Annotated in this window: 32 protein-coding genes and 1 pseudogene (1 of these 33 only partly in view); 13 read left to right on the forward strand and 20 right to left on the reverse strand. The window is 41.5% G+C overall.

Features of this window, described 5'->3' with window-relative positions; genetic code table 11:
• The 5 genes from K0S23_RS12650 to K0S23_RS12670 form a co-directional block, all read right to left on the reverse strand.
• Positions 1-81, reverse strand: the start of a protein-coding gene (locus K0S23_RS12650) for a hypothetical protein (RefSeq protein ID WP_300357941.1). Its footprint begins 525 nt before the window's first position; 81 of the gene's 606 nt are visible here — the first part of the coding sequence; the start codon lies at positions 79-81; its stop codon lies off the left edge, out of view.
• Position 82: 1 nt separating this feature from the next.
• The gene (locus tag K0S23_RS12655) at positions 83-691 is read right to left on the reverse strand and encodes a sigma-70 family RNA polymerase sigma factor (RefSeq protein ID WP_300357944.1); all 609 of its coding nucleotides are present in this window, start codon (positions 689-691) and stop codon (positions 83-85) included.
• 15 nt (positions 692-706) lie between these two features.
• Positions 707-2596 (reverse strand): SUMF1/EgtB/PvdO family nonheme iron enzyme, encoded by a 1890-nt coding sequence (locus K0S23_RS12660; protein ID WP_300357947.1) that lies wholly within the window; start codon positions 2594-2596, stop codon positions 707-709.
• Positions 2597-2797: 201 nt separating this feature from the next.
• Positions 2798-4336, reverse strand: a complete 1539-nt coding sequence (locus K0S23_RS12665; protein ID WP_300357948.1) for a T9SS type A sorting domain-containing protein — start codon at positions 4334-4336, stop codon at positions 2798-2800.
• 250 nt (positions 4337-4586) lie between these two features.
• The gene (locus tag K0S23_RS12670; RefSeq protein WP_300357950.1) at positions 4587-5111 is read right to left on the reverse strand and encodes a DUF4382 domain-containing protein; all 525 of its coding nucleotides are present in this window, start codon (positions 5109-5111) and stop codon (positions 4587-4589) included.
• A gap of 224 nt (positions 5112-5335) precedes the next feature.
• Here K0S23_RS12670 and mfd point away from each other — a divergent pair, with 224 nt between their 5' ends.
• The 3 genes from mfd to K0S23_RS12685 all read left to right on the forward strand — a co-directional run bounded on the left by mfd (position 5336) and on the right by K0S23_RS12685 (position 12180).
• The gene (gene mfd, locus K0S23_RS12675) at positions 5336-8677 is read left to right on the forward strand and encodes a transcription-repair coupling factor (RefSeq protein ID WP_300357952.1); all 3342 of its coding nucleotides are present in this window, start codon (positions 5336-5338) and stop codon (positions 8675-8677) included.
• A 596-nt stretch (positions 8678-9273) separates the two neighbouring features.
• Entirely contained in the window at positions 9274-11070 is a 1797-nt protein-coding gene (locus tag K0S23_RS12680; protein ID WP_300357955.1) for a tetratricopeptide repeat protein, read from the forward strand.
• A 681-nt stretch (positions 11071-11751) separates the two neighbouring features.
• Positions 11752-12180, forward strand: a complete 429-nt coding sequence (locus K0S23_RS12685) for a PH domain-containing protein (RefSeq protein ID WP_300357957.1) — start codon at positions 11752-11754, stop codon at positions 12178-12180.
• A gap of 55 nt (positions 12181-12235) precedes the next feature.
• Here the strand turns inward: K0S23_RS12685 and K0S23_RS12690 are convergent, their stop codons facing one another.
• From K0S23_RS12690 to dprA, 3 genes are all read right to left on the reverse strand, one after another.
• Positions 12236-12559, reverse strand: coding sequence for a BlaI/MecI/CopY family transcriptional regulator (locus K0S23_RS12690; protein ID WP_300357960.1), 324 nt, complete (start codon positions 12557-12559; stop codon positions 12236-12238).
• Between the two features lie 64 nt (positions 12560-12623).
• A complete protein-coding gene (locus K0S23_RS12695; RefSeq protein WP_300357962.1) occupies positions 12624-13820 on the reverse strand; it encodes a C1 family peptidase in 1197 nt (398 codons plus the stop codon).
• A 54-nt stretch (positions 13821-13874) separates the two neighbouring features.
• Positions 13875-14978 carry a DNA-processing protein DprA gene (dprA, locus tag K0S23_RS12700; RefSeq protein ID WP_300357965.1) on the reverse strand — a complete coding sequence of 368 codons (1104 nt, stop codon included), beginning with the start codon at positions 14976-14978 and terminating at the stop codon, positions 13875-13877.
• A 44-nt stretch (positions 14979-15022) separates the two neighbouring features.
• Here dprA and K0S23_RS12705 point away from each other — a divergent pair, with 44 nt between their 5' ends.
• Positions 15023-17368 (forward strand): TonB-dependent receptor, encoded by a 2346-nt coding sequence (locus K0S23_RS12705; protein WP_300357967.1) that lies wholly within the window; start codon positions 15023-15025, stop codon positions 17366-17368.
• A 13-nt stretch (positions 17369-17381) separates the two neighbouring features.
• Here K0S23_RS12705 and uvrC read toward each other — a convergent pair whose 3' ends face one another.
• Positions 17382-19169 carry an excinuclease ABC subunit UvrC gene (gene uvrC / locus K0S23_RS12710; RefSeq protein WP_300358006.1) on the reverse strand — a complete coding sequence of 596 codons (1788 nt, stop codon included), beginning with the start codon at positions 19167-19169 and terminating at the stop codon, positions 17382-17384.
• A 127-nt stretch (positions 19170-19296) separates the two neighbouring features.
• Between uvrC and K0S23_RS12715 the strand changes: the two genes are divergently transcribed.
• The 6 genes from K0S23_RS12715 to K0S23_RS12740 all read left to right on the forward strand — a co-directional run bounded on the left by K0S23_RS12715 (position 19297) and on the right by K0S23_RS12740 (position 24414).
• Positions 19297-20100 (forward strand): M48 family metalloprotease, encoded by an 804-nt coding sequence (locus K0S23_RS12715; RefSeq protein ID WP_300357969.1) that lies wholly within the window; start codon positions 19297-19299, stop codon positions 20098-20100.
• A gap of 8 nt (positions 20101-20108) precedes the next feature.
• Positions 20109-20876: a cyclase family protein gene (locus tag K0S23_RS12720; protein WP_300357972.1), complete on the forward strand. Its 768-nt coding sequence runs from the start codon at positions 20109-20111 to the stop codon at positions 20874-20876.
• A gap of 73 nt (positions 20877-20949) precedes the next feature.
• Entirely contained in the window at positions 20950-21480 is a 531-nt protein-coding gene (locus K0S23_RS12725) for a hypothetical protein (RefSeq protein WP_300357974.1), read from the forward strand.
• 69 nt (positions 21481-21549) lie between these two features.
• Entirely contained in the window at positions 21550-22098 is a 549-nt protein-coding gene (gene hemJ / locus K0S23_RS12730; RefSeq protein ID WP_300357976.1) for a protoporphyrinogen oxidase HemJ, read from the forward strand.
• Positions 22099-22164: 66 nt separating this feature from the next.
• Positions 22165-22947, forward strand: a complete 783-nt coding sequence (locus K0S23_RS12735) for an enoyl-CoA hydratase-related protein (protein WP_300357978.1) — start codon at positions 22165-22167, stop codon at positions 22945-22947.
• Positions 22948-24414: an oligosaccharide flippase family protein gene (locus K0S23_RS12740; protein ID WP_300357980.1), complete on the forward strand. Its 1467-nt coding sequence runs from the start codon at positions 22948-22950 to the stop codon at positions 24412-24414. It begins immediately after the preceding gene.
• Positions 24415-24464: 50 nt separating this feature from the next.
• Here the strand turns inward: K0S23_RS12740 and K0S23_RS12745 are convergent, their stop codons facing one another.
• Complete coding sequence (locus K0S23_RS12745; protein ID WP_300357983.1) at positions 24465-26744, reverse strand: T9SS type A sorting domain-containing protein; 2280 nt, start codon at positions 26742-26744, stop codon at positions 24465-24467.
• A 77-nt stretch (positions 26745-26821) separates the two neighbouring features.
• A complete protein-coding gene (locus tag K0S23_RS12750; RefSeq protein WP_300357985.1) occupies positions 26822-28621 on the reverse strand; it encodes a T9SS type A sorting domain-containing protein in 1800 nt (599 codons plus the stop codon).
• 97 nt (positions 28622-28718) lie between these two features.
• Between K0S23_RS12750 and K0S23_RS12755 the strand changes: the two genes are divergently transcribed.
• Together K0S23_RS12755 and K0S23_RS12760 are read left to right on the forward strand one after the other, a co-directional pair.
• Positions 28719-29930 carry an SPOR domain-containing protein gene (locus tag K0S23_RS12755; RefSeq protein ID WP_300357987.1) on the forward strand — a complete coding sequence of 404 codons (1212 nt, stop codon included), beginning with the start codon at positions 28719-28721 and terminating at the stop codon, positions 29928-29930.
• A gap of 201 nt (positions 29931-30131) precedes the next feature.
• Positions 30132-30494: a helix-turn-helix domain-containing protein gene (locus K0S23_RS12760; protein WP_300357989.1), complete on the forward strand. Its 363-nt coding sequence runs from the start codon at positions 30132-30134 to the stop codon at positions 30492-30494.
• On the opposite strand, the gene K0S23_RS12765 is transcribed toward K0S23_RS12760, so the two are convergent.
• The 3 genes from K0S23_RS12765 to K0S23_RS12775 form a co-directional block, all read right to left on the reverse strand.
• Positions 30491-30904, reverse strand: a complete 414-nt coding sequence (locus K0S23_RS12765) for a hypothetical protein (RefSeq protein WP_300357991.1) — start codon at positions 30902-30904, stop codon at positions 30491-30493. The two genes, K0S23_RS12760 and K0S23_RS12765, sit on opposite strands and share 4 nt — an antisense overlap.
• Positions 30905-31020: 116 nt before the next feature.
• Positions 31021-32742 carry a hypothetical protein gene (locus K0S23_RS12770; protein ID WP_300357993.1) on the reverse strand — a complete coding sequence of 574 codons (1722 nt, stop codon included), beginning with the start codon at positions 32740-32742 and terminating at the stop codon, positions 31021-31023.
• Positions 32742-35828, reverse strand: coding sequence for a tetratricopeptide repeat protein (locus K0S23_RS12775; protein ID WP_300357994.1), 3087 nt, complete (start codon positions 35826-35828; stop codon positions 32742-32744). The genes K0S23_RS12770 and K0S23_RS12775 overlap by 1 nt, the downstream gene beginning before the upstream one ends.
• Before the next feature lie 157 nt (positions 35829-35985).
• On the opposite strand from K0S23_RS12775, the gene K0S23_RS12780 reads away from it, so the two are divergent.
• Positions 35986-36696, forward strand: coding sequence for an ATP-binding cassette domain-containing protein (locus K0S23_RS12780; RefSeq protein WP_300357995.1), 711 nt, complete (start codon positions 35986-35988; stop codon positions 36694-36696).
• 17 nt (positions 36697-36713) lie between these two features.
• Here the strand turns inward: K0S23_RS12780 and K0S23_RS12785 are convergent, their stop codons facing one another.
• The 6 genes and pseudogenes from K0S23_RS12785 to K0S23_RS12805 form a co-directional block, all read right to left on the reverse strand.
• The gene (locus tag K0S23_RS12785; RefSeq protein WP_300357998.1) at positions 36714-37349 is read right to left on the reverse strand and encodes a DsbA family oxidoreductase; all 636 of its coding nucleotides are present in this window, start codon (positions 37347-37349) and stop codon (positions 36714-36716) included.
• A 19-nt stretch (positions 37350-37368) separates the two neighbouring features.
• Positions 37369-38061: an alpha/beta fold hydrolase gene (locus K0S23_RS12790; RefSeq protein ID WP_300358000.1), complete on the reverse strand. Its 693-nt coding sequence runs from the start codon at positions 38059-38061 to the stop codon at positions 37369-37371.
• Between the two features lie 704 nt (positions 38062-38765).
• Positions 38766-40700, reverse strand: a complete 1935-nt coding sequence (locus K0S23_RS12795; RefSeq protein ID WP_300358002.1) for a histidine kinase — start codon at positions 40698-40700, stop codon at positions 38766-38768.
• Positions 40700-41440 carry a LytTR family DNA-binding domain-containing protein gene (locus K0S23_RS12800; protein ID WP_300358004.1) on the reverse strand — a complete coding sequence of 247 codons (741 nt, stop codon included), beginning with the start codon at positions 41438-41440 and terminating at the stop codon, positions 40700-40702. The genes K0S23_RS12795 and K0S23_RS12800 overlap by 1 nt, the downstream gene beginning before the upstream one ends.
• A gap of 85 nt (positions 41441-41525) precedes the next feature.
• On the reverse strand, positions 41526-41678 hold the full coding sequence (locus K0S23_RS18565; RefSeq protein ID WP_366944314.1) for a T9SS type A sorting domain-containing protein: 153 nt from the start codon (positions 41676-41678) through the stop codon (positions 41526-41528).
• A pseudogene (locus tag K0S23_RS12805) lies at positions 41623-42455 on the reverse strand (hypothetical protein); the annotation flags it as partial. The gene K0S23_RS18565 and the pseudogene K0S23_RS12805, both read right to left, overlap by 56 nt.

Genomic DNA, 42455 nt, shown 5'->3' on the forward strand with positions numbered 1-42455 from the left:
AAAGGATTTTTCCTCTTCACTAAGTTCTCCAAACGATTTGGATTCTATCAAATCGAATAAGCGTTCATGTTGCTCTTCCATATCAATTCAATTTAAAGATTGTTGTTTCAAAACTTGGATCAAAGTGTTTCAATTGATCCGTAATTTTTTTTGTTGCGTAAAACAGTCTGGATTTAACTGTACCCAGGGAGCTTTCTGTAATTTCAGCGATCTCATTCAAGGGAAAATGTTCCAGGTAACGCAGTACAAATACCGTTTTATGGTGATGTTCCAGCTTATCTATGCTATCCTGTAAAGCTTTTAAGAAAAGCTTTTTCTCTGCCAGATTTTCGTCCAGTCCTCCGGGATGGTTCATTTCCGCATGAAGTGATACTGTTTTCCCCTGGTGACGGTATGCCGTTTTACACATATTTGAGGCTATGGCGAAGATCCAGGAATAGAATCTCTTATCCGGATCAAACAAGTGTTTTTTCTCCATCAATTTCAGGAAAATATCCTGAACGAAATCCTGTGCCAGGTCTACATCTTTGTTCAGCATTTTGATGAAATAGCCCAGCAGTTTTTTACTGTACCGGCGATGTAATTCCACCAGTGCAGCTTCTGCCTGTTTGGCGGATACGGGAGTATGATGGCTCATCAACTGAACCATCAACTCTTCGTCGCTTTGTTGTTTATGATGTAAACTGTTCAAGTATACTTAGGCTTTTCACTTTTCTATTATTTCCATCACAACTCGAAAGCCGGTTTCCGGATTAGGATTTGTGTATTGCTGTGTTTTATCAAAGGTACATTCTTCGAATAAGTTATACCAGGATCCTCCAAGCGCCACTCCTTTTGTGCCGGTCATTTCAGAAACATTTCCAAAGGTATTGAAGAGCCCCATTTTGTTCGGCTCGTAGCTTTTTACATTCACCTGATGAAAACCCCCGTCATCAAAGAGTTTTCCTTTAACCGGCTGGATGTTGGCCAAATAATGATCAGTGGAATTTTTTATGCTGTTATCCGGAAACGGAGTGATTGCTTTTGGATTCCCGGAACCGGCTGCTGTTCTCCATTCTGATTCCGTTGGGAGCCTGAAAAGAACTTGTGTGTATGTACGCTTGCGCTGCAGGTTGTATTGCTTGGTAAGCCACTCACAATATGCTTTTGCTCCTTCGTAAGAAATGCAAACCACCGGATAATTTCCGTAAGCCGGATGCCAGTGGTATAAGTTACCCATCGGATCATGAGATTGATCAGCGAATTTCCCTTTTGTCCATTGAATGGAGTCATATAAAGCAATACGATACAGCTCGGTTTGATTGGAACGTTCCAAGTTGCTTAAGAATTTGTGGTAATCTCCATTGGTAACCTCATATTTATCGATGTAAACCTTGTCCTTTAATTCAACCATATTTTTCTCCAAGGTTTTTAAATCCAAAACTGTTGAGAGAAAAGAACTCGATTTTTCTTTACCTGATAATAATTCGAGCACCTCACTTTGCTGACCACTTTGTTCCGCGATTTTCAAAAGAAGAGGTTCCAGCTCCTGTTTCCTGGCTACTTCTTCACTTTCGGAATAATGCTGATACAATTTGATCATGGAAGGAAGATACATTCCATTGAATTCCTCCGCCTTCAGGTCAGCGACGTTAAAAGCAAATACTTCTCTCAGATAGTCCAGTAAATAACGTTTTTCATAATTCCTGCGAATGACACTTACATTATCAAAATTGGATTCACTGTATTTGTACGCTAACCCGGTAAGGTATAATTTATCGGCATAGTCTTTTTGAAACAGGTTTATTGCGGTTGTTGCAACGTAGACCGCCCTTTTTCCCTTAAAGAAATGGTCGTAGATACGCTTCATATATGCATCAAGTTCTTCGGCTGTTTGCGGGGTATTTAATTCCAGTGGTTCGTATCCCAATTCTTTGAACAATTTGTTTCTGTAATCATCCAATTGAATAAGATACATATTAACAACCGTTATATCCTTTCTAAAATTCTTCACACCTTGTACCAGCCATGCGGAATAAGTATCATTATCTCCGCAGGTAAAAAGGATTGCATTTTCATCCATCTCGGAAAGCACATTGTACCCCCAGTTCAGCATGCCAACCGGCATATCATTGGCTTCAAACATTTTTCTACCGTACAATTCAAAGTTCTTCTGATCGCGCTCAAGCGCATAATGGATCAAGAGTTCATCCAGGACTTGAGGATGATACGGATTGATTGCTGCAGCTTTTAATAGCTCCTCCTGCTTTCCTCCTGCACCCTCAACTTCAATATAAGTCAGGAAATGACTTTCAAAAGTATTTGGCATGGCCTTTTGCACTTCTCCGGGAATTTTTGAACAAAGTTCGATGTATCTTTTCTTTTCATCCGAATCATGCGGGGCAAGATTACGCAGCGCACGGAAAGCTGCATAATAATTTATCCAGGCTTCCCCGTTTTTTTCGTTTTTGTCAATCTCAGCCTTCCACAGTTTGATTTGATTTTCGTACCAGGAAGTTTCTTTGACTTCAATTGCAATACTGTAAACCTTTTCCGGTTTTTGTGTGAATGCGTTTAAGCAATTCAAAAAAACAAATCCGATTAGTAAATATTTCATGTTCTTAATTTAGAGAAAAATCTGCGCCTATGCTAAAGCTACGGCGTAAGCATAGCGCGCTTGACTTCCGAGTTTCTAACAGGATTACTCAGCCGCCCGATAAAGGTTCATTTGAAAGGCACATTTTTTAAAAGGAAACGGATATAAAAACAAAAAACCCTCTGTTTCCAAAGGGTTTCGCAGTTAAAAAATGTTTTAATCTCATTCCTTCACAAACGATTTTCGATCGTATTTTCTGCCGGAGGTAATTTCAAGAATATAGAATCCATTCTTCAACAAATCAATTTGAATAAACGGATTTTCCAGCGTTCCTGCAAGAAGCTCTTTTCCTTCGAGGTTCACAATGCGGTAAGTGCCGAAAGTCAAGCCGTCCACCCGGATTTGGTCTTTCGCCGGATTCGGATAGATGGAAATGGAAAGCTGTTGTTCTTCCTGCAGACCCAGATGCTGCGTTTCACAATAAAAATTCTGGTTGTTATAAAAATCCTGGATGTGGTTTGCCACAAGGAACAAACTGTCAACACTGGCAGTCAAATTCAGTTCAAATTTTCTGGCAAAAATGGCTGCGTTGTTGTAACAAAGGACTTCTCCGGGCCCAAAATTGACAGGATCATGTCCACTTACGGAACGACGGTCACCGGAAGGATTTCCAAGCATATACTCGTGCCATCCTGTCAAAGAATCCAGATCGTTGTAAATATAAGTGGTGGGTTGATTGTTTGCATCAAGTAATTGACTGCCATCAGGTAAAAGTCCGCTCAACACATTGTAATATTCCGAAGCAGTATTTAAACCGGAAGGATCTGATATCAGAATATGGGAATACAGACTTCCGTCCAGGTTAAGAATTCCTGCTGCAGGAGGCATCTCACCATATCCCGGGTTCCCCGAAAAGAATTCATCATTTAAGTCACCGTTGTAAATATAAGCCAGGTTTCTTCCGGGTTCTGTTCCAATGTAATCGTCATGCGGATTACCTAAATCAAAATCAATAAAATGACCGGCATGAAAATCAGTTAAGGACTGAGTTCCCCGGTTAAAAACAGTGGTTTGGAAAAATACAGTATTCGTCAGAGCGCCATCAGTAGAATCGTCGTATTGATAGAACATCATATGAACTTCTAATTGGGCCCTGTCCAGTCCTGAGGAGTGAACACCATTCCCGTCATTGATAATGGTATAAACAGCTTTGTCCCCGCGAATGATTGGATACTCCCCATATTCCGGTTCATAAACCTGATCTCCGTCCGAATCATGAAAAGGGGCAAGAAGCAAACTTTCGCCATTACCGGTATCACCGTTTCCCGGCCAGAAATTAATAATCCCGGGAACCACATAACCCTGATCTGCCCAATGAGCAATATGGTGATCAATTTGAGCTTTCGTGATGTCCCACAAGGAGAATTGATACTTGTTGATGTATGACTGTGAGCTGTAGTTGGCCTGATTCGGTAAATAAGGGCCTGGAGTGAAATCAGAATTCATGATTTTAGCGACGGCACCTTTTATACCTCCATTGATGTCTCTACCTACGGCCATGAACGCCGTGGAATAAATAGAACTAACCAAACTGTCCTTTGGTACAAAGTATCCACCTGTTGTGCTAGGGTTGCTGAAAAACATTCCGTTGTTGGAAACAGAGAATCTGGCATTTGAATTGGAAGTGGTCAGCGTTAAAGCGCCCTGCCCAAATGCTCCGCTCATTCCCAAGATTAAAATAGAAGTAATGATTGTTTTCATAAATTGAGTATTAAGTGAATAATAATACTCAACGATGGATTGGGTAGGTGGAGTTGGACAAATGATCAATCTATTGATGCAATGGCATAAGCTGATGATTTGTCGGGATAAGTGGTTGATTTTAAGATTTGTGATAAGACCAAGGTTCAATTCTACAGAGCCAAAGCCAGAAAAAGAGAAAGCCACTCGTCAGTTCACGAATGGCTTTTGTGGACATACTACTACTACTTATTTACACCACACCTAAGATCTATATCGGGTTAATCGATAAAACCTTGATAACAGGTTTTAAGGAATAAGCTCCTGTACCTTGAGTTACAATACTTTGTTCTGCATCAAAATCCAGTAACAATTCGTATGTTGTATTCGGAGCGAAATCCGTATTCAAATTGATCTTTAACCCGGATTGCTGTGCAGATGGAGTTGCCAACGGATAGTACAAACTGTCTACCATTACATTGTTCTCATCTCCAAGGATCAAACGGAACTGGTTAAGATGTCCGGATGGTAAAACACCGACATTCACCAAGGTTGCTGAAACATCGTTTTGCAAAGTCAACAAATCGTAGATTCCGGCATTTGTCGGAAGATTAATCCATCCCTGCCCATCGTGGTTTACCTGCACCTGCAATACTTCTACATTAACCTGCTGGAAATCTCCAGGAGCATCAACCATTTTTACAGTCATTTTGCTACTTCCTTTTTCTTTGTTACATCCGGTGGATACCAGGAACAATCCTACTGAAGCAACTGCTGCGATAAATAAAGTCTTCATAATTCTAGTTTCCCCTTTCTTAATAAAATGTATGCCAAAACGAAAAACTGCTGATTTAGTTGGTCTTAGCTAATTTCAACAGGAGGATTTTTTTCAAAATGAAAATCCTTTTTTCAAAAAGTGACTAAAAGCAAATAGAGAAAATCCAAAAACAATCCATTACCTTTGCAACTCTTTGAAGGGGGTACAGTGCGCTGTGTCCCCTAAACTGTTTATTCGGAATTATGGACCAGACACATTTTTTACAACTTTTCAAAAAGCTCAAAGGACTCGATCAAACAGCTGATTTATTGCAACAGGCGGAAATTCGAATTCACTGGAAAGGGCTGATCGGTTCTTCCAAATCGATTGCAGTTGCTTCCGTATGTGAGCAGGTTCCCGGGAATCACCTGTTCGTTTTGGAAGACAAAGAAGCTGCGGCCTATTTTCTCAACGACCTGGAACAATTGTACCCGGAGAACAAACATATTTTATTTTACCCGGCTTCCTATCGCACGCCTTATCAATTAGAAGAAACCGATAATGCGAATGTAGTTGCACGGGCCGAAGTGCTTGAAAAGATCAATACCGGGAAGAACACCTGGGTGGTTACCTATCCGCAGGCATTGTTCGAGCGGGTACCAACACAAAAAAGACTTTCGGAAAACACCATGCGGGTGGAGCGTGGCAAAACCTATTCCATTGATTTCTTTAATGAACTCTTATTGGAATACGGATTTGAGCGTGTTGATTTTGTTTACGAACCCGGACAGTTCTCCATTCGGGGAGGGATTGTCGATATTTTTTCCTTTTCCAATGATCAGCCTTTCCGGGTGGAATTCTTTGGCGATGAGGTAGATTCTATCCGGACCTTTGATCCCGTTTCGCAGCTATCTATTAAGACACACACACATTTTTCAGTGGTTCCGAATGTGCAGCGCCAATTGGTTCTGAATGGAAACGGAACCTTTTTGGAATTCATCGGAAAGCAGACAACTATCTGGCTTGCGTCGAATGACCTGGTAAAAGCTGCTTTGGATAAGGATTATGAAAAGGCGGTAAAGGTTTACGAAACGCTTCCCAAAAATACGATCAAGCACAGTTTGCCAAGTGAATTGTATATGCACCCTTCCGACTGGAAAGAACAGCTCCCGGTGCATTCGATCGTGGAAATAGGTCCCGAATATGCTTTCAAAGCTTCGGAAACAATTACGTTTGAAACCCTGCATCAGCCAACGTTCAACAAGGACTTCGATTTATTGAAAGACGATTTGATTGCCCGTAAAAAAGCGGGTGCCCAAAACCTGATCTTTTCCAACCAGCCGAAGCAAATAGAGCGCTTATACCAAATTTTTGAGGACATCGGGGCGGAAGTAGAATTTGAACCCATGAATATTGCGCTTCACGAAGGTTTTATTATTCCGGCACTGAAACTGGTTTGCTATACGGATCACCAGATCTTTGAACGCTACCACCGGTTCAAATTAAAGGAAGGATTCCGCCAGGCGAAACAAGCCCTGACCTTAAAAGAAATATACAATCTTCAAAAAGGAGATTATGTTACACATATCGATCACGGAGTAGGACAGTTCTCCGGGCTGCAGACAATCGATGTGAATGGGAAACCGCAGGAAGCGATTCGTTTGGTTTACCGCGACGGCGATGTCTTATATGTAAGTATTCACTCCCTGCACCGGATCTCCAAATTCACAGGGAAAGACGGAGCAGCTCCGAAGATGAATAAATTGGGAACCCAGGCTTGGGCAACGCTGAAACAGAAGACCAAAAAACGCATCAAAGAACTGGCTTTCGATCTGATTCAATTATATGCAAAACGCAAATCTCAACCCGGTTTTGCGTTTTCTCCGGACACTTATTTACAAAACGAGCTCGAGGCATCGTTTATGTACGAAGACACTCCCGACCAGTTGAAGGCCACACAAGCAGTGAAAGAAGACATGGAAAAAGATACGCCTATGGACCGATTGGTTTGTGGCGATGTGGGTTTTGGAAAAACGGAAATTGCCATGCGTGCGGCATTTAAAGCAGTTGCCGACAGCAAACAAGTTGCGGTTTTGGTTCCGACAACTATTTTAAGTCATCAGCATGCACGGAGTTTCAAGGAACGTTTCAAGAATTTTCCCGCAAATGTAGATTACATTAACCGTTTCAAATCTGCCAAAGATATCACGGCGACATTGAAAAAAGTGGAAAGCGGTGAGATTGATATTTTGGTAGGAACGCACAAAATTGTCAGTGACAAAGTTAAGTTCAAAGATTTGGGTCTGATCATTATCGACGAAGAACAAAAATTCGGGGTGGCAGTGAAAGATAAACTGAAGACCTTAAAAACAACAGTTGATACCTTGACATTAACCGCAACTCCAATCCCGAGAACCTTGCAGTTTTCATTGATGGGTGCACGAGATCTGAGCATTATCAATACGCCACCACCAAACCGTCAGCCGGTTTTAACGGAAGTAATCACATTCAATGAAGAAAATATCCGCGATGCGATTTCCTATGAGGTGAGCCGGGGAGGACAAGTTTATTTCGTGAATAACAGACTGGCAAATATCAAAGAAATAGCCGGGATGATCTCACGCCTGTGTCCGGGAGTTCGGGTGGCAATTGGTCACGGACAAATGGACGGAAAGCAGTTGGAAAAAGTGATGATGGATTTCATCCAGGGCGAATATGACGTTTTGATTGCAACAACCATTATTGAATCCGGGATAGATATCTCAAATGCGAATACCATTATCATCAACGACGCACATATGTTCGGATTAAGTGATCTGCACCAGTTGCGCGGGCGGGTTGGACGTTCCAATAAAAAGGGATTCTGCTACCTCATTTCACAACCCATCAGTTTACTCACCTCCGAAGCACGCAAGCGTTTGGAAGCTCTTGTACAGTTCTCCGACCTGGGTTCGGGATTCAACATTGCCATGAAGGATCTGGATATCCGCGGAGCAGGAAACCTGTTGGGAGGAGAACAAAGCGGCTTTATTTCCGAGATTGGGTTTGAGATGTACCAGAAGATCCTGAACGAAGCCATGGACGAATTGAAAGAAGAAGAATTCAAAGACCTTTACGACGACCGGAATACGGAAACCATGGGAGCACATTTCGTAAAAGACTGTGTCCTGGAAACCGATTTCGAGTTGCGGATTACGGAAGATTATATCAACAACGTAAGCGAGCGTTTGAGTATTTACCAGGACCTGGATAATCTGAACAGCAAAGAAGAGATCGAAGAATACAAAAAGCAACTGATCGACCGCTTTGGTCCACTGCCGCGAGTAGTAAAAGAATTACTGCGTTCCTTTGAACTGCGCTGGCTGGCACAGGAAATTGGTTTCGAAAAACTGGTTATTAAACAAGGATCAATGATCGGTTATTTCGTAGCAAATTCCCAATCCAAGTACTACGATTCCCCGATGTTCACGCAGGTATTGAAATACGTTCAGAGCAACCCGAAAGACTGCAAAATGAGCGAGAAGAACGATCGTTTGCGGATGATCTACAACCATGTGATGAATATGGACCAGGCATTTGAAAGGTTGGGGGAGATAGTGGGGTAATACGAATTCCTAATTACGAACGAAGAGACAATTTGGAGTTGGTTTCCGTGGCGGAGTAAAGTTGAACCACATAGAACACATAGGTCATATAGGGGGTTTCTTTTCCTTCGAGCGATGCAAAGAGTACAGATTTTCCCGCAGAGGGCGCGGATGAGCGCGGATTTTTGGTGTTTTTACTTCAATCTTCGTATGAAACCCTTCTTTCATTGACGCTAGGGTCAGGGCTTTCAGCACTGAAGTTTCGCAATTTGAAAATGAAACACTGCTTCACTGAAGTTTCGCAGTGTAAAAGTTGACAGTAGCAGACTTTACAGTAGCTACGTCTCGAGGTGGGGTATCTATACCGTATCCATACTTAATAGTGGGAGTAAAGTGGGGCAATCAATGAGTAAGCCTCACATTCAATGGTTTTTAATTATTCGCTGTAATTCGTTTACAAGAAGTGGTTCTTTGGTTCGATGTACCATTGAATGACAATTCAACTACGGGATCTCCATGAGATATGGTTGAAATAGTTATTCCGTATTTAAACCCCAGATATTTTTATATCTTTCCATACATTTTGAACAAACTCATTGTGCTATAACCCGGAAGCTATGTCTTGGAAAATGACGCTATTTACTGCATTGCTGCTTCTGTTCCTTCCGGGATCCGGACTTTGTCAAAAGCGGGCGGAGGATAGTTTGGTGAAACGCTTGCAGCAGGTTGGCGGAAAGGAAAAGATCAAAACCTTGTACGAACTTGGAAACCGGCTATTTTACGTGGATTCTTCGGAAGCCAGGAAATACTTTTCGACGGGTCTCAAGCTTGCTAAACAGTCGGGGTTCCGGTCATTGGAAATTGAGGGCGAATGGAGTCTGGCAGGGGTGGAGGATTTTTACGGGAGCAAGCTCCAATCGCTTAACCGCTTAATGAAGCTTAGCCGTTCGGGCGGGTTTTCAAGAAGAGACAGCTGTATCGTATTCGGTCTGATCGGAAACTCACTGGAAGCATTAGGAGCAAACGAGATGTCGATCGCATATTCCAAGAGATCGCTCAAACATGAATTTAACCTGGACCGGATAGCCCGCTATTACATGATCGAACGGATAGCAAGGTTACACTCTAAAATGCACCAGTTTGATTCGGCAAATTTCTATTACAGACATGCACTCAACCTGATCAAAAAGCACAATGATCCCGGCGTGATCACACATTGCCTGAATAATATTGGGTCCAATTACCTGGAACAGGGAAATTTGTCTACGGCCAGGTATTTCTTTGACCGGGCAATCAATAATTTTCACCTAAATAACAAATATTCGGGAGACAGTACGCTTTATGCTGTGATCCATGACAATCTTGCCAGGATCCATGAACTGCGCGGAGAATATAAGCAGAGCCTTGAGAAGCAGAAAGAAGCGGTTCGTATGATCACTATCGCGAAACTTGCCCCGCCGGATTTGAAACTGAGAACGCAATTCCTGCTTCATCTTGCAAAGCTGGAGTCGCATTATGGTCTTTTGGAGGAGGCGAAAAAACACCTGGATGCCGTGAAATTGAAAGATGCCGATACGAAACTCCGGCTGGAATATTATGATGTTTTATGCACATATTATGAAAGAACACATCAGCCCGGCAAATTGATCGAGGCATTGCGCAAAAGAGCAGAAACAGCATCTTTGGCATTAAAAGACGGATCAATCAATTCAAGGTTGAATGATTTTGTCCGTTTTCAGAACGACCAGATAACACTCGAACTCGAAACACAAAAGAAAGCTCAGCAAAGACTCCAGTCGATCAACCGGAAAGAACGGTTATTGGGCATTGGTTCGGTAGCAATTCTTTTAATCATCCTAATCGTTGTTTTCATTGTGAACAGAAAGGTCCAGCAAAGTAAAAACCAGGCTGCCCGTATTGAACGCAAACTCAATGAAGAAAAATTGAAATACCAGGAACTGGAAGCAGAGCGCTTAACACTGGAACTGGAACTTAAAAACAAGGACCTGCTCACGTTTGCCATTAATCTAACCAAGAAATTCGAGTTTACAGATGAGATGGCACTTCGTCTGCAACAACTCAGGAGAAAGAACGCGATTGAAAAAGGAGATGTGACGGAACTGATCACCTACGTGAAGAGTTTCCAGGCCGTGGATAACGGATTGGCGCTGTTCCAAAATAATGTCAACGAGATCAATAGTCAATTTTTATGGCGTCTTCATGAAAAGTATCCGGAATTAACTCAAAATGAAAAGGAATTGTGTTTGCTTATAAAGCTCAAACTTTCCTCCAAGGATATTGCGACCATGAAAAGCATTACTCCGGAATCAGTAAATGTATTGCGTTCGCGCCTGAGAAAGAAAATGAACCTGGATGCGCGGGACGAATTGTATACCATTCTGGAAGATATCTGAGAAAATAATGACCTGATCAGGTGTTTTTTGCAACACTATTCAAAAAGAACCAACGAAAATAAGCAGAAACCAGTTCTGATTGCAGTTAAGGTGTTTCTGCTAAATTCCGAAAAATAATAGAAAGCATCGGATTAACTTGATCATTAGTCAATAACCTGTTAATCAATAAATTACAAGTGTTTTTTATTTTGAATGAACCATCAATAATTGTTGTATCAAAGTTTGGTGAGTTAATATCATTTCTGGAGTTTAAGCGTCATTGTTTAGATCAAGTTAAGGCTAAAAATTGGGATTTGGTTTCAGCAAATTATTTCTTTGATACGGTCAAAAAAACACCGGTGAGGTGTATAAAGTTAGGTGATAAAGCATCTGCATATGCGGATGCTTTAATTTTTTAAATCAAAGGCTTCTGCGGCTCTGATATCCCTCTGTTTTCCTATCATCTTGAAAAACATGATTCGATTATTTGCTTAATACTTCCTGGTTGAAGCCCCAAATGCGATTGGATACATTATCCAATTATTCAGCCAATTTTATGTAATCGCAGGCAAGTGAGAAAAGCGTGTTTTTAATTGCATTTTGTCGCCGAAACCCTTATGAATAAAGGGCTGTTCGCAATATCGCGAACTTGCAACTTTTCAGTCAATTCGTTATATTTGACAGAATGCCATTTAAACGATCATGAAATTTACCAGCAGAAAGGATGTTTTCTTCAGCATACTAATCCTCGGGACGGTTGTTTTCCTGGCGGTTCTTTCTACATTCGGAATTGCTCTGGGATGGATCGAAAAGGGTGATTTTTGGATTACTATTCCTTTAGGAGTGATCATTGTTTTCCTTTTATGGATTTACCTGGGAACTAGTTACGAATTGACGGAAACACAGCTGATTTACAGGAGCGGACCTCTGAGAGGAAAAATTCAAATAGACCAGATCCGTGAGATTGCAAAGGGAAAAACACTATATGTGGGAATCAAACCGGCTACAGCGGGAAAAGGATTGATCATTAAGTTTAAGAAATACGATGAAATTTACATCAGCCCTCTTTCTAATGAGGTGTTTATTGCAGAGATCCTGAAACGAAACCCGGATATTGTTATTACCGAATAGATAGAAAGACTTAAAAAGAAAACCCTGACGATAAATGTCAGGGTTCCGGTATGTGTTATAAAATTTCGTTGAGCGAAACATTGCTGTTGTAGAATGAGACAATCTCATTTCTGCTTCCATCAAAGTAAAATTTCAAAATGTAGTCCGCCAGGTAATCACGGTACTGCTCGCGGCCAATTTTCGGAAGGTAGATGTAACCTCTTCCCATTGGTTTGTGCTTGATGAATTTTTTACGCTCCAGGATTCGTACGATTGTTGAGACAGTGTTGTAAGCTGGTTTTGGATTGGGATACAAGTCAACTATTTCTTTCACAGTTGCTTTCTCCAGTTTCCAAAGCCTTAACATGACTTTCTCTTCTGCGGGTGTTAGTCTTTCCATGTTATATTAGTTTGTGGTAATGTGTCAAATCTAACAAAAAAAGTTTTCTCCACCAACTAATTACTTATAATTTTAGTTTCGCTTTCAAGTCCTTTGGTAAACCCTCTTTATTCAAATAAATATTGATAGTTTTCATACGGAAATAGTGTTCAGAGACATACAAATATCCTTGTGGTAAGTTATCTGTCCCCCAGGAGTTCTTAACCAGGAAGTAACGTGTCCCGGACTGATCTTTAAACATTCCTACAATATGCATTCCATGATCATCCGTTGTTACTTTCCCATCGTAGCCCTGCTGGCGTTTTTCCTGTGTAATTGTTTGCTCTTTCACAGGTTCCAAAAAGGCATTGGATATTTTTGCTGCCCCGGCATCATTGAATGTTTTACTGTCTTTTCCGCGCGTCTGGATCGTTGACTCGTCTTCCGGGATGATCGCAATTCCCTGACGGAAGTTGAAACCTTTTTCAGAAACATCTGCTCCCCAAGCTAAAGTGTACCCGTTTTTCAAGGCGTTTTCAGCTACTGCGACCATGTCTTCCAATGGAACATTGTAACTGTCTCCCCAAGCCCAGTTGTCAGGAATAGCAATTTCACAAGCTTCATAAAACGGATCGTTACTGAAAGAAGTAATGGAAACGTAATCATTCATTTTCAAGCCCAAAGAATTGGCGTAAGTCATGGGAGTGTATTTTTTACCTTCGAAAGTAAACTCGGTAATATCCGGTCCTAAATACGCATCCAAAAGAGAAGAAAATGCTTTTTTCCATTCTGTTCCGATCCCGTGTCCTTTTTGGACTTCCGCAAGAACTGTTTGCATGAAACTGTTTAGTACGGCAAATAATTCTTCGTGGTTGTAAGTTGTTTTTCCGTTAGTTAAACCCGTATAAACACTTTTAGGAACAATTCCGTAGCGTTTTATCACGTAAGGAATATCGTGAAATGCTCCACCCTCACTAAAGTTAATTTTTCCATCCATGCGGATAAAACGGTCTGCTTTTGATTCGTACGCTTTACGAACGATATACATTTCAGCCAGCTCAGAAGGATTTTTATGACCCATGCGGATCAATTCACTTTCAAAGAAAGATAATGATGAAAAGCTCCAGCAAGTTCCTGTCATTCCCTGACTTTCAACCGGAGTTGCATCTAATTGTACAACTTTGGTGAATTGGTATTTACTATCCGGAGCGTTTGTTACTGTTTGGCTAAAGGCAAGTTGGGTACTCAGAGCCAGGGCTCCAAATAAAATATGTTTTCTCATGTTTCTAGTTTATGGCCCCTAAAATAGAAATTTAAGTGCAAACAGACTTGTTCTTTAATGTATTAGTTGAAACCGCCTGCCCGGAAGAGAGCGAACCAAACCCTTGAACTCCAAACTCAACAGATCACTTGAAACCTCACTAACTGTTAGTGAAGACAAATAACCGATGGTGTCCAGACTTAACTCCGGTTTGGTCTTCAAAACGGAAATAATTTTTTCTTCCCGCAAATTAAGGTCTACAAACAAAGCCCGCTGGCGTGCCCGCGTTTGTTCTTCCGGTTGCCAGTTCATAGCATCGATCAGATCTGCGGAGTTTCGGATCAGAAAAGCCTGATTTTTCTGAATAAGCTTTAAACAGCCTGAGGAGTATGGCCTCGATATATCGCCCGGATATGCAAAAACATCCCTGTTGTAGTCGGAAGCCAACCCTGCCGTTATCAGTGAACCTCCTTTTTCGCCGCTTTCCACAACAATGGTAGCATCCGTTAAACCTGCTACAATCCTGTTACGCATAGGAAAATGTGCAGGTTCTGCTTTTTGGGAGGGAATGAACTCACTGATTATTCCGCCTGTTTCGAGCATTCTGTCTGCAATTTTCCGATGTTCACCCGGATACATTTTAGCAAGTCCGTGGCCCAGAACACCCCAGGTCGGCAGATTTTGTCTCAAAGCTTCCTGGTGTGCATAGATATCTATTCCATAGGCCATTCCGCTAACAATCGTCACATCATGTGAAGCCAAACCTTCTATCAGTTCATGGGTAAGTGCTTTCCCGTAATCTGTTGCATGACGCGTCCCGACTATGGAGACCAGTTTTGGAGGATTCCATTCGATATTTCCTTTACTGTAAAGCAACAAGGGAGCATCACTGCATTGTTTTAGTCTTCGCGGGTAATTCTTTTCCGTGAAAAAAACAGTCTTTCCGCCTATACGCTCCAATTCCTGGAGTACTTTATCAGCTTCAACCAGGGCATTCAAACGCAGCTTCAATGAAATAAAATCAGCCGGAATACCAGGTATTTTAGCGAGGTTAAGGCGCTTTTCCGTAAAGAAGACTTCCAGATCATTAAAATGAGAAATAATGATGCGGGCCCTTCGGCTTCCGATGCCACTTAAAAAGGTAAGTGCAATTTGATGATGAATAGTTGTGAAATTCAATTTTTTGGTACTTTGGTCTCTTGAATATAAGAAAAAACAGCTTTATGAAGCAAGTACTACTCCTACTTTTTTTAGTTCCGATCACACTTTTTTCCCAAGAGATCGTTGGTACCGTTTTGAATGCTGAAACACGAGAACCAATTCCTTTTGCCCAATTAAAAATTGAAGGCGGAGTCCGGGTTTTGACTAATGAGAACGGTGAATATTCCTTTAAGTTAGAATCATTTCCTGCGACCTGTATTATTTCTGCAACGGATTATTATCCCGATACTTTACAGATCATTTCCAACCGAATAGAAGTTATCCGGCTGAGGCCGTTAACACCTATTCAGGATCTCGGGCCGGTTGTTGTTGCGGCATCGCGCAGACCGCAATCAGTCCAGGAATTAACTATTTCACTGGACATTATTAAACCCGAATTAATTGCCAACAAAGGAATAACAGATTTGGAACAAGCAGTTGACCAGGTTCCGGGTGCCTATGCAATGGACGGACAGGTCAGCATTCGCGGAGGAAGCGGCTTTACCTATGGTGCCGGAAGCAGGGTCCTGGTTCTCTGGAATGAGATTCCGCTTCTTTCAGCTGATGCCGGAGACGCCAAATGGAGTTCCATTCCCATTGAAAATGTACAACAGATCGAAGTCATCAAAGGCGCGTCCTCCGTATTGTATGGTTCCGGAGCGTTGAACGGGATGATTTCCCTGATTGAGCGGGAACCAACGGAAAAAGCAAGTTTGAACGTCCAGGTGCAGGGGGGAATTTACGATAATCCGAAACGTTCCAGCTTAAAGTGGTGGAGTAAAAACCCCACGTTCTACCAGGGCGATGTGACCTTTGCGAAACAATTCGGGCGTTTTGGACTGACACTCGGAGCATACGGATACACCAACGACGGTTACCGCCAGGGCGAAACGGAAGACAGGGGACGATTTAACGGAACCATTAGCTACAGGCCAAAGAACATTAAAAACTTCAAAGCTTCACTGGGTTGGAATGCGCAACTGCAAAAGGCCGGAAATTTTATCATTTGGGAAAGCGATTCATTGGCTTATCAGCCTTTCGGGGGAGCTGACACCAGTTTGCCGGGTTCCAGTTTGACCTACAACCGGGGAGTGCGCCTATCGGTAGATCCGACAATCAAATATGTGGATAAGTTCGGGAACAAACACTTATTAAGAGGAAGGCTTTACTTTATCGACAATAAAAATTACACCAATCTTTCCCAAAGCTCCAAATCAGAAGTTTGGTACGGAGATTACCAGTTTCAGCGCGGATGGAATAACAATTCCTGGGTTCTGACAACAGGACTTACAGCCATTGCAAATGAAGTAAAATCCTACTTGTTCGGAAATCACAATTCATTGAACGGGGCACTTTACCTGCAGGGAGAGAAAAACTGGAAGAAAGTAAATATTGTGGCCGGAATTCGCGGAGAATATTTTGAACAAGACGGAAGGCAGGGAGACTCGGATTATTATTTTGGAAAGGATTCAACTAATAAAATTCCGATCAGGCCCATAATCAGAGGCGGGATCCATTACGCCGTTTTGAAACACACTCACTTGCGTGCTTCCTTCGGACAAGGTGTGCGTTACCCAAGTGTAGCAGAAAGATACACCACAACCTCAGTTGGCGGACTGCTTATTTTCGCGAATCCGGATTTGAAACCGGAGACAGGCTGGGCTGCCGAGATCGGAGTGAAACAAGGGGTGAAGATCGGGAAATGGAAAGGATTTGTAGATGTTGCGGGATTTATCAATCACTATGACAACATGATGGAATTTACCTTCGGACTGTATATTCCGGATTCCATTCCATTGAATTTTTTCAACCCGAATGCACCGGGGTATGTGAAGAAATGGTTAGGTTTCCGTGCCCAAAATGCCGAATCAGCAGAAATTGCCGGAGCAGAAATTTCTATTTCCGGAGAAGGGAAGATCGGGCCGGTTTCCGTTTTGGCTTTACTGGGATATACCTATATGAATCCGATTTCAAAGAACAATGATTCAGTTTACCGCTTAAGCTTTTCCGACACTTCCTCAAATATGCTGAAGTACCGCTTTAATCACCTGGCGAAAGCAGATCTTCAATTGGATTGGAAAGGAATCAGCATCGGAGGATCGATGCGCTTAAACAGTTACATGAAGAATATCGATGCGATTTTTGAGGACGGTTTCCTGGGCCAGCAAATTCTGCCAGGCCTGAAAGAATACCGGGAAGAACACCAGGGAGTCAGCGTAGTATTTGATGCGCGGATCGGATATACCTACAAAGAAAAATACAAGGTGGCTTTTATAGTGAATAACATTGCGAATGCGGAATACATGACCAGACCGGGAGACATCCAGGCACCGAGAGCGTTTATGCTGCAGTTGAGTTACAAGATGTAACTATTTACATAAGTTAGTTCGCAGCAAAAAACTGCATGATCACTTTCGCCTTGGCTTTTCCAACAACTGAAGCCAGACTTTCTTCGTTTTGTTCTTTCACCCGCTTTACAGATTTGAAGGTTTTGATGAGATCCTGAACCGTTTTCTCGCCTATTCCCGGAATACTTTCAAGTTCATTGTTCAGAGCACTTTTGCTTCTTCTGTTCCTGTGGTGCGTGATCCCGAACCGATGTGCTTCGTTTCTCAAATGCTGGATAACTTTTAAAGTTTCGGATCGCTTGTCGAGATACAACGGCAAGCTGTCGCCCGGATAGAATAATTCTTCCAAACGTTTCGCAATACCGATAATAGCAATTTTTCCGCGCAGGTTTAATTTTTCCAAAGCTTCCAGTGCGGCACTCAATTGCCCTTTTCCACCGTCAATGATGATCAGTTGGGGCAAAGGTTGTTCTTCCTCCAGGAGTCTCCGGTATCGCCTGTAAACAGCTTCCCGCATGGTAGCAAAATCATCAGGACCTTCTACGGTCTGTACATTGAAATGGCGGTAATCTTTTTTACTGGGTTTTGCATCCTTGAAAACAACACAGGCTGAAACAGGATTTGTTCCCTGGATATTCGAGTTATCGAAACATTCGATATGAACAGGAAGTTCTGACAGTCGCAGATCCGCTTTCATGGTTTCCAAAATGCGGTTGGTGTGTTTTTCCGGATCCTTGATCTTTTCCTGTTTGATTTTCTCTATCCGGTAAGACTTTGCATTGCGAAGCGAAAGGTCGATCAACGCTTTTTTATCGCCGCGCTGAGGCGCAAAGAAGCGGACTCCCTCCATTTCCCAATCTACATCTGTTTCAACCAGGATCTCTTTTGCTTCACTTTGGAAACGCTCACGCAGTTCGGGAAGTACGAATGTAATAATGTCGGCCTGGGTTTCGTCCAGTTTCCGTTTTACTTCAACTGTGATTCCGTGAATGATCGCTCCGTGATTAATAACCAGGTAGTTCACGAATACAATATCATTGTCCTCCACCATGGTTACTACATCCACTTGGTGAATCGTAGGTGAAACTACTGTTGATTTGGCTTTGTATTTTTCAAGGATTTCAATGCGTGTTTTGATATCATGTGCTTCCTCAAAACGAAAATCAGCAGAAGCCTGGAGCATCAATTGTTTTAAATTTTGAATCACGCTGTATATGTTTCCTTTCAGAATTCCTTCGATCTGCTCGATCATCCGGTTGTATTCCTCTGCTTTTTGTTTTCCTTCGCAAGGACCTTTACATTTCCCGATATGATATTCCAGGCAGACTTTGTAAGAACTTTTCTCAATTTTATTTGCTGCCAGGTCAAGTGCACAGGTTCTGAGAGGAAACAAATCCCGGATCAGATCAAGTAAGGTATGCATCACCCTCCCGCTTGGATAGGGGCCATAATAGCGCGAACCGTCTTTCACCAATATCCGTGTTGAAAACACACGTGGAAAAGGTTCTTTCTTTACGCAGATCCAGGGATATGTTTTATCGTCTTTTAGCTGAATATTGTATTTGGGAAGGTATTTCTTGATGAGGTTGTTTTCCAGCAGGAGCGCGTCCATTTCGGAATCAACAACTATATATTGAATGTCGGCAATCTTTTTTACAAGAATATAGGTTTTGGTGTGTTCGTGATTCTTATTGAAATAAGAGGAAACCCTTTTTTTAAGATTTTTTGCCTTTCCTACGTAAAGAATTGTTCCATTTTTATCGAAATATTGATACACTCCCGGTTTGTCAGGCAGTGTTTTCAGTTTTAATCCGATATCCATTTTTTTGTCATCCACTATGTAAAGTTAAACAAGAAGTATTAAAATCGGGAAATTGTTGAGTTTATAAATACAGTCTTTGCGACTAAAGTTTTGGGAATTAATCTATTTTTGTATAAATGTCGATACTATGAAAAGAGTTGTTGTTTTTTCTTTATTGTTAATCGGGGGTGCCGGGTTATTAGCAAATTGTAAGGGGTCTAAAAAATTGGGCTCCGGATTTAATCTTTTCCCCGTTGACCAGGACCGTCAGCTAGGAGCACAGGTTGCTGCTGAAATTGATGGGAACCCGAAAGAATACCCTTTATTGGATTCAGCTTCAAACAAAGAGGTCTATCAATACCTTTATAAGATTCGGAACACTATTTTAAATTCAGGACAGGTGCAGCATAAATCGGACTTTGCCTGGAGACTGAGAATCATTCGTGACGACAGTACGTTAAATGCTTTTTGTACGCCGGGCGGATACATTTATGTTTATACCGGAATTTTGAAATATTTGGACAATGAGGCCCAGTTGGCCGGAGTATTGGGTCATGAAATTGCTCACGCAGATTTCCGTCATTCTACCCGACAAATGACACAGATGTACGGTGTACAGACTTTGCTTGCAATTATTGCAGGAGATCGTCAGCAACTGGCACAAATTACAGCCGGATTGGTTGGCTTGAAATTTTCCCGGAATCATGAATCAGAAGCCGATAAAGGTTCTGTGACCTATCTTTGTCCGACAGTATATCAGGCAGATGGCGGAGCCGGATTCTTTGAGAAAATTAATGCTGCCGGAGGTTCCCGAGCACCGGAATTTTTAAGCACGCATCCAAATCCGGTAAACCGTATCGAAGCATTTAAAAATTATCGAATTGAAATGGCCTGTCAGGGAGTGAATGATTTTGCTGCTGATTATAAACGAATAATGGCCAAGTTACCTTAAACATCTTTATGCAATTATTTCTCGGAGACGGAAGCTATGTTTTAACAAATGAGGGAATAGATTGTTCTATTCCATTGGAAGGAACAGAACAAAATGTTCGCGCGTGGTATGTTTCGCCACCGATTATTGAGCCTGTTCGTGAAAATGGCTGGGTAGGAGCTGTTGCTGAAGGCGGAAGTGTGAATTTTCGCTCCATTCATTTCAATCCCCATGGTCATGGGACACATACGGAGTGTTTAGGCCACATCACTTCCGAAGTTCATTCGGTAAATGGAGTAATTGACAAATTATTGTATTCCGCTTTACTTGTTACGGTTTCCCCTGAAATTCGTTTACAATCAGACGGAACGGTGGATCGTGTGGTTACTGCGGCTTCGATTTCCCCCCAGTTGGAAGGATTCAAGGCTGAGGCATTGCTTATCCGGACACTCCCGAACGATGAAGGGAAAATGCATTTGAATTATTCGGACAGCAATCCGGCTTATTGTGATGTGGATATTTTACCGATTTTGAACAAATTAGGGGTAAATCATTTGCTGATCGACACTCCTTCGGTTGACCGGGAAAAGGATGGAGGGGAACTGGCTTTTCATCATGGATTTTGGGGTGTTCCAAAGAATCAGAGATTTGACAGAACGATCACGGAGATGATCTATATTCCGGATGAGGTTTTGGATGGAGAGTATATGCTTAATCTGCAAACAGCACCATTTGTTAATGATGCAACACCTAGCCGACCGGTTTTGTTTCCGCTTCATCGAAACGCGGAGGATTAAAAAGATTATATTTGCTTTATAAATTAAAAAGTGGCGTTATTTTTGGTGTCACAATTTGACAAATTATTTAAACATGAAACGAATTTTTGCTTTTGCAGTTTTAACTCTTCTTGTTGTAAGTTGTGCTCAGAAAATTCCTTACACGGATCAAGTAAAACAGGATTTTGATTTATCACCGGAGAATATGACGAAGGTTCAGTTTTATACCTCGTCGAATATCATTCTGGAGAAGAATCAATCTTCAGGTAATCAGGGAACAGGAAGTTCAGGAGAATTGGTGGTTAATTCATCAAAAACACAAGACCGTATCATTATACCTACGAATACAAGAGGGGTTTTTGAAAAGATCGGACCAAACAATGAAATCGTTGTTCGTTTTGAAGTGGGTTCCGGAAGAGTGGTTAAGTTTGCAACACGAGTAACTCAGACAAGCGGGAAATATTACCTGGTTGCTGATTGGAAAAACAACGGAGGCACCATGGAATATGGTGGTGAAACGTATACGGTTTCTTCCGGTGGAAGCAGCGCGTTTTTGCAGGTTCGTTTGAAAAAACTACAAAAAACAAAACGCAAAGACCGTGTTGTTAAGGGAATGAAAGTTTAATTTTCACGAGATAAGAATTTGGAAACGGGAACACAAATTGTGTTCCCGTTTCTTTTTAACTTTGCAGGGATGAGTTTTTTAATTGAAAATTATGCTGTTTGGAAAGCACTGCATATCATTTTTGTGGTGAGCTGGTTTGCCGGATTATTCTACATGGTAAGGCTTTTTATTTATCATACCGAATCCAATACAAGACCGGCAGATGAAAAGCGCGTATTGCAGGAACAGTTCAACATCATGCAGAGCCGCCTATGGTATGTTATCACAACTCCTGCCATGATCCTGACAGTTGTTTTCGGAACTCTGATGCTTATTGCCAATTCCGGGCTATTGAAAATGTCATGGATGCATATCAAACTCACTTTTGTTGTAATCCTTTTGGTATACCATTTTATCTGTCAGGGAATTATGAACCGCCTAAGGAAAGGTTCCTCCAAATGGACTTCAGGTCATCTGCGTCTTTGGAATGAGCTTGCAACTTTGTTGTTGGTTGCCATTGTTTTCCTGGTGATCATGAAAACAAGTTTGGGATGGCTTGGTGGAGTAATCGGGTTTTTTGGAGTGGGGATTGCGCTGATGCTGGGGATAAGGCTTTACAAGAAATTCCGCAGGAACTGAATTGTTTTGAGGCTGATTCCGAAAGTTTGAATCCAAAAAAGAATAACTTTACAAAAAGACTTTAAAATGACTTACGAAAATATCCTCGTGTCCCAAAACGGACATACACAAACAATTACGATCAATCGTCCCAACCAATTAAACGCCTTAAACAAACAAACCATTTCCGAATTGAATCATGCGCTGAATGCAGCCAATGAAGATCCGGGAACAGGGGTTGTGATTCTTACCGGATCGGGTGAGAAGGCATTTGTTGCAGGTGCTGACATTAAAGAATTTGCAGATTTTTCTGTAGAAAAAGGCCGCGAGCTGGCAGCACAGGGACAACAATTGTTATTCTCTTTTATCGAAAACATGACCACTCCGGTTATTGCTGCAGTGAACGGATTTGCTTTGGGAGGCGGATTGGAATTGGCCATGGCATCTCATATTCGGATTGCTTCGGCAAATGCAAAAATGGGTCTTCCGGAAGTTTCATTGGGAGTAATTCCGGGTTATGGAGGAACACAACGATTGGCTCAGTTAGTTGGTCGCGGTAAAGCAAACGAGATGATCTTTACAGCCGGAATGGTCTCTGCTGATGAAGCAAAATCATGGGGCTTGGTAAATCATGTTTGTGCACCGGAGGAACTAATGGACCTGGCAAACGAATTAGCCGCTAAAATTTTGAAAAACTCAGGAACGGCAATTGCATCGGCGATTCGTTCAGTAAATGCATTGTATTCGGAAGGCGGTCAAAAAGGCTTTGACACCGAAGTAGAAGAATTCGGGAAGTGTTTCGGAACGGCTGATTTCAAGGAGGGTACAGGAGCATTTATAGAAAAAAGAAAACCTAACTTCCGAGGATAATTGAATCCGCTTAAAAAACTATTAGGGCAAACAGCTGTTTACGGGTTATCAAGTATTCTTGGACGAACCCTGAACTACTTATTGGTACCACTTTATACTTCGGTTTTTGAAGACCATCCCGAAGAATATGGAGTGGTATCCCAATTGTATGCCTTTGTAGCTTTTTTAATGATCCTGCTCACTTTCGGAATGGAAACCACTTATTTTCGATTCATTCAGGATAGTGATAACCGGAAACAGGTTTTTCAAAACAGCTTCATAACCATTGTTTTGCTGAATGTGGCATTCTTCATCGGATTGTTACTCTTAAATCACAACATTGCAGACGCACTGCTATTTAATGAACATCCGGAATACATTATCCTGATGGGAGCGATTGTGGTGATTGATGCCATTTCAAGCTTACCTCTTGCGAAACTAAGAGCAGAAGAGAAAGCCAAAGAATTTGCCATTATTCAATTCTCTTCCATTGGAGTAAATATTCTCCTGAATTTGGTATTGCTCTATTTTTTCGTTGATCCGGCGGAACCAACGAAAGGAGTGTTTTATATTCTCATGGCAAATTTGGTTTCGAGTTTGGTAAAACCAATTATGTTGAGAAAGGATTTTACAGGGATTCGTTTCAATCTTGATCTACCCTTACTTCGTAAGATGCTTGTATATGCTATTCCGATTGTAATTGCTGGGTTTGCCGGAATTATCAATGAGGTAATTGACCGCATTATGTTGAAGCAAATGCTTTATGACCCTGCGAATGGAGTAACAGCAAAAATGGCGGATGCTCAAATTGGAATCTACAGTGCCTGCTATAAACTGGCCATGCTGGTGACTATTTTGCTCCAGGCTTATCGTTATGCGGCGGAACCTTTTTTCTTCAATCAAATGAAGAACCAGGATCGCAATAAACTATACGTCAAACTGATGAATTATTTTGTTGCCGTCGTGTGTTTGGTATTCCTCGGAGTTTCTTTGAATCTGGATGTTTTCAAGTATTTTATTTCAAACGAAACTTTTTGGGAAGGATTGCCGGTTGTTCCGATACTCTTACTGGCAAATGTGTTTTTTGGAGTCTACATCAACCAAAGTATCTGGTATAAACTCTCGAACCAAACGAAATACGGTGCATACATTTCCATTATGGGAGCCATTTTAACGATTGGAATCAATTACATTTTTATTCCTATCTACGGATTTTATGCAAGTGCCTGGGCAACGCTGATTGTTTATGCATTTCAAATGGTGGTTTCTTATTTGTGGGGACAAAAGCACTTCCCGATCAAGTACAACCTGCGTAAATTTTTCCTGTATTTGGGAATGAGTATCCTGATCTATTTTGTTTCCACCTGGATTCCTTACGGAGATCATGGAGTGATTCAATTCTTCCTGAACAACCTGATGATTATCTTGTTTATTTACATTGTGATGTCGGTAGAGGGAATCAAACTTTCGTCTTTTCGCAAAAAATAAAAACCCCATCCATCAATTGACAGATAGGGTTCCAAAGGTCGAAAGTAATTTTACTTAATTACTTTATATGTCTTAGAAGTAGTTTCTCCTGATAAGATCAACAAATAAGTTCCTGAAGAAATCGATTCTAGTTGATTCAGCGTCACTAATCCGGAATTAACAGCGTTCATTTCCGAAAGAACACGCCCATTGAGATCAACCAGTTTCAAAGATTGGATCACACCGGTTTTATTATCGACAGAAATGGAATTCGTAAAAGGATTAGGGAAGATACTCACTTTTTCCAAGAGGTCTTGCTCATCCATTCCGAGCGTTGACATCCAAACATTCGAACCGTCAAAGTAGATCACCCCTTCTATTTTCAAGAAATCATTTCCTGATTTGTTCGGGCAGTAAACAGAGATCGTAAGAGCATAATATCCCGGATTTCCAATTAAGGCAAGAGTATCACTGATATAGACGGTGTCCGTTGGCGAATAAACAGCCCAGGTAACATATAAACTTTGATTGCTTGCATTATATACTGCCTGATACAGTGATGCAGAATCAATAGCATTGTAGTTAATGATACAGTTCGTTTCCAAATCAGTGTACAAGGTATCATTGATCGGTCCATTTGGATACGGATTACTGCCATAGGTGGAAGCAGAATCTGCGATTACAAAATTTACGGTTGTAGAATCATTTCCCTGATCCCAAATAGTTACAGAGTAAACCCCTGCACAAAGGTTTGAGACAGAACTTGCAGTTGAGCCGTTGCTCCATTGAATGGTGTAAGGAGCTATTCCTCCGCCTGGAGAAACAGAAGCAGAACCGCTGCAATTGTTTGTTAGATCATCCGCTGAAGTCAAATTCGCCAAAAGATTGATTGTTATTGTGGAATCATTGATCGTAATTGGCTGACTAATTGAACATCCGTTTGCGTCTATACAAATGAAATCCCATACGTTGGGACAAAGATTGAAGGCTGTTGGCCCAGAGTTAAATGATACTCCGTTGTCCCAGGAATAGTAATAGGGAGGTAAGCCTCCGGAAGCATTAAAGGTTGCTGTTCCGGTGCACGTTCCATTTATTGATGATGTAGTAGTAAAGCTACCGGTAAAATTTGTACAAGGATTAGTTATAGTAAAATTGGTAGTTACGGTATCCGTACTATTCCAAACCATGACACTGTAGTTTCCAACGCAAAGATTTCCCACAAAACTGGTCGTTTCACCTGTGCTCCAAAGATAATAGTAAGGACCTGTGCCACCGGTAGGAGCAACTTGAGCTTCGCCGATGCAGCTGCCTGTCAAATCGCCGGTAGTTGTGAGATTCACGGAAAACGGCGGAGTTGTCGCGGTTACCGTAACATACAAATTGTTTGTTGTGCAGCCCATTGCATCGGTACAATACACGATATAGTTCCCGGCACAAAGATTAGAAACAGTTCCTGCAGGTGTTGGAGGTGCTCCTCCGAAAGAAAACATATAAGGAGCCATTCCTCCATAGGGAGCGAATGTCATAGTACCGTCACAGATTCCCGGACCGGACGCCTGAGTGTAGCTAGCTATACCCGTGAAACCTAAACAGTCATCCGTGATAGTGAAATTGACGCTGACCGTATCTGTCCCGTCCTGAATCATTACCCAGTAATTTCCTGTACATAACAGATTGATGGAACTGGTAGTTGCTCCTGTGCTCCACAAGTAACTGTAAGGACCACCTGTTCCACCAGACGGAGCAACAGCTGCATAGCCGGCACAATTCATATTCATGGTATTAACGGTCGTTAAATTCGGTGAAATAACGCTAAGAGAAGTGTCTGAAAGGGTAACTGCTAAGGTTGCCGTACAGCCCATTGCATCGATACAAGAAAAATTATAAGTTCCAGGACACAGATTAGAAATGATTGGAGAGGGTGCAAGAACGGACTCTAAATAATATGTATAAGGAGAGGTTCCTAAGTATGCGTAAATATAAATCTCACCATCACAATTTCCCGGAGTACAATCTGTCACAGAAGCGGTGGACATTGTCATATTCATATTCGGACAAGTATCGATTATCGTAAAAGAAACAAGTTGTGAATATCCAGTGGAATCAACCTCCAAGAAATAATGTCCAGCACATAAGTTTGAAATTTGCTGGCCGCCAGATGCAATTACGGTGCTTGTATCATCTTCATACCAAACCCATGTGGAGGTACTGAAGTTTGCAGAATTGTTAAAAGTAGCAGATCCGTCACATGCTCCCGGACTTGAACAATTGTTAGTAGGAAGAGAAATTTGTGCTGTAATTAAGGTTGAATTTGTCAAAACAATAAGCAAAAGAAGGCAAAGGTGTTTCATCGTTTTAAATTTTGAGAGGTGGTTTTTGAGAAATAAAACCCTGTTCACAATAATGCGAATAGGGTTAAGATAAATAGTTACTTAATGACTTTGTAAGTTTTAGATGAACTTTCTCCTGAAAGGATCAGTAAATATGTTCCGGAGGAAATCGATTCCAATTGCTTCATTTCTACCAGCCCTGAATTAACAGGGTTCATTTCTGAAAGGACACGTCCGTTCAAATCAACTAGTTTCACCGATTGAATGATGCCGTTCTTATTATCAAACGAAACGGAATGAGTAAACGGATTCGGATAAATGGTGATATTCTCGAGTGCATGTTTATCAACTCCGAGTGTGGAGAAGTAAACAGCCGTTCCGTCAAAGTAAATCACCGTTTCAATTTTAAAGAAATCATTTCCTGATTTGTTCGGGCAATACACAGAGATCGTAAGCCCGTAGTATCCGGGAGCCAAACCAGTCAAACCTAGGGTGTCGCTGATATAAACCGTATCTGTTGGTGAGTAAACGGCCCAGGTAACATATAAATTCTGGCTGATCGAATCGTAAACGGCCTGGTAAAGTGCAGCCGAATCAATAACGCTGTAATCGATGATACAATTCGTAACCAAATCTGTATACAAAGTATCATTGACCGGTCCGTTCGGATAAGGGTTATTCCCGTAGATTGTTGAAGAGTCAGCGATAATAAAATCAATTGTGGTAGAATCACTTCCTGAATCCCATACGGTTACAGAGTAAATTCCCGCACAAAGGGCGCCCATTCCTGTGCTGCTAAGACCGGTGCTCCATAGGTAGCTATATGGAGCAATTCCACCTGCCGGTGAAACGGAAACATACCCGCTGCAGTTATTAGCCAGATCATCCACTGCTGAAATGTTGGCGGAAAGATTACTGATTGTTATGGTGGAATCGGTGATCGTAACTGATTGGAAAATCATACATCCGTTTGAGTCTTCACACATTAGGGGATAGTTTCCGGGGCAAAGGTCGTATATGAAAGCTCCACTGATGCCGTTGTTCCAATGACAATAATACGGAGGTGTTCCACCAAATGGGGTAAACGTTGTTGACCCGTCGCAAACCCCTGGTGCTGATGCGTTAGTAGACGTAAAATATCCCGAAAAGCCGAGACAAGGATTCGTAATATTGAAAGAAGCCGATGCAGAATCCATACCGTTTGCACCCCAAACAGTTACACTGTAGTTTCCAATACACAGATTATTGATGACAGGTGTTGTTTCGCCTGTGCTCCAAAGATAAGTATATGGCCCTAAACCACCTGTTGCGGTTACATGAGCATTACCAACACAGTTTCCCGTAAGATCTCCTGTGGTTTCCAAATTAATGGAAAGAGGATTTCCTGTTACAACAACTATAAGCGCTGTCATACAGCCGTTTTGGTCTGTAACAGTAACAGTATACGTCCCGGGGCACAAACCAGAAAACAGTGGCTGTCCTGTTTGAGGTCCTCCTGAAATGGAAAAGGAGTAAGGTCCGGAACCACCGGTAACCGTAAGCTGGATTGTTCCATCACAATTTCCGGGAGTACAATTTGTCGCAGATGCTGAAAGAGTGATATTCGAACAAGGATTCGTGATTGAAAAACTAAAGCTCGCAGTATCCTGGTTTGCATCCTGAATTACGACAAAGTAAGATCCGGCGCAAAGATTACTGATAGAACTGGTTGTTTCTCCGGTGCTCCACATATAAGAGTAACTGCCGGCTCCACCGGTTGGTGCGGCAGAAGCTGTTCCGGAACAATTGAACAAAGTGTCATTGGTATAGCTTACATTCGGTAGAATATTTTGTGCTGTACTTAGGCAGGAACAGGTTAATGCAAATAGCAGAAAAACAAGCGAGTAAAGGTGTTTCATAAGTTTAAGTTTGCTCAAAACTAAATCAATCTTTGTAAACCTGCAACTCTTTTTCATTTATTGCGTATATAAGGTGTGATTTTCATAACTTTGTGTCATGTTGACAGTTGAACAACTTATCGGTGATTTATTATTGCAGCACAATTGTGTTATCGTTCCTTCTTTTGGAGGATTCGTAGCACAACGTACATCTGCGAAAATTGATCCGGCGAAGGGTGTTATCATTCCTCCAAAGAAATCGGTGTTATTCAATAAGCAATTAATCAATAATGACGGTTTATTAATTGCTGCGTTGTCTCAGGCAAATGCGATTCCGTATTCGGAAGCTGCCGAAGAAGTTCAGGCTCACATCACTGAATGGGAGGCGAAACTTCAAATGGGAGGCAGGATCACGATTGATCGGGTTGGAAACTTGTTTTACGACCAGGAACGAAACCTGTGTTTTGAACAGGATCGTTTCTACAATTTATTATTGGAATCGTTCGGACTAAGTGCCGTACATTTCGTTTCTGTTGCTGATGCGGAAGCAAAGGAATCGCATCAAGCCATTTTGCATGTCGTGAAAGCGGTTGAAATGGAGCAAAAACAATTGACTCCGACATCTGAGCCTTCTTTTGTTTTAAATCAAGAGCCAATTGTTCCAGTATTGGAAGTGGTTCATGAAGAACACATTAACCAAACAGCACTTCCGTTAAAAAAGAAATCAACTGCATGGAGATATGTGGCTGCGGCTTGTTTGTTACCAATTGCATTTTATTCTTTTTGGCTCCCTGTGAAAACAGATGTATTGGAATCGGGTGTTATCTCACTATCTGATTTCAATCCCTTTCATTCAAATAAACCGGGAACTTATACTGCTCCGGAAACGAACTATAGTTTTCCAAAAAGAGAGCGTAAGAAACAACTTCAGAATTTACCAAACAACGTGGAAACCTTCTCTTATGAAATGGATGAGGATACTTATGTTCCTGTTTCCCTGAAGAAGAAAAAACAACCTGTTGTTGAGCAAGCAGAACCAGAAGTTCCGCAGCCTGAAGTTTTGGAAACCCCAAAGAAAAAGGTGGAAGAAACGAAAACAAATCCGGTAGTTCCTGTAGCAACTCCAAAAGGAGGACAAATTATTGTTGGGAGCTATTCCGACAAAAAGAATGCAGAGGATTTGATCAGGTTACTGGAATCTAACGGAATGACAGGTCAGATCATGGAGAATGACGGCAAAATTCGCGTAACGGCAGGTACTGCTTCCCAGTATGCTCAATTGGCCCCTAAATTAAAGGCTTTGGGAATTTCTCCCTGGGTTTTAAAATAAAGCTATTTCACAGTTCAAAGTGCTCCGAAGTTTTGAATATTTCAGACTACTATTTACTGTTTGCAAATGTTTCCCATAGAATAGAAAGCGCCAGACGATAATAAGTTTATTTTTTATCTATATTTCCTTTTGGAAACTAGTTTCCTTGAAGAAACTCATTATAAAATCAGATGGTTAACATCGTATTTTTGTAGTATGGTTATGAAAAAGAAAATGATTCATGAGCCTGCAGCTTGCGCGGGCAGAATGCTTGCTATCAGAGACACGGTGGAATTGCTTTCCGGTAAATGGAAAATTCAGATTATTGGGACATTGGTATTCGAGAACTCGATGAAGTTTATGGAGTTGAAACGAAACATTCCGGGAATCGGCGCTAAAATGCTTTCCAAAGAATTGCAGGAACTGGAAATCAATCAGTTGATTACACGTACGGTTTGCGATACGAAGCCAATTACGGTAGAATATAAAATAACTCCTTACGGCTTAACGCTGGAACCGATTATCGCGGAATTGGCAACTTGGGGAGCCAATCACAGAAAGCATTTGTTCAGCAACAGTAATTAGTTCAGGTTTATGTTCTTGAAAACTGTACGGCATTCACATGTCCCCCCACCTTTTTTGTTTTTGCTTACTTCGGTAAATACGTAGTTTGCAACACTGTTCAGGTCTTTATTCACCGTTAGTAAAGTGTCTTCAGCACGACCACTGATGGAATCTGCATACATTCTGCACGGACTGAACTGAGACATGTTTTTATGTCCGTTTCTTTCAAGGATAATCGTTTCACTTTTTCTTGCAACAAAGAAACTATCTACAGTGAAGAAGACGGTTGCTACAGAATCTGCCCGTTGATATACTTTCACCCAAACATCATAATCGGAATCATTTTGGATGACTTGGTTGTATTTCACACTTGGATCCTTACATGCAGCAAGAATTAAAAGAAGGGTGATGAAAGGCAGGATTTTCTTCATGATCCAAAGGTATGAAATTCAGGGAATAGAATCCAACAATTAATTAAAACACTTTGATGCTACAGGGCTAACAGACACAACTTGTCACGCCGGGATGAGTTGTCTTTGCGTCTTTTTTAGAAGCGGATAGTTACGCCGACCATAGCCTGAAAACCTTGAGTCGGGTAATTGTACCATCTTTTGTAACGCTGAGCAGCTACATTGTTCAGGTTAATGAATCCCGAAACGCGTTTGTTATAACGGTATTCCAGGCCAATATTTGCATCTGCGAGGAAACCAAGTTTCAAAGCGTATTGATTGTTTTCTTCCAAAACATCTTCTCCCGGACCAAATACCTTCGCTCTTCTTCCCCCTTCCAGGTTTGCATCAATGGTTAGAATGAATTTGTCGTACAAGTTGTAAGTTCCTCGCAAAATCACTTGAAATTGCGGTAAGTTCCAGGCAAAAATATTGTTCTTTGCATTGTAAGAATAGTATCTTCCGATGACATCGATTTTTACTTTTTCTTTCAACTGGTAGTAGATAGATCCTTCCAATTTGGTAATGTTCATGGTATCATAGATCACAGCGAATCTGTTTCCACCTGAATAAGTTGTATCGGTTACAAAAAGTGCTTTGTTTTTAACATGTGAAAAACTTGCAAAGACATTGAATCCGATCCGTTTGGATAAAGTTCCTTTAATCCCAATGTATCCGTCTGCTGCCTTGTGTTCATTTAGCAGGGAAACATTAGAAAGAGAGAATTCGTTTTCGTCCGTAATGCGTTTGAAGGTTTGCTGTGTCAAACCACCCGCCACTCCGGCATAAGGAATCAGGATATCATTGAACAGGGAATATTTTACTTCAGCTATGGGATAAAGGTACACTTTGCTCTTAGTTCCGATGCTGGCAGTCAAATCTACCCCGATCTTTGCTTTCAGTTTCAGATTCTTTGAATAAGTACTGATACTCGGACGTAAGCTGATAATAGTGTTTTTTCCTTCCAAACCGGTATTCAGGAACCCTGGCATGGTATCGTTCATGACACCATATTTATAGGAGTTGTGAAGAATATCGAGATCAGCGGCAAAAATTTCAGCCCCCCATTTGTATTCGGCTCCGGTACGGATAGCAAAGAAATTCTCGCGGGCATTCCAATCCTTCAGCGAATCTGCCTTTGGTTTTTTATCATTGAAATGACGGTATTCCATTCCGATCTTCCAATTTAAGCCCAAACTATCGTGTGCGTGAGAATTGAAACCACCCTTTAAACCAAAGGTATTGAAGCGCTGGGCAATGCTGTCCTTATCTGCATCTTCATTGGGGAAACCATAGAAGTGAAGTCCCTGGTTCTTGTAATACGATTCTATATCCCAGCTGTATTTCTTTTCATTTACACCTACAAATCCCCGAATGTTGGTTCGGTCGAAATTTGCCGGAGCTACATTTCTCATTTTCCCGAAAGAACTTAAATGATGCAAATGTCCACCGTAATTCATTTTTCTGCTGCGACCGTTATTGTAGTAAATTTCAGCCAGGGGCATAAGCAAAGAACCGATCCCGATGCGAGCATATCCGTTATATAATTGCGGCAGTTTTTGTTGCAGGTTTACTTTTGCCGGTTCGATCTTCGGAATTTCAAAGGTAGGTTCATAATTGATCGAAAGCAGGGGATAAGAAGTTGATGGAATAGGAAAAACCGTATCCAAAATTTTGGGCTGGGAATTCAAACGATGCGCATCTTCAACCGATCTGTTTCCGGAAGCATTAATAATAATATCATTTTGCCCGAAAACTGTTGAAAATGATCCGATCAATACCGCACCTATAAGTGTTAATATGTGTGTAACTCTTCTCATTATTTCCCGGTTTTTTCATCCACTTCAATTACCGTAGGCTCGCTCGGATTGGTCAAAGTTTTTGGTTGTGTTTTCAATTGCATAATCTCATTGTACAATTCACTTGCTTCCTGCAATACGCCATCATCTTTTACCGGATAATGGTCGATCACGGATTTGATCGTGTTTTCAGCCTGGAAGAGGTCTTTTTTCTGAAGCAGTACTTTTGTTTGAAGGATTAACCCTTTTGCTATCCAGTAATCATAACCCGGTTTCATTTTAAGCAATTCGCGGATCAGGGTTTCTGTTTTGGTATAATCTGCCTGTTCAAAAGCATTCAATGCCAGGGTATATTTGGATTCTGCTCCCCAAACGGTTGTAGTGTTTTTGATCACATAATCCAAAGACAACTGTGCTTCTGCATATCTTTTTTCTTTTGAAAGCGAAATTCCTTTGATGTATTCGGCCTCCAATTTCAATTGTGTAGTTTGCTGAACTCCCAATACCTTTTGAGCGTATTCAACCGCATTTGCATAATTTTCCAGTAAGAAATGACAACGCATCAACCCTATCCGTGCATTATTCAGGTATTCCGGATTGGAACTGGTTTCTTCCGTACGTTTATAGTAAGGAAGAGCAGCTTCTTTTTGATTTCCATTGAATAAGAACTTAGCAGTCCGGACTGAAGCCAATTCTGTATAATCATCGTTCGGACCGGCCAGTGTAATTTGGTAAATAGCAACCGCTTCGGCTTCTTTCTTCAGGCGATATAAAGCATCTGCTTTTTGATTCATTGCATCGCGGTAGAATTTACCATTCGGATATTTATTCAGGTATTTATCAAATTCTGCAATAGCAGCATTCCATTCTGATTTTTCGTAGAGATCAAACCCAAGACGGTAATACTCATCTTCCACCTGGGTTGCAATTGAATCGGCGCAGCTGTATTTTCCGGCCATAGTCTCGATCTTGTTCAGTAGGCGTTGTGCACGGTATACCGCCGCCAAAGAAGTTACTTCCCGCTCACAGATCGTGTCACTAATTGTGAACTCGTTCAATACTTTTGTATAAAACGTTTCTGCCTGGTTGAAGTTATTGCGCTTGAAAGCGATATCACCTAAATAATGATACGCATCTTTTACGATATTGCTGGTCGGATAATCGGAAATGATCTGTTTATAATACCGTTCCGATTTATCCAAATTGTCCATTTCAAAGTAAGCGCGTGCGATATCCGAAATAGCGCGCTGCATGTACCTGGATTTCGGATAATTATTGATGAGGTCAGCTAAGCTCTGTACCCGTTCCTCTTTCCTGTTCATAAAGTTATAGGTACGGGACATGTAATAAAGCGCCTGGTCGTCATAACCGACTTTCAGATTGTAAGCAGCTTTGTAATTATCGATTGCCAGCTGGTTGATCGTATTATCAGCAGTTGTGTTTCGGTAATACTCATCAGCCAAACGCATGTGTGCATCCGCTTTTTTAACCAAATCAAGCAAGTTAGGCTGCTTCAGATAATCGCGGAAAGTTTCCTGGGTCTTCGGATAGTCTTTCAATGCCAGATAAGCGTAGCCTTTATTGTAGACCGCATCATTTCTCAACCCGCTAAGCTGAGAACCTGCCATTCCCATAAACTGGTTGTATTTCTTAATAGCTTCCGAATAATTTTTTAAATAGAATTCTGCATCCGCGCTCCAGTATACTGCTTTGGCACTGATCTCAGGACTGATCGGATATTTGTCTACCAATTCGAATGCACTTATGGCGTTTTTGTATTCCGATTTTTGGAATAATTCAACTCCGCGGTTGAAAGCGATTAATTGGTAAGCAGACTTCAGCTTAATGTCTTTGCTGGTCAATTGATCCAAAGATTCAAGGGCTTTTTGATAATTCTTGGTCGAAGTGTATACATTCACCAGGTACTGGTAAATGACTTGTTTGCGTTTTGAATCCGGGTATTTTTCAAGGTACAGATTGAAGGCCTCAACGGCTTCGTCGTAAGCATTCATATCCAATTTGTAGGAGAGCAAAGCATAGTTATACAAGGCATCTTCCTGGATCATTTTGTCCATGTCGAGTTGACTTGCCGCTTCGAAAGCCGTACGAGCATAAACCAGTTCACCCAGGTTGGTGTAACATTCACCCGCGTGGTAAAGGGCAATCTGGCCCAGAACATCTTTCTCCCGAGCTACCCTGTCGAAGTATTTAACCGCTTTGGTGCAATTGGATGTTCGCGAATAAGCCAAAGCGAGCGCATAATCATCGTCACGCGTGGTATTTGATTTCGAATTATACAATTCCAGGTAGGGAAGGGCCTCGTCATACTTCTCCAGGTGGAAATAACTGTCCCCGATAATATGGCTGATTTCCACTTGTTCAGCAGGTTTCAGGCTATCCACCTTACTCGGAGCGAAATCTACAACTTCCTGGTATTTGTGCTGGATATAGTAAATCTGGGTAATGTAGTAAGGAACTACCCGGTTGAAACGGTTGTCGGTCAATAGTTTTTCAAAGCCTTCCAGAGCTGCCTGATAGGAGCTATCCAAATAACAAATATGTGAGTAGTAATACAAACTTGGTGCTCCGTACTGACTGCTTGAATCTTTTACTTCGTAGAAAGCCAGTTTCGATTCTGGATAATTCTTCTCATCAAAGTAAGCATAACCCAATTTGAAGTAATATTCTTCCTGGTTTTCCTTGTCGACCGTGGATCTGTTTAACTCTTTGAAGTACTGAATGGATCTTTTGTAGTCCTTTTTTTGATAGTAATAACGGCCTATCTGGAATAGAATATTGCTCCGGTAAATGCTTTCAGGGTATTCGCGGTTGAAGGTTTCGAGCAGATCGATCGCATCGTTATTGAAAAGTTCCAATGCGGAAAGTCCTTCGTAATACAGGGCTTTTATATAGTATGAATCGTTCCTGGAACCCTTGTAATCGTTGATAAACAAGCGGAATTCCTTGCGTGCTGCACTGTATTGTTCTTTCTCAAACAAATCTTCTGCTTTGTAGAATCCACTGAGAGGAGAATGATACTTCTCGCTCACTTGGGACCATGCCGAAGAGCTTGCAACAAGTAGAAAAAGGAAAATAATAAAACGCATTACAACTATTTTAAGATAGTAAAATTAAGTAGTACGCGAGGGAGAAAGGGCTGGTGCGCTTAAAAGTTTTAAACGTATAACTGTTAAGAGATAATCTCGTTACACTTTAAAAACCTTAATTGGAATCCTCAATTTTACATCAGCAAACTCAAAAGAGGTGGAGAAAGTTATTCGGATTCAAAACGGACGAATTGATCAATTAGGTCAAACGGTTCTTGATAACATCAATTTCGAGGTGGAATCAGATGAATTGGTTTTTTTGATTGGAAAAACGGGTTCAGGGAAAAGCAGTTTACTGAAAGTGCTTTACGGGGAATTGGAACTGAGTGATGGCTCCGGTTCAATCGTGGAGTACGATTTGAAGAAGCTTTCCAAGAGACAGATTCCCAATCTACGCAGAAAGCTGGGTGTTGTTTTCCAGGATTTCCAATTGTTATCTGACCGTTCGATCAATGAGAACCTGCGTTTTGTGATGAGAGCTACCGGCTGGAAAGACAAACGTGAAATGGACCAGCGGATCCGGACGGTTTTATCCATGGTTGGCCTGGAAGGGAAAGAACACATCCAACCGCATCGTCTTTCAGGAGGAGAGCAGCAACGCGTGGCAATTGCCAGGGCATTGATCAATCACCCGAAAGTAATCATTGCAGATGAGCCTACGGGAAACCTGGATCCGGAGACATCAACAGAAATCATGCACCTGATTGTTGCAGTGGCGAAAGAAGAAAAAGCTGCGGTTATTATGGCAACTCACGATATGTCTCTGATCGAGAAATTTCCGGGGAAAGTCTATAAAGTGGAAAACAGGGAACTGAAATCACTCGATATGATGAATCGCTTTGATCCGTTTCAACCTTTATTTGATTAATTGTTCCCGGGTCAAACCTATTTTGATTGAAGAACCGTTTGAATGGTTTCTTTAAAATGTTCAATTGGCTGTGCACCTGAAACAGCATATTTCCGGTCGAAAACAAAGAAGGGAACACCGCGCACCCCGATTTGCTGTGCTTCTGAAATATCATTTTTGACAGCATTCGCAAATGCTGCTTCATCCTCTAAAACATCCTTTACATCCAAAGCATTCAAACCTGCTCCAACACTTAATTCCATTAATGTTGAAGGGTCATTCAAATCTTTTCCTTCGGTAAAATATGCTTTGAAAAAAGTTTCTTCCATGGTATCACCCAATCCTTTGGTTTTGGCCAGCTGGATTAAGCGGTGTGCGGTAAGGGAATTCGAAATAACTGCTTTCTCGAAGTGATAATCCAGGCCTACCTCGGCTGCTCGGGCAACCACTCCTGCATGCATTTGCCTGGACTCTTCCACTGACATTCCTTTGCGCTCGGCAAGGTATTCGTAAACGTTTTTATCCGGTTGCGGTTCAATGGAAGGGTCAAGCTGAAAACTTTTCCATTCAATTTCAAACTGTTCATCCGGGAAAGCACTTAAAGCAGCTTCCAAATGTCTTTTTCCAATATAGCAAAACGGACACATGATATCCGACCAAACTTCGATTTTCATGCTACAAAGTTACGTCAATTTACCCTGGTAAGTAGAGGCTTAACAATTCTTGTGCTAGTTCCTCCTGGGAAACCTGGTTTATCGGATGTACCCACTCCGGGATCTCTTTATACTTTGCATTTGCAAGCAATTCCTGCACATTTACCGTTTCTTTCTTGGTCACCATGGTATCTTCCGAACCGCGCAATAAATGAACAGGGATTTGAATGTGATGAAAATCATAGGGACGCAGAGAAGGTTTCTTCCCTAAAGTCAACATCATTTTCGCTGTTTTTTGAAGTACCGTTTTCCATTCGTTTTCGCCGTGAAGCGATTTCAGGTATGTGGCAAATGCCGGTACTTTTTCTTCTATTTTTTCTGCATTCAGCATTCCGGCTTCTTTCTCCGATCCTTCCGGATTCCAGTCGAATTTTGTTCCCAGGGTGACTACCTTTTCAAAGGTGTTTGCTTCGAAACTTTCCAATTTTAAAGCCACGTATCCTCCCATGCTGTAACCAAACACCAAGGGTTTGTGAATTTCATTCTTCTGCAAAAAGTCTTTCAGGTTTTGTGCAAAAAGCTCTATTGAATACTCTTCCTCCATTTTTGATTTCGAACCATGACCGTCAAAATCAACCGTATGAACATTGAAATGAGGAGTTAATTGTGGGATTAACGATTCGAATTGACTTTTAGCACCAAGCGCACCGTGAAGAATGATCAAGTTTTTCATACGCGAAGATAAGAAGAAATCCGTCCTCCTGATATAATTTCGGAAGACGGATTGCAATATGTTTGGTGAAAAGTTATTGTTTGATCCGAAGTTTCCCATTCTAAAAAATCCGCCTCCCAATCCAAAAGGACCGGAAGACGGATTTGGGCTTTGGTTTTGAGTTACAGCGCCCTTTTTTTCAGAGTTGGTTATTTATAGTTTCCTTCGTTACAATTAGCTTGTAGCTATGGTTATCAGCCCAGTTTGTTTGCAAAAGTAAGGGAACATCAGGCAGTAATTTGCTCACATTGGTGTCCGGCAGGAGAGAGTTGGCAAGCGCGGGGATTTTTTAAGTAAGCGCTGTTTATTAAGAAGGGGCATCAGGCAAGCTGCCAATAGTTAGATATATCTATTAGATGTTAAAAACATATACAAACGTAACTATATCTATGCTTTATTTATGCTATATCTATGCTATATCTATGCTATATCTATGCTATATCTATGCTATATCTACGTTATGTCCCTCGGCATTCCGTCTTGTGAGACGGAGCCTCAGTCAAGATGGAGTACCTATGCTTCAACTACGTTATGTCCCTCGGCTTTTCCGTCTTGACCAAAGCAGATCAAACAAATGATCGCTTCGGATCGAGTGGAGACAGAGCCTTCCGCCTCGGCGGACTAGCGCTGTCCTTCGGCTATTCTGTCTTGTGATATTAAGTTACTTAATCGAAGAGCGTGTGATAGGGGATCGAAAAAAGGATGGTCGTTCCTTCTAAGGGTTTGGAAACAATCTCGAACTTGAAGGCCCCTTTTCTTCTTTTGTTTAAGAGGAGGATTCGTTTTTCCGTAATTTGGATGGCAAGTGATTCGTGATCTTTTTTCACACGGACAGGTTCGTTTGCTGAAAATCCTTTTCCATTATCGGTGATCCTGATTTGAACCTCTTTCGCGATCTTTTTGTACGAAATGATTAATTCTCCCTTTTTATCCAGCTCAGAGAAGCCGTGTTCAATAGCATTCTCGATGAAGGGTTGAATGAGCATAGGAGGCAATAAAAGATTGTCCGGAGATAACTCCTCCTCAATTTCAATTGCATAGTCAAACGAATTGCTGAAGCGCAACTGCTGCAAGCGCATATAATCTTTCAGCCATTTAAGTTCTTCCGATAAAGTGATATTATCTGTAGAGGAATGTTGCAGAATGGACCGGACGAGGCGCGCAAATGAAGTAAGGAGTTTACCTGATTCTTCGGTGTCCTTCTTCAGCATAAAGGTGTGAATTGCGTGAAGCACATTGAAAATGAAGTGCGGGTTCATCTGGCTTTGCAATAAACGCTGTTCCATTTCTACTGCTACTTTCCCTGCCTTCAGGCGGTTATAGCGAATGGTAGTAAAAGCGATAACACAAATTAAAATGAGTAGCAATATGGATCCGAAAACCAGGTAATTACGTTGGCTGATCTGCAAATCTTTTAGCTGGTTTTCCTGTTTTAGTTTCTCGTTTTCCCGTTGTTTTTTTTCCGTTTCAAATTGCTCTTTCATCCGGGAAACATTGTGCTGCACCTCCATTTTCTGAGAGAAATCATTCAAGGCTTTTGCTTCTTCAAAGTACTCCAGGGCCTCATCTGTTTTCCCCATGGCTTTGTATACTCTGTAATATTGCCAAAGAAGGTCGGATTCCAGTTCGCTATAGTGTTTTCTGTTTTTAATGTAATGGTATTTTTGGTTTAGAGCTTTAATTGCCCGGTCATATTGTTTTAATCTCATATAAGCGATAGACTCATAGATGGAAATCGTTACCAGATTCGTGGTGTCCTCAGTTCGCTCAAAAAAAGGCCTGCAATCGCTGACTAGTTTCAGTGCTTTAACAGGCTTACCTGTTTCCGAATAAACATGTGCGAGGTTGGCCTTCCCAATATTGGTGTTTTGTTCATTCTTCAGGGTTTTTTGGAGTTGAAGCGACTCTTCCAAATAAGGCTTCGCCCTGGAGTATAAACCGCGTTCTGCCAGCATCGCGCCCAAATTGAGCAGGGCAGTAGACTGACCAATTTGGTCTTTCAATTCTTTTCGAAGAGCGATGGATTTCTTATAATATACTTCCGCTTCCTTATATCTTTGGAGAGATGTGAACAAGAGCGCAACTGATCCCAACATTTTTGCTTCTGATGTCTTTGGTCCGTTTTTCTCGTAATATTTGAGGATCGCCAAATCATTTTTAAGTGCTTTATCGTATTCCCCGAAGTAATTATAGTAGTTGGAGTATATTTCCTTGTTCCGGATAATACGCGAGATATTCCCCGTTTTTTCGTAAATACTATCAGATTTTTGCAGATTAAATTTCATCTTATCCCAGTCCTTTTCCAGGGAATAATAGAAGCCGTAAGCAGCATAAGCCAGTCCCAATCCATTGCTGTATTTTAACTTCCGGGCTAAGCGAAACGAACTGTCAGTATACACTTTAAAGAGTGATTTGTCTTTTGCAAAGTAACTTCTTCCGATATCGTAATAGAGCTTAACTTTATTTGTATCCTCATTCTGATATTGGATCTTGCGCAATAAGCTGTCCATGGGAAGCTGGGCGTAATTGAAATAAGAACAGGACAAAAACAGCATCATCAGGAGACTCGTCCTTTTCAATCGGGAATTGGGTGAGCTCATCAAATTGTTTTAAAATAATTGAGGATTTCTTCTTTTTTGCGGCTTGAGACAGGAACTTCCACATTATCCGGAAGCAATAGGAAACCTCCGTTACGCTTATCAAATTGTGTCACATGATGCATATTCACCAAATAACTTTGATGTGTGCGGATGAAATGATCGCTGCTAATAATACCCTCGAAATGAGCCAATGTTTTGGAAACCAGGATTGACTTGCGGTCAATGAAAAAGAAATGCGTATAAGCCCCGTCTGCCAAACAATAAGTGATATCATCGACAATTACAATATGCAGCGCATCAGCAGTGTTCAATACAATGCGCTTGGGTTCTGCCGGTTTGAATTGCTGACGGAATACATCCAACTGATCCAAAATTTTGTCATTTTGAATGCGCTTATGTGCCTTCAGAATAGCAGAGGTCAAATCCGAGGGATCAAAGGGTTTTAGTAAATAATCCAGGGCAGAAACCTCAAAAGCCTTTAATGCAAAATCGTTATAAGCCGTTATGAAAATTGTAGGGATATAGCGGGGAGCAATGGTTTGAAGAATATCGAAACCGGTTTTGTCGTGCAATTGAATATCCAGCAGCAGCAAATCCGGACTAAAATCTTCTATTTCTTTCAAGGCAGTTGCCACGCTATCAGCTTCACGGACAATGAGCTCATTAATCCCGCTAAGAGATAAGACCATCCGGCAATTTTCCCGTGCAATTTTTTCGTCGTCTACAATTAAGATTTTCATTAATGGAAGGTAAATGGGTAGTGCAAAAATACAAAATTCCGCACGCCTGCTGACGTGCGGATCCGAAATGTATGTTATTAAATCCTTATTGTTTTACTATCCGCTGAACATTATGTCCTTGTGAGTTCTTAAAATCAAACAAGTAAACCCCGCGTTCGAAGTTTTGCAAAGAAACCGTTCCGTTATTTTGAATTTTGTCTTTCAGGACTACTTTTCCCTGCAGATCGTAAACTGTCAGTTCGGCTTCCGAACCGGAGGATAGCCCACTGTACTTGCTCCGTTGCTGCGATTCCCAGGTAGTCAACCAGGAAGCAGTCAGAAGTGTCTTCGCAGGAGGTAACTCCGTCTGTTACAATCAATGCATAGTTTCCGTTCTGAGTTGGGCTGAATGTTTGACCTCCAGCCACAATCACATTTGTATTGCAATCGATCCATTCCCAAATTCCGGAATAGCTTGATGTAAATGTTCCGTTTCCGTTATCAATAACATTCGAGGACGGAATTGAATTGATATGGATATTCAAATGTACAATTGAATCACACCCATTTGCCGACTGAACCGTATCGGTATAAAATCCGGAAAATCCATATGTCTGACCATTCAAGGGCCAAAGAAAAGGACCGCAATGTGTCACCTGTTCGGTGGTTTCGGCAACCTGCAAAATTGTCAAATTCAGAGTAGCTATCGAATCACAACCGTTACTATTTGTAAGTGTATCTGTATAAACTCCACTGCTGGTATAGGTAATGTTATTTGTCCAGGTATAGCTTTCACATTCCGAAATAACCGTGTTCGAAGTGCTTATTGGAAGAACTGTCAAATTCAATGTTACTGTCGAATCACAACCTGCTGCATTCTGCAAGACAAAGGTTGGTGTATTTGTGGAAGCATAATACGTGTTCCCATCGATCCAGATTAGGGAATCGCAAGCTGTTTGAACATCCGTTCCTGTGGTTGAATTCGTAATCGTTAAATTCAAAGTAACCGTAGAATCACAACCTGCTGCATTCTGCA

Origin of the sequence: Fluviicola sp., assembly GCF_029266855.1 — a bacterium.
Classification (GTDB): Bacteria; Bacteroidota; Bacteroidia; order Flavobacteriales_D; family Crocinitomicaceae; genus Fluviicola.

Excerpts from the sequence above, each read along its gene's own strand:
- K0S23_RS12660 (WP_300357947.1), bottom strand. The coding sequence starts at position 2,596 with ATGAAATATTTACTAATCGGATTTGTTTTTTTGAATTGCTTAAACGCA.
- K0S23_RS12665 (WP_300357948.1), bottom strand. The coding sequence starts at position 4,336 with ATGAAAACAATCATTACTTCTATTTTAATCTTGGGAATGAGCGGAGCA.
- K0S23_RS12670 (WP_300357950.1), bottom strand. The coding sequence starts at position 5,111 with ATGAAGACTTTATTTATCGCAGCAGTTGCTTCAGTAGGATTGTTCCTG.
- mfd (WP_300357952.1), top strand. The coding sequence starts at position 5,336 with ATGGACCAGACACATTTTTTACAACTTTTCAAAAAGCTCAAAGGACTC.
- K0S23_RS12680 (WP_300357955.1), top strand. The coding sequence starts at position 9,274 with ATGTCTTGGAAAATGACGCTATTTACTGCATTGCTGCTTCTGTTCCTT.
- K0S23_RS12685 (WP_300357957.1), top strand. The coding sequence starts at position 11,752 with ATGAAATTTACCAGCAGAAAGGATGTTTTCTTCAGCATACTAATCCTC.
- K0S23_RS12690 (WP_300357960.1), bottom strand. The coding sequence starts at position 12,559 with ATGGAAAGACTAACACCCGCAGAAGAGAAAGTCATGTTAAGGCTTTGG.
- K0S23_RS12695 (WP_300357962.1), bottom strand. The coding sequence starts at position 13,820 with ATGAGAAAACATATTTTATTTGGAGCCCTGGCTCTGAGTACCCAACTT.
- K0S23_RS12705 (WP_300357967.1), top strand. The coding sequence starts at position 15,023 with ATGAAGCAAGTACTACTCCTACTTTTTTTAGTTCCGATCACACTTTTT.
- uvrC (WP_300358006.1), bottom strand. The coding sequence starts at position 19,169 with ATGGATATCGGATTAAAACTGAAAACACTGCCTGACAAACCGGGAGTG.
- K0S23_RS12715 (WP_300357969.1), top strand. The coding sequence starts at position 19,297 with ATGAAAAGAGTTGTTGTTTTTTCTTTATTGTTAATCGGGGGTGCCGGG.
- K0S23_RS12720 (WP_300357972.1), top strand. The coding sequence starts at position 20,109 with ATGCAATTATTTCTCGGAGACGGAAGCTATGTTTTAACAAATGAGGGA.
- K0S23_RS12725 (WP_300357974.1), top strand. The coding sequence starts at position 20,950 with ATGAAACGAATTTTTGCTTTTGCAGTTTTAACTCTTCTTGTTGTAAGT.
- hemJ (WP_300357976.1), top strand. The coding sequence starts at position 21,550 with ATGAGTTTTTTAATTGAAAATTATGCTGTTTGGAAAGCACTGCATATC.
- K0S23_RS12735 (WP_300357978.1), top strand. The coding sequence starts at position 22,165 with ATGACTTACGAAAATATCCTCGTGTCCCAAAACGGACATACACAAACA.
- K0S23_RS12745 (WP_300357983.1), bottom strand. The coding sequence starts at position 26,744 with ATGAAACACCTTTGCCTTCTTTTGCTTATTGTTTTGACAAATTCAACC.
- K0S23_RS12750 (WP_300357985.1), bottom strand. The coding sequence starts at position 28,621 with ATGAAACACCTTTACTCGCTTGTTTTTCTGCTATTTGCATTAACCTGT.
- K0S23_RS12755 (WP_300357987.1), top strand. The coding sequence starts at position 28,719 with ATGTTGACAGTTGAACAACTTATCGGTGATTTATTATTGCAGCACAAT.
- K0S23_RS12760 (WP_300357989.1), top strand. The coding sequence starts at position 30,132 with ATGAAAAAGAAAATGATTCATGAGCCTGCAGCTTGCGCGGGCAGAATG.
- K0S23_RS12765 (WP_300357991.1), bottom strand. The coding sequence starts at position 30,904 with ATGAAGAAAATCCTGCCTTTCATCACCCTTCTTTTAATTCTTGCTGCA.
- K0S23_RS12770 (WP_300357993.1), bottom strand. The coding sequence starts at position 32,742 with ATGAGAAGAGTTACACACATATTAACACTTATAGGTGCGGTATTGATC.
- K0S23_RS12775 (WP_300357994.1), bottom strand. The coding sequence starts at position 35,828 with ATGCGTTTTATTATTTTCCTTTTTCTACTTGTTGCAAGCTCTTCGGCA.
- K0S23_RS12785 (WP_300357998.1), bottom strand. The coding sequence starts at position 37,349 with ATGAAAATCGAAGTTTGGTCGGATATCATGTGTCCGTTTTGCTATATT.
- K0S23_RS12790 (WP_300358000.1), bottom strand. The coding sequence starts at position 38,061 with ATGAAAAACTTGATCATTCTTCACGGTGCGCTTGGTGCTAAAAGTCAA.
- K0S23_RS12795 (WP_300358002.1), bottom strand. The coding sequence starts at position 40,700 with ATGAGCTCACCCAATTCCCGATTGAAAAGGACGAGTCTCCTGATGATG.
- K0S23_RS12800 (WP_300358004.1), bottom strand. The coding sequence starts at position 41,440 with ATGAAAATCTTAATTGTAGACGACGAAAAAATTGCACGGGAAAATTGC.